This window comes from Bacillus sp. CH30_1T, from assembly GCF_008364765.1.
Taxonomy (GTDB): Bacteria; Bacillota; Bacilli; order Bacillales; family Bacillaceae_B; genus Rossellomorea.
Genome location: NZ_VTUY01000009.1, coordinates 115343 through 173013 on the forward strand (window position 1 = coordinate 115343; position 57671 = coordinate 173013).

Genomic DNA, 57671 nt, shown 5'->3' on the forward strand with positions numbered 1-57671 from the left:
GAACATCCTTCCGAGGATCGCTCCACTGATTGCAAAAGGGATTGCTCAGCGTGTAGCGTCTTCAGATGAGCCGTTATATGTAATCGCGTGTGAAAATCAGATCGGTGCCACGGATATTTTGAAAAAGCATATTTTAGAAAATCTTGATGAAGATACGGTAAGTAAGCTTGAAGGCAAAGTTTTCTTCTTCAATTCAGCGGTGGATCGCATTGTTCCTATGCAGGATCAGGGTTCATTGGATGTCCTTGTCGAACCATACTATGAGTGGGTGGTGGAAACGAAGGAAGCGGTCCCTCCTGTTGAAGGGATGACGATTGTAGACGACCTTGCACCATACATCGAGCGTAAGCTGTTCACGGTTAATACAGGGCATGCGGTCATTGCTTACCTTGGTTACCTGCAAGGAAAACCAACGATCGATCAAACATTGGCGGATGATGCCATTGCCGATAAGGTTAAGGAGACATTGAAAGAAACCGGTGCTTATCTAGTAAAACAATACGGACTTGATGAAAAAGAGCATCTTGCTTATATTGAAAAGAACATAGAACGCTTCAAAAATGCCTATCTGAATGATGATGTGACCCGTGTGGGACGCGCACCGATCCGCAAACTTGGTCCCGATGACCGTTTGATCCGTCCGACAACTGAGGCTCAAAAAGCGGGGCTCTCTTATTCTTATCTAGCCAAAGCGATTGCAGCAGCGCTATTGTTTGACAATCCTGAGGATGAACAAGCAATGGAAATTCAAGGTATGATCAAAGAGCACGGTCCGGCACATGTGTTGAAAGAAGTGAGCGGACTGGATGAAGATAGTGAGATTGTGAAGGAAGTTTTAGTGCAGTATGAAGGGTTGAAGAAATAAAATTTTAGAGGCTGTCGAATTCGATTTGGCAGCCTTTTTTTGAGTTTGACGCATAAACTGGGAGAATTGACGCAAAAATTTTTAAAACGACGCATAAAACCCATCCGTGTCTTTTCTGTGACCTCCCCGCATCCACGCCAATCCTACAACTACCCTCGGGTCCCATAAGATCCCTTATTTTTCGTCGAAAAAAAGATAGATTTCCCCTCATCCCGGGTGTAAAATATATTAAAATACACACGCAGGAGGAAACAGCCAAATACAATCTACAGTTATGCCTATTGTTGCGATCGTTTTTCCAGATTGGAAGAATACATGAATGCTTCCACTAACATAAAAATTCAGAATGTTAAAAATACGATAAGAGGTTGATTAAAGTTGACAATGGATACTACTGAAATAGCTGTAAAGGAACAAACGATTTTTCACCATACGGGGAATAAGATCAAGACGGAAGACCGGGATATTCAGATTATCGCGAAAATGGAGGAGCCGCTGATCGTCGTTCTTGGCAATGTGTTGAGCCATGAAGAATGTGATGAACTCATCCAGCTTTCAAAGGATCGGGTGCAGCGTTCGAAGATAGGGAATTCCCGTACCGTCGATGAACTTAGAACGAGCAGCAGCGTTTTCCTTCAAGAAGGCGAACATGACGTTGTGACTAGAGTTGAAAAGAGAATCTCTCAAATTATGAATATACCTGTGGAGCACGGAGAAGGTCTTCAAATCCTTAACTATAAGCCGGGTCAGGAATACAAGGCCCACTTCGATTTCTTCTCGGCATCATCGCGGCCGGTGAAGAATCCGAGAATCAGCACCCTTGTCATGTACTTGAATGACGTAGAGGAAGGCGGGGAAACGTACTTCCCGAAATTGAATTTCTCTGTCTCTCCGCAAAAGGGGATGGCCGTCTACTTCGAATATTTCTATGATAACCAGGAGCTGAACGACTTGACGCTTCATGGGGGGGCACCGGTTATCATCGGAGATAAATGGGCTGCGACCCAGTGGATGAGAAGAAAGATATTTAAATAAAAGTGAAAGAGGAGCATCCCGGATGCCCCTCTCTTTTTAACTTACCGATTTAATTGGTTTGATGATTCCAGAGTTCATTTTTTTTACGTTCAGAGTGTGGATGATCATGCCCGTGATAATCAGAAGGATGCCGATCAGGGCGAATCCTGATGGAAATGGAACAGACAGGATCGCAGCTTCACCTATAATGACAAACAGAATCTGTGTCGATTGGGTCGCTTCCACTGCGGCAAGTTTGCCAGGATGATGGCGGGCCTGATTTGTCGCAATGAAGAATAAGGATGTCGCAATTACCCCTGAGCAGATGGCGACGATAAAAGATTGTGTCACTTGCTGCGTGCTGGGTGCCCCCACCTTGAAAAACGCATAGCACCCCAGTATCAGCCAGAAAGGAGTGCTTGCAATCGTCATCCCCAGAACACGTTGGAAGGTATCAAGCTTTCCACCGCACACCTCCATCATCTTCCGGTTCCCAAGTGGATAAGCAAAGGCTGCGATGATTACAGGTAAGACACCTACGACCATTTCTGAAGGTGATAATCCACTGGCATTTTCCTGCTGGATGAAAAGAACCCCTACTAAAATGATCGAGGAGATTGCCAGTGCTCTTTTTTGAATGGAGTGCCTGCGCTTGACCGGTCCCGAAGTATAAAACAAGGGAGCGAGCAAGATGCCTGCGACGATGGTAAATTGCCAAGTGCCCGCGACGAGCCAGCCCGGTCCATACGCAGCAGCATAGGTAATAGGGCCATAAAAGAGCACAAACCCGACAAAACTCCACGTCAGCCACTCGAATGGTTTCTTCCTCATTTCAATCCAGACTTGATTTACATTCTTCCTTAAACCTACAATAAGGAATAGGAAGGGGAGCATGAACAGGAATCGCAGGGATGAACTCCACATCCAGCTTCCACCCGCGAGCTCCATGGACCGGTTCAGAATAAAGGTGACGGCAAAGAACATAGATGAAATGACACCGAGAGCAAGTTCTTTGATGATGAAAACTCCTTTCCGTTTCATATACTATAGTTTATTTTATATATATTATAATATACTTACATACATTGTCTATAGAAAGAGGTAGGAATATGAACAATGACGGTTTGACTTGGCAGGACCCGGAAAAATTGGCACGCCATGTCGGAATGACACTGAGACATATACGACATGAGCGAGGCCTTAACCTTCAGGAGATGGCAGCCATGACCGATGTCAGTACTTTGACACTGGGCAAGATCGAAAGGGGAGAAGCGAATCCATCTTTGACGATCATCTGGAAAATCGCGAATGGTTTAGCAATCCCGATATCCGCCCTCCTCGTTGAAAAACAAGAAGTCCAGATTTCCAGGAAGAACGAAGGAAGCAAAGTGATCAGTGCCAATGAGTCCTTGACCCTGGAGCCGATGTTCACATCCTCAGGCTATGGTTCGTTGGAAACCCACAGAGCCTTCCTGAAACCGGACAGTGAGTACAGTGCCGATGCCCACCAGCCAGGGGTGGTTGAATTTGTCACTGTTATGGAAGGAAGGGTACGTGTGAAAGTGCAGGATGACGTATTCGAACTTGGTCAGTATGACTCGATCAAATTCCATGCGGATAAAGGACACAGCTACATCAATATGGAATCAACGGAAGCAGTCCTGCATTTTGTGATGATTTACACGGGAAGAACAGATTGAAGCTTATCGATGGGGATATGCTTCTTTTTTAGGCGAAAAGCCTTACGGTGGAGGTTATTTTGGACCATCCGAAATGACATTTTAGTGAATTTTACTCAATTCGTTCAGGTGATTCCATCAAAAAATTTCCTCAACCCTTTCATTAAAAAATCCCCGGATTCAATTTCCGGGGATTTTTCTTAATCCAGTTTTATTTCGAAAGGTTTCAAGTTGATTGGCTTATCATTCATTCTCAATGTCTCGAATGGGACAATTAGTGAGTAGTCAAAGTTTGCACCCTGTGGTAATCCATAAGTGGATTGAAAACGAGGGTATCCTTTTCCACTGATTTCATTTTAGCATTTCTTCCAATGTAATTCGTTTAAACTAAAGCCGCTGCTTTGTAGGATCACAGTCCGGACCTTGCTGGCTGGTTGCTTCTGCGAGTTTCGTTAAGTAATAGCATTCTTCCCTCAGCATATGATCGGCCATTAAAGCGGCGAAGGTACCGAGTGCGGCCTTGCTTAATTCCATCTCTTCAATTTCATCCAAGAATCCCATAAACAGCTTCATCTCAAGTTTGACATCGTCATTGAACCGTTCGAGAGCAGGGAAGTGGGTCACTTCTGTTCGCAGGAATCCTGCCATTTCAACGGCCTTTAAGTAAAAGGCTTCAAAATCTGTTGTGAATTCATCACTTTGCATCTTGATTTGTTTTTCAACTCGGTCCATATTGTCGGAGATAGCTCCAGCATGCCCTGCCGCATCTAACAGCCAAAGGAGATGATGGTGGAGCTCGTGGAAAATTGGCGGCTTTTCACCTTTGGTCAAGTACTTCAAGACGCGGAGGTATTCTTCGAGCTCATTCACCATATGATTTAGGAATGTGGGGCCGAGACCCATGCCGATATCCCCTGTTAAATGACGTGCAATCAGTTCAAGTTTGAATTTCCTGAAGCGGCGGCTGACCTCTTCTGCCTGTCTGCTTAAAGAAATATCGGGATTTTTCTTCGAACGTTCCAGCAGTTGATCCCACTCCTCTTTAAAAGCATTGGCGGCAGTGATGGATTCTTTTTCTTTTGGAGCCAGGGAGTCATGGATAAACCGGGCATGATCTCCAAGCACCTGTAGCCAAAAACCATGTTCAAATCGAGCGGCTTCTTGATAACTTGGCATCTGTATCCTCCTAAGATAGTTTCCTTGTATATGTATTAAAAGAATCTTGGAAAAATGTCCGCCAGCTCGTCCAATGTGGTGAGGTGAAAAACCATTGACAACCATTTTAAGAGAATGATATAGTAATTCCAATAAAATAATAAATCACTCTCTGATAATAGAGGCGCGAGTATGATGAGTACCTTCTTTGAGAATAATGGATTCCGGGATAAGTTGGGAAAGGCAGATCGCCGAAGCAGAAAATAGCCAATTCTATTTTTTGTTGGGCCAGCATTGAAGAAATGTTGGACTGTCACAATGAAAAAGTTGTGGAGCACTATTGAAGAGATGTTAATACATAGTCTTCATCATGTGCTGGAACTTTTGATGATAAACCGTATGAGCATCGCTTCATACGGTTTTTTGTGTTTTTTTAGAGAGGGTCAAAAGGAGTTAGGATATGAGTACAATTGATGTGAATGTTCATGGAAATCTTGAAATCGGAGGGATGAGCACGGGTGAGTTGGTGGAAGCCTATGGGACGCCTTTAATGGTCTACGATGAAGGAATGATCCGCGGGAATGCGAGATTGTTCAGGGATGCTTTCAATGAAAGTGATCTGAAGTATCAGGTGGCGTATGCAAGTAAAGCGTTTTTATGCAAAGAGATGGTGCGACTGGCTGAACAGGAAAATTTATCTCTGGATGTTGTGTCCGGAGGGGAATTGTATACGGCCCTGGAGGCGGGGTTTCCGCCATCGCGGATTCATTTCCATGGGAACAACAAGTCGGAGGAGGAGCTGCTCATGGCTCTCGAGGCTGAGGTCGGCTGTTTTGTCGTCGATAGCTTCTTGGAACTTGAACTGCTCCATGACCTGTCCAAGGAACGTGAGCAACAGGTTCAGATCTTGATCAGGGTCACACCAGGCGTCGAAGCCCACACCCACGAGTACATCACGACGGGACAGGAGGATTCGAAATTCGGATTCAGCATTTCTAACGGGCAGGCAAGTACGGCGATTCAACTGGCTATTCGCAAGCCATACTTCTCATTCCTTGGTCTGCATTCCCATATCGGATCCCAGATTTTTGAACGGGAAGGGTTTGATCAGGCGATTCAGGTGCTGGCTGATTTCATGCAGCGGATCCGTATCGAATTGGATGTGACGATGCCGGTGCTGAATATAGGCGGAGGATTTGGTGTCCGGTATACGGAAGAAGACCAGCCCCTGCCGATTCCAACTTATGTGAAATCTATTACCGATAGTGTGAAGACCTATTTTGCAAAGAATGAATATCCTCTCCCTGAAGTTTGGGTGGAGCCGGGCCGAAGCATGGTGGCCGAGGCGGGTACGACTTTGTACAAAGTGGGATCGAAGAAAATCATCCCGGATGTGCGTACGTATGTCGCGATTGATGGAGGGATGACAGATAATATCCGCCCGGCTTTGTATCAGGCGAAATATCATGCGGTCCTGGCCAACCGTCCACAAGAGGAATGCACGGAGCTAGTGAGCATCGCAGGGAAATGCTGTGAATCCGGTGACATGCTGATCTGGGACCTGATGCTGCCACCGACGAATTACGGCGATATTCTTGCGGTGTTCAGTACAGGAGCCTACGGGTATTCGATGGCGAGCAATTATAACCGTATCCCCCGCCCGGCCGTTGTGTTTGTGCATGATGGGGAATCACGAGTCGTGATCGAACGTGAATCGTATGCAGATTTAGTTCGGAATGACCGATAAATAGGGTAGGTCTTCCCTTCCAGCATTTGAATGGGTACTAGTTCCTGCCCTGAAAGTCCATAACTCAAACACACATCTGTATATAATAGAAGGCTGCGTCTAATGAGACGCAGCCTACTATTATATATATTCATAAATCCTCTTCCGAAAGTATTATAAGTAATGGATGCACCTACCTGTTGGAACATAAGGATAGGTACTCTGTCCCGGTCTGAAGATCCAGGTTCGAATTACAAAGACGATGAATTAAAGAATGCAAGCCTTCTTTGTATTGTCAATCCTCCTCTTTTGAGAGTTGCGTCAGAAAATGATGAACTTCATTCGGAGTCATAAAACTCGAATCCTCTCCATCCTCTTTTTTTAATATATTGATTTCATGATTGAGCTGTTCCATCTTGCGATCAAGTAAAGCCGCCTGTGTAGCGGCTTCCTTTAACCCATTCTGGATATGAGCAGGAATCTGTTTGTTATATTTGTAGTAAATTTTATGCTCTAGGCTTGCCCAGAAATCCATGGCGATTGTGCGGATCTGAATCTCCACATACACGACTTCCACGCGATCCGTCAAAAAAATCGGAATCTGCACGATGAGGTGAAGGCTTTGATACCCATTGGGCTTCGGAGTCTTGATATAGTCCTTCACTTCCACCACTGTAATGTCATGTTGGGATTGAATCAAGGCCGACACCTTATAGATATCCTCGATGAACGAGCAGGTGATGCGTATGCCTGCAATATCCCGGATTTTTTCTTTCATCTGATCAAAGGAAGGTTTCATGTCCTTCTTTGACATCTTCTTCAGGATACTTTCAGGGGACTTTAGGCGGGTCGAAATATGTTCGATCGGATTGTATTCATGGATGACCTGGAATTCTTCTCTTAAGATATTGATCTTTGTCCGGACCTCTTCAAGGGCGAATTTATATGAAAGCATGAAGCGGTTCAGGTTTGTTCTCAGTTCTTTGAGGTTAATCTCGTTCACGTTGGCTGCTCCCTTAGATTGTAATGGTATCAGTATATCCAATTTCACCCCTCGACATCTAGTAAGGAAAAGTGACAAAAATGTATCTATTTTCATAAATAAGTTGAATGGAAACCAAGAGTCGCTTTGAGAGTAGTTCTCTACTCCCGCAAAATAACCCCAATTGAGAAATGGTTGTGCTGAGACTTACAATTTAATTAACCACAGACATACAAAATTACTCCTAGAGAAACAAGCTTGCATCCCCGTATTAGCATACGACTATGTAAATAAGGAGGGGACACTGACGAATCTTAAGCTTGGTAGTCTACTTAAATATTTTTAGGACTACATACCTTCTTAATTTTATCCTCAGCTAGAATCTACTCATATATGAATCAATTAACAAATGAGTTTAATAGAATAGGAGAATGTTCATGAAAAAGCTCAACGTGAAACCACTTCTTGTTGGATCGATTGCTGCGACGATGATTTCAGGTTCGATGTTCCAGGTAGATGCGCTTGGTATCTCCTCCAAAGGGAGTGAACTAGAGTCAAAGGTAGATAAGAATGAAGCAATCAAAGGGGAACATACCATCACCCTCATTACTGGTGATGTGGTAAAGGTGTCGACCCTCCAAAATGGCAAACAAATCATCAATGTGGAGCCTGCTGACAAGAATGGCGAAGGTGTCCGGGTTATGACCATCAAAGACGAAACATTTGTATTCCCGAACTCTGCCATGCCTTATATGGCCGCAGGAAAAATGGATGAAGACTTATTTAATATTACTAAATTGATAGAGTATGGGTATGATGATAAGAATCAAGCGTCTGTACCTGTCATCGTAGAATACAAAGAAACCAAGGCTAAGACTTTCTCAGCTGTTCCTGCTCCAAAAGGATCGAAGAAAGTAAGAGACTTGGAAAGTATTAATGGAGCGGCCCTTTCTGCAGAGAAGGAGAAGGCTGAAACATTCTGGAAAGACGTAACTGTTCAAAGCGACAAAAAAGAATCGGAAAATACAGCCCAATTTGAATACGGCGTCGATAAAATCTGGCTGGATGGCCGTGTAGAAGCAGCTCTTGATCAAAGTGTGCCGCAAATTGAAGCGGATTCCGCTTGGGAGCAGGGTTATACAGGAGAGGGAGTCAAGGTTGCCGTACTTGATACTGGGATTGACTCGGAGCATCCAGATATAGCAGGGCAGATTGATGATGCTGTAAGCTTCGTACCTGGTGAAGAAGTGAAGGACGTAAATGGTCACGGTACCCATGTTGCTTCAACCGTTCTTGGGACAGGTGCAGGTGATGGTAAACATAAAGGTGTCGCACCTGATGCCCGCTTACTGGTAGGGAAAGTTTTAAGTGATCAAGGATTCGGGCAGGATTCCTGGATCATTGACGGAATGGAGTGGGCTTCTGAGAATGCTAAAATTGTCAACATGAGTCTTGGAAGCGATATGCCGAGTGATGGGACAGATCCAATGGCAGAAGCCGTGAATCGATTGACAGATGAGAATGGAACTTTATTCGTCATTGCTGCCGGTAACAGAGGCGGGGAAGGTACAATCGGTTCACCTGGTGCAGCAGATTCAGCCTTGACGGTTGGAGCAGTGGATAAAGAGGATGAACTGGCCTATTTCTCTTCCAAAGGTCCGCGATATGGGGATATGGGACTTAAACCGAATCTTTCAGCTCCAGGTGTGGGGATCGTGGCGGCCCGTTCTCAATACTCCAGTGGGACCGGAGATTACAAGAGTTTAAATGGGACATCAATGGCGACTCCACATGTTGCCGGTGCAGCTGCCATTTTAGCAGAAAAATACCCTGAATGGGATGGAACGACATTGAAACAAGCTTTGATGAATACGACAAAGAAGCTTGATGGTTACCAGCCTTATCATGTCGGAACAGGACGGGTGGACGTAGCTGCTGCCCTGGATTCACAGGTTAGAGCAACAGGGTCTGTCTCATTCGGATTCTTTAAATGGCCTCATGATCAAGCAGCCCCAGTAGCAAAGGTAGTGACCTATACAAATGATAGTGATGAAGAAATCACTCTAGAACTGGAATCAACCTTTACAAATGCTGAGGGAGAAGAGGCACCAAACGGGATGCTGACAGTCTCTGATCAATCCGTTACGGTTCCTGCAGGAGGAACGGTGGACGTGAATGTAACACTCGATTCCACACTTGGAGAATCAGGGTCACGCTACCAAGGATTCCTGACAGCCATAAAGGACGGAACAGAACTTGTACGTACGACGATGGCGATGGTCAAGGAGGAGGAAAGATATCCTCTTACATTGAATGCAACTGATCGTGACGGATCGAAAGGACAGGCTTATGTCGTACTGTTTAGTGAAGAGATGCAGCCTGAAGTATTTGGCGTAGATGGAACACTCGAGCTTCGACTGCCGCCTGGCACTTATTCCGCCATGTCCCTAATGGATGTCGATGTGGACACGGATCACGCCGGAGTAGCCCTTGTTGGAAATCCAGAAGTGAAGCTGAACGGTCCTAAAACCGTCGAGCTTGATGCACGAAAAGCGAAGGAAATCAAAGTAGAGGTACCGAAGAAAGTAGAAGCGAATTATCGACGTATGGAGTATCACCAAACCATCGGTGACATGCCAATGACGAGTTTATATTTAATGCCGGTATGGATTGATAAGATGTATGCTGTTGCAACCAAAGAGGTGAAGACTGGATATTTTGAGCAGCTCACTCGTTGGCGTCTGACAAAACCACTGCTGACAATAAACTTTAAAGGAAAAGAATTGGATGATATCCCGTTAGCAGGAAGCACCTTATTGGATGGAAAATATAATCTGTCCACCGTGTATGCCGGAAAAGGAAGTGCTGCAGACTTTGATCGATTGAAGGCAAAAGGAAAGGCTGTCGTAGTGGATCGAAATGCAGAGGTGAGCGTTTCACAACAAGCAACAAATGCCGCAGCTGCAGGAGCAAAGCTGGTTATCATTGTGAATAATGAAGATAAAGAATTCAGCGTTTATGCAGGAACTCCGGAATATACAGACAATCCACTAGCAGTTGCTGCCATTAGTAAAAAAGAAGGGGATAAGCTTGTAAAGGCGGTCCGTTCAGGGAATATAAAGCTGAAGGTGGAAGGGAACACTGATTCTCCATACGTGTATGACCTGATGGATGTTCATGAAGGATCCATCCCGAAGGACTTGACTTATGCACCAAAGGGCAAGGATTTAGCGAAAATCGATTCCCGCTACAATTCACATATTGATACGGATGGGGGAGAATTCCGATATGACCTTCGTCCACATACAATGGGTGCGGTAGGTTTCCTTCAAAAGCTTTCCATGCCGAGTGCCCGTACTGAATATGTATCGGCTGTAGAAGGTACAGGCTGGTATCACCAGGCAAATGTACTTGATGCAACGTGGGAGATCCGTCAACCACTGGTTACGTATACAAAAGGACAAAAAATCACAGAGAACTGGTTCTCACCTGTTGTCCGTCCAAGTTTGGGGCAAGGCTACTGGGCTCCTGAGCGCCAAGGTGATTCTCTTATGATCAATGTCCCTGCTTGGGCAGATGGAGGGAAGGGTAACACTGGAGGCACTGAATATAATGAGTCTGTGAAAAATCAAACCAGTCAACTGTATCAAGGGGATACGTTAGTGAAAGAAGGGAAAGGTCAGGCAATCTACGCTTTCGATGCCGCGCCGAAGGAACGCACTCAATTCCGATTTGTTACAGACGCCAAACGGGATGAAAATCGCTGGAACACATCCACCCGTACCCACTCGGAATGGACTTTCTGGACAGAAGCATCGGATGAATGGAGATATGATCTGCCATTCCTGACTCTTGACTATCAGGTGGATACCGACGTCAACGGTGATGCCCTAGCCAACCGCCCGACAAACCTTGAGCTGGAAGTCGGCAAAGTGGAAGACGCAATCGGCTACGGAAACGTGGAGGGTGCTACCTTAGAGGTGTCCTTCAACGAAGGGAAGTCATGGAAGAAAGTGAAGCTTAACCGTGACGGAGACATATTTAACGTCACAATCAAGAATCCTAAGAACGCAACGAATGTTTCATTGAAGGCAAGTGCTTGGGATGATGAAGGAAATAAGATCACGCAAGAAATTATTAAGGCTTATGGATTGAGATAGGATTATAGGAAGAAGATGCCTCATTCATTTTAAGGCATCTTCTTCTATTCCTATTAATTATTAGAAATCGTTGATTTATGCCTCCAAGAATATTTCCTCCAACGAAGGTTCTTCTACTTCAACCCGTAATACGTCCACCTTTAATTGATTTAGGGCACGGATAACCTCAGCGATCTTATTTTCCGAATTTACATTCAGGACGAAGTGAGTTTCCGTTGATTCTAAATCAGTGCCATTTGACTCCAGCCAATGGTACAGGTTCACTTTTTCATTCATCGGAATGGTGGAGTGTTTCACTTTTAACGTAATGGTCGACCGGTAGAACGATCTTAGTTCATCGATGGTGCCGATTTTGACAATTTGCCCGTCCTTCATGATGGCCATTCTTGTGCAAATCTTCTCTACCTCATCTAAATTATGAGACGTCATAAAAACGGTTTTTCCCTTTGATTGCAATTGTTGTATCAGCTTCTGGATTACAATCACCGATTCTGCATCTAATCCCGAAGTAGGCTCATCGAGGAAGATGAGTTCAGGGTCATGAATGATAGCCATGGCGATACCAAGTTTCTTTTTCATTCCAAATGAAAATTTGGAGGTTTTTTTATGGGCATGTTTTTCAAGACCGACCTTCTTCAAGACATCTATACACTGAGACTTCGATACTGGCTTTCCTGATAAAGCGGACAGCATTCGCAGATGTTTGACAGGAGTCAAAGAGGAGTAAAAAGTTACATAATCAGGCATTACGCCAATTCTTTGCTTTATTTTATCATTAGGATCTTTCTCTCCAAGGAGTGAGTACGAACCTGAAGTAGGATGAATGATCCCAGTCAGGGTGTTAATGAAGGTGGATTTCCCTGCACCGTTCTTTCCTAAAAATCCAAATACCTCTCCTTTCTTCACAGTGACCGTAATTCCCTTGACAACTGGAGCTGCTCCATAGGACTTTGTTAATTGCTGTGTTTCAATAACGTTCATTTAACATTCCTTCCTTCTGAATAATAAGTGTGTTAATCCAATCATCATACCGGACAGCAGCAGAATCACCAGGAAGGTAAAGTCCTCCCGGTTTAAATAATAATAAGGGTTCAAGTACTTCATCCAGGTGAACCAGGGGTTGGAGGTGAAGACCAACCAAAACGATAATGCAGGAAACATCAATCCGACGATAACCCCAAGAAACATCGTAAATGCCGGTTTCGGTATTAGCGTGGATACCAAAAGAGTGAAAGCAATTTGATAAGTTAGCAAACTCATTAATTGTGAAAATATAAAGAGATCAAATCGATGAGAAAAAATCACGATCAGCACGTGGGATACAACTATACATGAAAACCAGAATGTCCAGATCCCTAAAAATTTCCCGAAAACAATCGAAGTTCGGGATGTTCTTGAAACGAGAAATCTCATCGTTCTTTCATGTGTCTCCCTGTTCATCGTATCGTGGGAGAGCCCCATGATGAATAGCTGCCCAAACAAAATGACCAATACTAACAATCCAAAAACATGAATGTTTTCGGTTTCCTTGGGTGAAAGTTCTATACCGCTCACCAGAAGGGTGGAAAACTTCGCTGAATAATAGGACGTTACCAAAAAGATACCGATAATAATAAGTGACTTAACCCCTGTAAATAATTGAAGAAATTCTTTCCTTGCTATAATGTACACTCGATTCCCCATCCTTTTCATTTGAAATAATGTGTCTTTTCTCTGTCTACCGTCATTATAACGTTCAACTCTTAATCTCTACGAAAATCCTCCTTAATTTTTCCTTAATTATTAAATATTGAGAATTGAGGTGTTATGATATGGGTTAGATTAAAATGAATAGGAGAATGACCATGAAAGAAGCCCGACTATTAATTGTTGATGATGAATCAGCTCTTATACATATGCTTGAAACCATTCTGAAAAGAGAGAACTTCCCTAAAATTGATACAGCATCAACGGCGGAGGATGCATTGAGTTTATGCAAGAAAAATAGATATGATTTAATTCTATTAGATGTAATGCTGCCGAATCGGAGTGGCTTCGACATCTGCCCATTTATCCGTGAGCACACGGATGCCGCCATCATCTTTCTTACAGCCAGATCATCGGACTTGGACAAGTTATCAGGTTTCGCCCTTGGAGCGGATGATTATATAACAAAGCCTTTTAATCCTCTGGAAGTGGTTGCTAGAGTAAAAGTCCATTTAAGACGGCAAATTGGCACGCCAACAGTATCAGACCACCTAATCTATCGATGTGGACCGATTGTAATCAATACAAGCTCAGCAGAAGTAACGGTTGAAGGAACTAAAGTTGATTTACCGGCTCAGGTGTATCAGCTTCTATTATTCTTTTGTAAACATCCGAATCAATTATTCAGTAAAGGACAAATCTATGAAAACGTATGGGAAAATGACTATTTAGGTGAAGAGAACACAGTGATGGTACATATTCGAAAGCTTAGAGAAAAAATAGAAACCAATCCCAGTAAGCCGGATCACCTTGTTACTGTAAGAGGACTTGGATACAAGCTTGTAACAAACGGAGGGAACCATGAACATTCATAAACGGTTCATGTTTCATTTTTTCGGACAATTGATTCTGACCGTTATCTTTATAGGGGCTCTTGTTATGACCTTATTTGCCACCATCGGATTTTTGGTCATGGAAGAAGAAGTGAAAGATGATCTATCTGAAGCTGGCAGCCTCTATTTTTCCAGTAATGTAGAGGTAGATGGAAGGAACGTTCATTTTAAAGAAGAGTTAAAGACACTGGTGCGTGAGCAAAATGGCTGGCTGATTATTTATACAACTGATGGTGTTCCAATAGGATCCTATTTAACTCCAAAACGTACGGAGGAAGAACTCTTAAAAGAGGGAACTGGCACAGACTATCACTATTGGGATCTTGATCTACCGGACTCTCAAACCTATGTCCTCATATATGGAAAGAAACACCCAAATCGAAATCTGATTCAATACGTGAGAGAAGATATCAAATGGAGTCAGGGGAGGCTCTCACTCACAGAAGATACCATGCAAAGGATGAAAAAAGAAAACGCATGGGTACAGCTTCTTGATTCCAATGGAAAAGTAGTCGATGATTATGGCACGGAAAACGAACCTGACTCTTATTCTTTCAGGAACCTTCTCAATTTGGAGAGTAAGGAAAATGTCTCAACCTTCATCGATGAAAAGTCAAAGCAAAAAATCCTTGTTGGTATTCATTCGTACCAAACCTTACCCTCGCAGAAACGAAATATTTTCAAAGCCTTCACCAGTGGTGGACTCATCCTATTATTGATCCTTTTTACTCTACTGATATTAGCGACATTATGGCATGCGAGAAAATTTGGACTGCCTTTGCTTACTATGATGAAATGGATCAAGAATTTGAGTGATGGCGTTTACGAGCAGCCACTTGATGACCAGGAACATCCGATTATGTTGAAGAAAAATGGAAGGCTTAAGCGAAAGTATCGACTTTATAAAGACCTCATCACCAATCTGTCTCAGTTGAACGAAACACTTCATCATAATAAGCGTCATGAGAAACAGATGATTATGACCCGTGAAGAATGGATCAGCGGGCTTTCCCATGATTTAAAAACACCGCTCTCATCGATTTCGGGATATGCCCATATGCTTGAATCGGCGTCTTACACGTGGTCAAAAGAAGAGACAATGGAGTTTGCGGGTATAATCAGTGAAAAATCCGAATTTATGAGGGAGCTATTAGATGATTTAACCCTAACGTATCGGCTTAAAAATCAAGCCCTGCCAATTTCGAAAGAAAGAACCGAAATGAATGAGATTGTGCGTCGAACGGTCATACAATACATTAATGATCAGGCAATCAGCGATAAGGAAATTTTGTTTGAACCATATGATGGATCCTTATATGCTGAAATCGATCCAAAATGGTTTCAGCGCATTCTGGATAATGTTTTAGCTAACGCCATTCACTATAATCCATCAGGAACGAAGATCACTGTGTCTCTTCAGTCCATTGAACATCACCTGATCATGATCACAATCCTGGATAATGGAAAAGGAATGGATACAGAAACACTTGATAAACTTTTCCAACGCTACTACAGGGGAACAAGCACAACCAAAACGACTAGCGGATCAGGGCTGGGTATGGCCATCACTAAGCAACTTATTGAGTTGCATGGGGGTTCCATCAACGTAACCAGTACTCCTGGGAAAGGAACCAAGGTGAGAATGATCGTTCCGGTGTGAACTCGCGAAAATGTAGAGAAAAGGAGAATCTATCAGGACCATCTTTGAAACTTTTTGAGCATCGATTCGTATAGCATAATGATCAATTTTGTAAACGGAAATCGCTCGTAAGTAGAGGAAGTGTCTTTTTGAAAGTAAGTACTTATTGAAGCATGACAGAAAGGTTTGAATAAACAAGTGAATGACTTCTTGGAAGAATCAGTCCATTGAAATAATAGATGTTAAATTTTCAATGACTAAATTTGATTACGGAGTTATGATACTGTACAAAAAGAAGGAGCAATAAATGAACAGAGAATTAGAAAGCATTTTCTTCCTACCCATTCGGATTGGAACATGGATTCAGAAAAGGGTTGGAAAAGGAGTAAAAGGGGTAATCAGTTACGTGGTCATCTACTTCATTGTTACGACCTTCCTATCCATCATCACGAATGGGATAGAAGTATGGTTCATTAATCAGATGTTTTCCTTTTTCAATACATATCTTTTGTTAGGAATGTTATATGTGTTTTTTATTTACTGGAAGAGATCAGAGTAGAAATCCTAACTGAAGAGTGAACTCTCTTTAACTCAATCAAGAGAGGGACGGACCTAACATTTTGATAAAAGAATCAAGAGGGACGGGCCTTCATTTGCAAAAATGAAGGTCCGTCCCTCTAAAATGTTAAGATAATGCATCCGTCACATATTTCTTCGTAGCTGCCTGATAAAATCCTGCCTGTACCGTTAGCACGGATATGATTAGGACATTCAGGACAATTTTTAGATTCTCTTCCTTGATCCCGTTTAAGGAGGATAGCATGGTTATACATTCTTGATGAATAAATTGATCGATTAATTCATTGACAGAACCTGAAGCGGAAGACTTCATCGTCGGCAGTGATTGATGGTGGATCTGGTCAAAGACCGATGCATAGGCAAGGTAAAGATCTGTGGGATTGACGATGTCATCCGTACGGTCTTCTATGTTGTTGAACACCAGGACCAAGATCTTCCGGATGGATTCGAAATCCAAAGTAGCTTTGAGGTCTTCGACGATGAACAGCATGGCGGCTTGTTCGATGGTATATTTTTTTCCCAGCTGCGGGGAACCGATCAACCCTTTCACATCACGCTTCACCCAGTTCTGGACAGTGCTTTGGGGAAAGTTGGTGAATTCGATCAGATTTCCCAGGGAGACGATCTCATTGAGTGAAAAACCGGTTTCTCCTTTTGCTAGTTTGAGGATTTTTTGAATGATGGGAGGGAGGTCGTTTTCTTTATGTAGATTCATCCAGGCATCCTGAAGCACCTTGATGGGGGACCTGCTGTTTATGCCGCTCAGAGATAGCAGCAGGTCGGCCATATTTTTACGTGTCAGTATAAACGTTCTCATCATGATTACCCCGTCTCTTTTACAATATCTTCTTCTATACTACTGGTTCAGTGGGGTCTCGTCAATTTCACCTTTTACTTGTATTTTCCCTGAAAAGGACGTATAATAATTTTAGATACAGGTTCATATGAACTTGAAATGAGAGTGAGGAGACAAGATGGGGAAACGTATATTTTATTTCCTTTTAACGAACGTTTTAGTATTATTGACGATTAGTATCATTTTTTCCGTTACGGGCGCAGGGAACTACATCACTGCCTCAGGCGGAATTGATTTCGGTGCATTATTAATATTCAGTGCGATCATCGGTTTTTCCGGATCATTCATTTCATTGGCCATGTCACGTTGGATGGCGAAGAGAATGATGGGTGTACAAGTATTGAAGCCGGATGGAGCTCTATCTTCTGAGGAACGTGCTGTTGTCGAGAAAGTCCACCGTCTATCAAGAGCGGCTGGTTTAGTGCACATGCCTGAGGTGGGAATCTATCATTCTCCTGAAGTGAATGCCTTCGCGACGGGTCCTTCGAAGAAACGATCACTCGTTGCCGTTTCGACAGGATTACTTCGTGAAATGGATGATGACGCGGTTGAAGGTGTCATTGCCCATGAAGTGGCCCACGTTGCGAACGGGGATATGGTGACGATGACCTTACTGCAAGGTGTAGTCAACACCTTTGTCGTTTTCCTGGCACGAATCGCCGCATGGATTGCGTCCCGATTTGCAAGGGAAGAAATGGCACCAATCGTGCATTTCATCGCTGTGATTGTATTCCAGATCGTTTTCTCAATCTTGGGAAGTTTAGTCGTCTTTGCTTATTCCCGTCATCGTGAGTACCACGCTGACCGTGGTGGAGCGGACCTTGCCGGTAAGGATAAAATGGTCCACGCCCTGCAAATGTTAAAAGCATACTCAAGTCGTATGAAGGGTGAAGATGACACAGCCATCTCTACATTGAAAATCAACGGGAGACGAAAATCAGCGATCTTCTCGACTCACCCTGATCTGGATGATCGGATCAGTCGATTGGAAGCGAAGTAAGTGGTACGGGGGACAGTTTAGATGTCCTGTTACGTTGTAAATGAAAAAAGGTGCCTGATTCCAGCATTGGAGCCAGCGCACCTTTTTTTGTTGTATCCGGAATGAGGGAAATCCAGGATAATAGCATAATCAGCTATGTGATGCTAGAAACATCGCCCTTTCGATCAAGTGAATATCGACAAATTGTCTTCTGGAGTCAGGTACTGGTGCTTTTTTATCCAGCCGTGACCATTTGTACAAGCTGTGAATATTTTACTAGTAGAAGGGGTGATAGATTAAATGGTAAAAGCAAGTGATTTTTTAATAGCTTTAGATGATGGTCATGGGATCGGAACAGCGGGAAAACGTACACCTTATATCCAATCGCTTGGCAGACAGATCCGTGAAAATGAGTTTAATGAGAAAGTGACTTTCTTTTTGAAAGTTGAATTAGAGAGATGCGGATTCAGGACTATCCTGACCGCTCCAACTGATGAGGATACACCATTAAAGTCACGAACGGACTTAGCCAATTCTAAGAGAGCCAATGCCTTGGTTTCCAACCACTTTAATGCCTTTGATGGAAAATTCGATGGTCCGGGAAAAGATGCTGAAGGGCATTCCCTTCATATATATTTCAATGATGACCAGGATAGAAGGCTCGCTGAAAGCATAGCGAATTACTTGAAAGAGGGTACCAGGCAGGTATATCGCGGGATCATTGAGCAGAATCTTCATATGACAAGGGAGTTCAATGGGCCTGCGGTGCTTGTGGAGAATGGATTTATGGATAATGAGAGAGAAGCCCTGCTCATGATCAATGAAGAATTTCAAAGGGAATCGGCAAGGGAGCAGGCTCGTGGGATATGTGATTTTTTCGGCGTTCCTTACGTGGCTGCAGGAAGCGTTGTGGTACCTCCTGAAGCTGGGATAAGCAAGGATGTTATCGGGAAACGGGTGGAGAGCATATATAGAGGTGCTGAAGGACTGGACTTTTACAGTAAGCCGACCTTCCGGGATACCTACCGTGCAGGCACTCTGAAGTACGGATATGGGTTTCCAGAGATTATACGGAAGCTTAAGGTGGAAGGTGCTTATATGTATGAGGTCAAGAACTCAAGGGGACATGTGTATTATGTAACAGCAGCCCCGAAGTTTGTGAAGGTGGAAGGAATCGGTCAATCTACCGGAGGGTCCTCACCGCCGCCTTCATCAGGACCTGTCGCCATCGGGGAAATCACAGTCGTGGGGGTGGCGAATGCCGCCATCATACAGGATCGCCCTGACCGGTTGACATCAAAGGACTTGGGTACCATCGCAAAGGGCATGACGATTCCCATCACAGGATCCCTTAAAGGTAAAAACAGCGGTTCGGGCTACTGGGAAGTCATCTACAACGGCAGAAGAGCTTATATAACAGGAGAATTCGGACGTTACAAAGCCTATTAACAAGTCCGCAATGGGGCGGGGGATATGTTCACTGTCCCCATTAACGATCCGGAAAAAAGTGTGCCTTGACCCTTACATGTTGAAGAATATCAACATAACAGGGATAAGGCACATTTTTTGTCCTGTCCCTAAGACCCGCGTGATTGGAAGGCCAGTTTCAATCCGAGGCTTATGTACACAATTCCGATTCCTTTCCCCAGCCAATTTATTTTGTTTTTTTTATTGAGGAAGAATACTTCTCCAATGGCTGTGTATAGAAATACGAGAGAAGAAGTATACAGGATGCTCATTAGGACAAAGGTCAATCCCAGAATCAATAATTGCATATTGACGGGTAGGCCATCCCTTTGTATAAACTGTGGTAAAAAAGCCAGAAAGAAAAGGGCTGTCTTTGGGTTCAGCAGTTCGATGACCAATGCCTGGCGAAAGGAAAGGTTGGCCATCCGCCGTTTCTCAATGGGCTTTACTGTCTTACTTGAATTCTGGGTGAATGTCTTAATGCCCAAATATATTAAATAAGCTGCACCCACGTATTTCACCATTTCGAAAGCAAGGGCCGATGTCATCAAGATGGCGGATAGTCCCACCACCGCTGCAAGGGTATGGATCAAGTCGCCAGCCGCGATTCCCAGAGCAGTAAGGAGTCCACTTTTCCTTCCACCTTTCATTGTTTGGGAAATCGTAATAAAAACGGCGGGACCCGGGATCAGAAACATCATGAATACGATCAGGATAAATGCCAGCACAGACTTCACACCTCTCTTTTTTTATTCATAATCAATCGCATTTTCATATTTTGTTTCTCTATACAATGTTCTCTTGTATATATGTCTTTTCCTCCTTTGAAGGAAGCGACAGAAAGGTGACTGACAAAATTTGAGTGTTCCACCAATCAACTGAATGGAAGCAGTGATCATGCCACCGTGCTATTGGGATTTGCGAGTCTAACAGAGAAACAACTGGTAGAAGCTGTACAAGTCCTGGTTAAGTCCTGGTTTTAGAGACGGAGGGACAGATCCCTGTTGCATTCAACCTCCATTTTTAATAAAGTATAAAGTTAGACAGAAGTTTTCAAGGAGGACCAGAAATTGACGAATATCAAACCAGAAACCATGGTTGTTACAATAGAAGATTTGGATCAAAAAGGGTCAGGGCAGGCTGTGGTCTGGCGGGAGAATGAGCTCGGCAATCCGAAGAAGTTAAGGCTGACGATTCCTCAAACCCTACCTGGGGAAAGGGTGCAAGTGACGGTGGATCAGCCTGATCGCCGTAGACGAAAGGCAATGCCGGATGAAATCGTCGAAGCCCACTCTGAGAGAATCCCTGCACCTTGTCCGCACTTTGATCGCTGTGGTGGATGTGTATGGCAGCATTGGGATTATGACGGTCAGTTAAAGCAGAAGACGGATCATGTGAAGCATGCGTTGGAAGAGCAGGGCTTTAATCCTGACCTGGTACGGGATACGATGGGGATGGATAATCCGTGGCGTTACCGCAATAAGATGGAATTTACGTTTTCTCCTGAAGGTGCCCTTGGACTGCATGAGCAAGGGAATTTCCGTAAGGTCATTTCCCTTGAAACCTGCTTGATCGCAAGTGAAGAAATGGTGGAAGCGACAATGGAAGTCGCCGATTGGGTGAGGGATCATGGATTAAAAGGGTATAACAAGGACGAGCACGAAGGGTTACTTCGTCATTTAATGGTTCGTCAATCGTTTGTAACGGGTGAACTGATGCTTGGTCTGTTTGGGACTGAGGCGCCTGAAAATCATCAGGAAGCAGTGGACGACTTAGTTGCCCGCGTAGGTGAAAAATTTCCTCAGGTCAAAAGCTTATTGTGGCTTGAAAATACGGCATGGGCAGATCGGACGCAAGCAGAAGAAATTCATCTTTTAGCTGGTCGTGACTTTATTTATGATGAAATGGATGGATACCGTTTCCGTCTTTGGTTTGATACGTTCTTCCAGACGAATCCTACACAAGCTCAAAAGCTCGTTGACTTAGCGATTGAAATGGGACAACCGAAGAAAACAGAAAAAATGATCGATCTCTTCTGTGGAGTGGGGACGTTTTCTCTTCCATTCGCAAGCAGAGTCGGAGAACTTGCCGGCATTGAAATCGTGGAAAGTTCGATTGAGTCGGCTAAACGTAATGCGGAAGATAATGGTATCTCAAACACGACATTCCTTGCCAAGGATGCTCGAAAAGGAATTGACCAAATGCTGGAGAGCTTCGGTCATCCACAGTTATTGATGCTAGATCCTCCACGCTCTGGTGCAGGCGGGAAAGTCATGAGACGTATCGGACGTGCCAAGCCGGAACGTATTGTATACGTATCATGCAATCCGGATACATTCGCGACGGATATCAAGGAGCTTGAACCATTCGGATACACTCTGGATGGTGTTCAACCTGTTGACTTATTCCCTCAAACGGTGCACGTTGAGTGTGTAGCGACCTTGACATTAAATAAATAATAGGGACGGAGCGAACAACAAGTTTCTTGTCCCACTTCTAAAGGTGTCTGACCCTCACAAGGGCAGGCACCTTTTGTATTATTGGTGTACAATCCACATCATGTGTAAACTATAGTAGAGAGAATGTGACAATGAAGAATATCTATGATGAAAATAAGTCAAATTCAAAAGAAGGAGATACTATGACAAAGAGAAACGAAGGATGGAACATAGAAAATAGCTATACACACTTGCCCGAATCTTTTTTTACTAGGCAAGATCCGACTCCAGTCAGTGATCCGACGCTGATCGTTCTGAATGATTCGGTCGCAACAACGCTCGGACTCAACGTCAAAGAATTGCTTGGAGAAAAGGGAGAAGCGTTGTTTTCCGGGAATGAAATACCAGAAGACGCTCAGCCTCTTGCTCAGAGCTATGCCGGGCATCAGTTTGGATATTTTAATATGCTGGGAGATGGTCGTGCGGTCCTGATCGGTGAACAGATCACCCCATCAGGTGAGCGTTTTGATATCCAGCTCAAAGGTGGAGGGAGAACCCCTTATTCCCGAGGTGGGGACGGTCGCGCAGGACTTGGACCGATGCTCAGGGAGCACATCATCAGTGAAGCCATGCATGGACTTGGGATTCCGACTACCCGAAGCTTGGCAGTGGTGACAACCGGTGAGACGATTTACCGGGAAACAGAACAGCAGGGTGCGATCCTGACCCGAGTAGCGGCAAGTCATCTTCGCGTCGGTACTTTTCAGTTTGCTTCCAAATTTGGAACTGTAGAAGATCTCCGCGCACTGGCTGATTATGCGGTGGAGCGTCACTACCCGGAAGGTATGAATGAACCGAACCGTTATCTATACCTGCTAGAAGAAGTCATCAAGCGCCAGGCTGCACTCATTGCCAAGTGGCAAATGGTCGGGTTCATTCATGGTGTGATGAACACAGACAACATGACGATCAGCGGAGAAACCATTGATTATGGACCATGCGCTTTTATGGATACGTATGACCCGGCAACGGTATTCAGCTCCATTGATACCGGAGGGCGTTATGCCTATGGAAATCAGCCTCAAATTGCCGGTTGGAATCTTGCCCGATTTGCTGAAAGTCTTTTGCCGATTCTTCACAATGAACAGGAAGATTCACTGAAGCTTGCTCAGGATGCTGTGATGGAATTTCCTAAACTGTATGAAGCTCACTGGCTCGAAGGAATTAGAGGGAAACTCGGTATTTTCAACGAGGAAGAAGGGGACGAATCCCTTGCAAAAGACCTTCTGGGTTTATTGAAAGAGAATAGAGCCGACTATACAAATACATTCCGTTCATTAACAAATGAAGAAGAAATCGATCTGTTAAAAAATCCGGAATTTATTCAATGGAAAGAACGCTGGGAAGGAAGACTTAACAGGCAAGAAGAATCGAAGGAAGCAACTCATCAGTTAATGCGAAAGCACAATCCAGCTGTGATTCCCCGGAATCACCGTGTGGAGGAAGCGTTGGAAGCTGCGGTGGAAAGTGGTGATTACATGGTTATGGAGCGTTTGCTTGGGGTTCTTAAAAATCCATATCAGTACACAAAAGAACAGTGCGAGTACACGACACTGCCTGAACCATCTGCTCGTGCTTACAGAACGTATTGCGGTACATGAAGAATGAACTAATTGCAGGAAGCCCAAAAGGTTTCCTGCATTATTTTTGAGTGTAAGAGGACTTTCTCACTGATAAGTCGAAACTATTCAAAGATAGATGAAAAAAAATGGAGATAAAGGAGTTTTTCTATTGAACCAAGCATTGCTCGTGATTGATGCCCAGCAGGAATTAATCGAAGGAAATGAAGGGGAACAAGCCGTATTTCAAAAAGAAAGGCTGATTGAAAACATTAATCGGGTCATCCAAAAGGCAACCGAAGCGGGTGCTCATCTCGTCTTTATACGGGATAAGGATGTCGGTGGCGGGGAAGGTGATGGATTTCAGGTTCACAAGGATATCCAAGTTCCCGACAATGCCGCTGTGTATGATAAATTAGCAACCAATTCGTTTTATAGTACGCCATTACTAAGCTTTTTAAAAGACAAAAAGGTCGAACATGTCGTAATCATGGGATGCCAAACGGAATATTGTATCGACACCGCTGTTCGGTATGCAACGGTTAATGGATTGGACGTAACCTTGGTAGCAGATGGTCACTCGACGAAGGATTCATCCGTGTTAAAGGCTGAACAAATTATCCAGCACCACAACAAGGCTTTAAATGGTCATTATAACGTGGATCATTTCTCCGACGTCAGACAATCTGATGAAGAGTTGTTTCAGCCGAAGCATGATTTTTATCGGGAGAAATACGGAATGTAGAATAAGAGAATCCCATTTTGTCTGGCAGAAAGCAGATGGAATGGGCTTTTTTTGTTCTCGAATTGAAGTGTTTTCTCATTTGGATTCAATCCTGATATGCTATAGTAGTAGCATATCAGGGGCAGGTCCCGTCTTTCTTTCATAATGACAAAGGAGGAACAATTAGAATGTATGATTTAGTTCAGAAAGTACGAGAAGAAAATCCATTAGTACATAATATAACGAACGTAGTGGTCACGAATTTTACGGCCAATGGTTTGCTTGCTATCGGGTCATCCCCGGTGATGGCCTATGCGAAAGAAGAAGTAGGGGATATGGCGAAGTTAGCAGGGGCCCTTGTCCTTAACATTGGAACCTTATCGACAGACATCATCGATAGCATGATCATCGCTGGAAAAGCGGCAAATGAAAAAGGGGTACCTGTTATTTTGGATCCGGTTGGAGCAGGGGCAACTTTATTCCGCACCGAGATGGCAAGGAAAATCCTAAATAAAATAAACGTCTCCATCTTAAGAGGGAATGCAGCTGAAGTGGCTCATGTTGCAGGAGAACAATGGTCAATCAAAGGTGTAGACGTCGGCTCGGATGGAGGAGACACGGTGGAATTAGCCCAAAAGGTGGCGGCGCAATTGGATTGTACCGTTGTCATAACCGGGAAAATCGATATCATCTCAAACCGGCAAGGAACCTATTCAGTGGCGAATGGTCATCCGATCTTAACGAAGGTCACCGGGACCGGCTGTTTATTATCATCGGTCATCGGTGCGTTTGCAGCCGTTGAGAAAGATCCATTAAAAGCTGCTGTAACGGCAGTTGCTGCTTATGGAATAGCAGCAGAAAAAGCAGCTGGTGTCACTTCGGAAAAGGGTCCGGGAAGTTTTCAAATTGAATTCATCGATCAACTTTCCTCCATTCGTGAAGAAGATGCTGCACTTGCAAAAGTAGAGAGAATCTAAAGAGGAAAGGTGTTAGTATCATGACTGTATATAAGGCATTGACGATAGCAGGTTCAGATAGTGGAGGAGGAGCCGGTATTCAGGCAGATATAAAAACATTCCAGGAGCTTGGTTCCTATGGGATGTCGGTCATCGCTGCCGTAACCGCTCAAAACACATTAGGCGTTCAAGGCGTGTATCCAGTTTCCATGGAAGGAATCGTTCAGCAATTGGATGCGATTGGCGAAGACCTTGTACCCCATGCGTCAAAAACGGGCATGCTGCATACCGGTGAAGTCATTGAGGCGGTAAGTGAACGAATCCATCATTATGGCTGGAAGAATCTTGTGGTGGATCCTGTCATGATCGCAAAAGGCGGAGCCAAACTTTTACAAGATGAAGCTATTCGCGCATTAAAGGAACAATTAATACCGCTTTCTGCTGTCATTACTCCTAATTTACCTGAAGCAGAAGTAATCACCGGGATAAAGATTGAAACACTGGACGATCGAAAAGATGCCTCTAAGATGCTGATTGAAATGGGTGCCAAATCAGTCGTCATAAAAGGTGGACATGCCGATGGCGAGCAGGTGATCGACCTCTTTTATGATGGTACTACGTTCGAGGAAATGATCTCACCGAGAATCGAGACATCTCATACCCATGGTACAGGATGCACCTTCTCGGCTGCGATTACTGCTCAATTGGCTAAAGGAATGGACATCAAGGAAGCGGTCAAGACGGCTAAAACGTTTATCCGGGCAGCCATTGAAAACCCGCTTGGTATTGGGAATGGTCATGGTCCGACGAATCATTGGGCTTATAATAAGAAGACATTAGGTGAAAGTAAATGATGGATAAACGAGAACGATTAGAGGATTTTCTTACTCTTTACTTTATTATGGGTAGTACAAACTGCCTGAAAGATCCGGTCTATGTGTTAGAACAAGCAATAGAAGGTGGGATAACTCTTTTTCAATTCCGGGAAAAAGGCTTGGGTGCCTTAGAAGGACAGGAAAAGTTGAAACTTGCAGAAAAACTGCAGAAGGTATGTAAGGACGCCGGGATCCCTTTTATCATAAATGACGATGTGGAATTGGCTATAGCCATTGAGGCTGATGGGGTTCATATCGGTCAGGAAGATGAAAGGGCAAGTATCGTCCGGGAAAAAATCGGTCACAAATGGCTAGGGGTTTCCACTCATACACTTGCCGAAGCCCAGCAAGCGATTGCCGATGGGGCGGATTACTTAGGACTTGGTCCCATCTATCCCACCCTTTCAAAAGACGACACAGTCAAAATTCATGGATTGGACATCATCAAAAGCTTTCGAATAAACGATATTCCTATCCCGATTGTGGGGATTGGAGGCATAAGCTCAATGAATGCCAAAGAAGTCATCGATGCTGGTGCGGACGGAATATCGGTGATCTCAGCCATATCAGGTGCCGAAAACATCACAGAAGCGGCGAGAGAATTGAAGAGAGCCGTTCGTCCCGCCCGATAAATATGAAACCAGGCCTGCCCCAACGCGTTAGCTCAATTAACGTGTTGGGGCAGGCATTATTTGACATTCAAAAAAATACCAACTAAAATATGAATAGATTCATAAATGAACGTGTTCACATTTTGGGAGGAACAACAATATGGCAGGATTACGAGAAGATAAAAAACGGCAAACACAGCAGAACATTATGGAAGCGGCGAAACATATTTTTTCTGAGAAGGGATACCAACAGGCATCGATGGCTGAAATTGCAAAGGATGCCGGGGTAGGAACCGGGACCATTTATAATTATTTTCCTTCTAAGGGATCATTGCTGATCCGCATTTTTACAGAAGAAGCCGAGGAGATGAAGGGGGCACTCGATGATCCATACGAGGATGAAGGTGATTTAGTACAGAGTGTGATTGGAGCCATGCATGGCTTCGCTGAGTTTTTCCAGCATTATCCGAAATCGTTTTGGCGTGAGTTATTTCATGTGATGACGGAGGAAGTGGAGGAAAGCATCCGCCTGAGGCAGGGGTTATTCGGAATTGATGAAGAGATGATGAATTGGGTCATGTTTATGATCGAAAGCCATTCAGATTGTTTTCTCGTCAAGGTTGACCCACAGGAAGCGGCGTATGCCATCTTTAGTGCAGCCATGTCGGATACGATGTTTTACATGTATAACGAATCCATGAGTCACGAAGAGTACAAGGAACAGCTGGCGAGGCATATAGGATTTTTATTTGAAGGGAAAATAAAACCGGGAAAGAAGGAATGAAGATGAGCATCTTGAGTATCAATGGAGTTCATAAAACCTATCAAAGCGGCCAAACGACCTTTCAAGCTCTGACGGATATTCACATACAAGTGGAGGAGGGGGAAATTGTCGTCATTCTCGGTCCTTCCGGTTCGGGGAAATCCACCTTGTTGAATGCCATTGGCGCCATTGATGGGATTGATTCCGGAAGTATCAAAATCAATGAGAAGGATATCACCCAGTTGAATGATCGTCACCTCGTGGATTATAGACGGGAAGAAGTTGGATTTGTCTTTCAAATGTATAATCTGATCCCGAATTTAACGGTCTATGAAAATATCGAATTGACGGCGAATCTCACTCCAAAGGCATTGTCAATTCCAGAGGTGATTGATGCCGTTGGATTGTCGGGGATGGAGGATCGCTTTCCGCGTGAATTAAGCGGAGGGCAGCAGCAGAGAGTATCGATCGCCCGTGCTGTCGTGAAAGCTCCGAAACTATTATTATGTGACGAACCGACGGGAGCTTTGGATTCCGGCACATCGAAAGAAATTTTGCAGCTGATTGAGAAAGTGAATAAAGAGTTTAACACGACAGTCCTCATCATTACACATAATCAAGCGATCAAAAGCATGGCGAACCGGGTCATCACACTTAAGGATGGGAAAATTGAATCCGACTTGGTCAATGAACATCAAACTTCTGCTGAAGGGGTGGAGTGGTGATGCCTCTTCGAAAAAAACTCTTTCGGACCATTATGGAAAAGAAGGCGCAGTTTTTCTCTGCGTGGTTTCTGATCGTGATCAGCTCCATTGTGTTTTACTCATTTACCTCAGCTGGAACGAATCTCATTGATAATTTACAGATGTTTTTTAAGGAGAATAAGGTTGAAGATGCTCAATTCATTACACAACAGCCTTTGAAAGATATCAAAGAAATTGAAAAACAGAATGGGGCCGAAATTGACGAGAGGTATGTAGCGGATGTCCCATACAGTAAAGATACGACACTCAGGATGTTGGATGCCACTGAGGATGTCAATCTCCACTCTGTCGTGGAAGGTGAAAACCTGTCCTCGGAGCGGGATATCTTAGTGGATAAAGGTTTTGCCAAAGCTCATGACATTTCGATTGGAAACGAGGTTGAACTGGGAGGGGAAACATTTCGTGTTGCAGGATTTATGGCGATCCCGGATTACATCTATCCATTACAGGAAGAAACGGGCTTTCTGAAAAATCCTGATGCATTCGGTGTCGCGGTCGTGAAACAATCTGTTGTATCAAAATGGGAAGATCATCAGGTTTACTATAGTGTCCGCCTTTCAGTTGCCTCCCCAGAAGAACTGAAGAAGCAAATCAATCAAACGAATCAGATCATCAAATGGACAGATAAAAAAGAAAATAATCGCATTTCCTTCATCAAAGGGGATATTGCCGGCGTCAAAAAGATGGGACAATTTCTTCCGATAGGCATTTTGTTCATTAGTATGGTGATCATTCTCATATTATTGTGGCGTTTAATGAAAAAGGAATATGTGCAAATCGGTACATTGTATGCCCTTGGCTACAGGAAAAGGGAAATTATCCGTCATTATCTCTCCTATGCAGGGATTCTTGCCATCTCAGGGAGTGTCGTGGGCACGATCCTTGGCTGGATATGCTTGCATCCATTGCTATCAACTTTTGCGGCTTATTATAATCTGCCTATATTAGAAGTGAAGCCACATGTGGGTTATTTGCTTACGAGCTTATTGTTACCACTTGTTCTGTTCATCCCGTTAACCTATTATTTGGTTCAACGTGTCTTGAAGATCCCGCCCGTAAGTTTAATAAAAGGTGGGGAACGAAAGGTGAAAGTAAGCAGAATGGAGCGGTTATTTAAACTAAAGAAGCTGCCGTTCCGCCGGAAGTTCGTGATCCGGGAAATCATGCGAAACCTTCCAAGGGCGCTCTTTTTGATCAGCGGTGTGATGTTCGCCACATTATTATTGTTGTTCGGATTCGTCACGAAGAACTCGATGGAGTACCTGGTAACAGATAATTTTCAACAAGTGTACGACTATGAGTATAGCTATCTATTCAAAGCTCTACAGACTGACAATCCTGAATCGGGACAGATCGGAGCTGTGGCCCCTTTTACCACAGATAAGGAGAGTTTGACGATTACGGGCCTGAAATCAGATAATAGAGCCATTCGATTAAAGGACTCCAACGGGGGAGAGCTTAAGGTCAATTCAGTCATCATGAATAAATCACTCTCGGATAAATTAGGGATTCAAGAAGGAGATTCGATTCATGTGACAAATGAATTGACGAACAAATCTTTTAATCTCACCATTGATCACATCGCAGAATCGTATCTTGGAAATATGATCTATATGCCTCTGGAGGAATTCAACCAATTAAATGACTATCCTTCAGGAAGTTATACGGAGGTTTATTCAAACAAAGAACTCACGCTACCGAAAGAAAAGATCGTTTCGACAACCAAATCATCCGATACGATTGACGGATTCAAGGAAATGATCAAGCCATTGAACTATGGAGTAGCAGCGATTGCCTTTGTCGCTGCAATCATTGCTGTCATCATCATCTATATTTTGATTTCCTTATTAATTGAAGAAAATTCATTCAAAATTTCACTCATGAAGGTCATCGGTTATCGGGAGAAATCAATCATGAACATGATGATAGGCTACAATATTTGGTTTATCATCCTTGGATATGTGATAGGTATTCCCGTAACGCTCGTATCGATTTCAGCCTTTATGAATTCGATCACCTCAGAGATGAATGTGACGATTCCCGTAAAGATGGATTGGATAAGTATCCTTATCAGCTTCTTCATCATCCTTGCATCGTATTATGTATCCCTATGGCTGAATCATCGGAAATTGAAAGGTGTTTCCATGAAGGAAGTGATTAACCGGAGTACGGAATAATGACAGGTAGTTTGGTATTATGAGTTAGAAATGGCGTTTCATATGAAAAAGGTGTCTTTGCCTTGAAAGGCAAAGACACCTTTTTTGCGTTTTCCTTCGAGTCCCGTAGTTTCGGAATCGTTTGTCCTTCATCCGTTCCATCAGCTCATCTACTGATACCTCTTCGCTTAAAAGATCGGGTCCCACTTTTGAGAGAGTCGAATGGGTGCCCGGGCATTTCTTCGTCACGAAGAACCTCTATATCAGATGCACTATAGAGAAGTGCCGATTTATTCTCATTATGTATGGCCAACCGGCTGGCGGTTTGTTTTCGGATAGTAATATGTGTTTCTGAAATACCATTTCCCGTAAAGTTGATAGTGGGAGTAGATGGTGTACCCATTGTCAAAGCGGATGAGCATGGCTTTTCCCTTCGTATCCACCCTTGTCACGAGTGACCCCTTTAGCAGATCCCCGTAGTCTTCTAAATGAGGGAAGGCAAAATAAATATCTTCCACGGTTTTACTTTTAATAGCACTTTCAACTGAATCTGCGGCTCGTCTGATTTCCGGACCTTCTGGCATGGCGGTTTCTCCTTTTTAATATAGTTGTTCCCTTTTTACTCCTCAATGTAACATTCAGATAGGATGGGCTACCCAGCAGTTTCATGGTCTTGACATTATTCCAATATATTGATAGAGTTTTAAAAAATCTACATATTTCTTATCCAGAGAGGTGGAGGGACTGGCCCTTTGAAGCCTCAGCAACAGGTCTGTGAAGATACTGTGCTAATTCCAGCGGGTGATTCAAACCCCGATAGATAGGAGCAATCTTTTATTTGTCGGTGACGCACTCGTTCAGGGTGCGTTTTTTGTTTGTCCACTCATTCCACAATATATTTAGAAGGAAGGGTGTTTTTGATGGGAAACGCAGGACAGAGTTTTAAAAGAGCGATGAAGACACGTCATTTAGTGATGCTGTCTCTTGGAGGGGTGATCGGAACCGGGCTTTTCTTGAGTTCGGGGTATACGATTCATCAGGCAGGACCATTTGGGACGATCCTTGCTTATTTGGTTGGGGCGCTGGTGGTGTATCTTGTGATGCTTTGTTTAGGTGAGCTTTCTGTCTACATGCCAGAAACAGGATCCTTTCATAGTTATGCTGCAAAGTTCATTGGACCTGGGACCGGGTACACGGTGGGCTGGTTATATTGGCTGACATGGACAGTGGCATTGGGGTCGGAGTTTACGGCGGCTGGCTTGATGATGCAGCGTTGGTTTCCTTCGATTAGTGTATGGATCTGGAGCGCAGTCTTTGCTGCGTTGATTTTTGGGCTTAATGCGTTGTCAGTCCGGTTTTTTGCTGAATCTGAATTTTGGTTTTCTTTAGTAAAAGTGATTGCGATCGTTGCGTTTATTGTAATTGGGGTAGGCGCGATCGTCGGGTTCATCCCTCTCAGTCATTCAGAGCCCGCTCCGTTTTTCTCGAATATCACAAGTTCAGGGTTGTTTCCGAATGGAGCATTTGCCATTCTGATGACCATGCTTGCCGTCAATTTTGCTTTTTCAGGAACAGAATTGATAGGGGTCGCAGCGGGAGAAACAGAGGATCCATCAAAATCGATTCCTAAAGCCATCCGCACCACGCTTGTGAGATTGATCATCTTTTATGTAGGGACGATTGTAGTATTATCTGCTTTATTGCCGAGTCAGTCAGCCGGTGTATTAGAAAGTCCTTTCGTAGCGGTGCTCGGAGGGATTGGAATCCCGTATGCCGACGATTTCATGAATTTTGTGATTATAACGGCCATTTTATCAGCGGCAAACTCCGGTCTGTATGCTTCTTCCAGAATGCTATGGTCACTGGCTGATAAGCAAATGATCTCACCGGTTTTTGCCAAATTGACTGATCGGGGAGTCCCTCTCAATGCGATAGTTTGCAGCATGCTTGGAGGGGGGCTGGCCTTGCTTTCAAGCATCATTGCACCGGGGACGGTCTACATCGTATTGGTTTCTGTCTCAGGACTTGCTGTAGTGATCGTGTGGATGAGCATTAGTGCAGCCCAATTTCTATTTCGTAGACAGTACATAAGGGAAGGAAACGATGTGAAAGACCTTGCTTATCGAACGCCGCTATACCCACTCGTTCCCATTGCGTCATTCCTGCTTTGTCTCGCTTCCTGTATCGGCATTGCCTTTGATCCCACTCAGAGGATAGCCCTTTATTGCGGAATCCCGTTTATCGCCATTTGTTATGGAAGCTATTATCTCACACAATACGTTAAGAAAAGAGGAAAAGGTTATGTCGAATCAACTGAAGCTAAATCCCATTGATGCTATTTTACAAAAACATTCCCCACTTATTTTAGATGGAGCATTAGCCACAGAGCTGGAATCCCATGGCTGTGATTTAAATGATCCCCTTTGGTCTGCCCGTGTACTCCTTGAAAGTCCGGAATCGATTGAAAAGGTTCATGCCGATTATTTCCGTGCAGGAGCTGATTGTGCGATTACAGCCAGCTACCAGGCAACGGTGGATGGTTTTCGAAAGCGCGGAATAGAGAAACCCGAAGCGCTGGAATTAATCAAGAAAACGGTTACTCTTGCCAAACAGGCCAGGGATAACTTTTGGAAGGAAGAGATGGAAAATTCGAATCGGCCGAAACCAATCGTTGCAGGTTCTGTAGGACCTTACGGGGCATACCTTGCTGACGGCTCTGAATACGATGGTAACTATGGAGTATGTGATCAACATTTAGCAGATTTCCATTTTCCAAGAATCGAGGCATTAGTGGAGGCAGGCGCTGATTTGCTGGCGTTCGAAACCATCCCGTCCTTACAGGAAGCAAGGGTGCTAGCTTCTCTTTTGAAAGCATTTCCGGATACCTGTGCCTGGCTGTCTTTTTCATTAAAGGATGGTGATTCGATAAGTGATGGAACGTGGATTGAGGAGTGCGCGCGCGAGTTCAATGATGATGAACAAATCGCTGCGATTGGTGTGAATTGTACACCGATGCCTGCGGCGAATAAAGCGATAAGCGTACTAAGCAGAAACACTGACAAACCAATCATCCTGTACCCGAACTCAGGTGAGACTTACAATGCAGAGACTAAAACGTGGCATGGGGAGGAAGGGTGGTGCTCGTTTGATGAGCAATCAGAAATTTGGTACGAGACAGGTGCCCGTATCATTGGTGGTTGCTGCCGAACGAATCCGGGTCATATTGAGGCGTTGGCAAAGAGATGGAGATAGACAATAGCACTTACATAGAAAAGCCCAAGTGATTCAATCACTTGAGCTTTTCTATTATTATCTCTACTATCATTTAATAGAAAACGTCTCTTTTATCAGCAAGTCTTCAGGTGATTTCCCGATTTAATCTTGATGGAAGTAATCTCTGATGACTCCATTCTTTAAATAGTTGACGATTGAGACCATTGTCATACCTTGATCTAAAGCAAGGTTTTTGAGTCTTTTACACCAGTATCCATCGGCAGGTAAACTCTAATAAAGACGCCGCCCTCAATCATAGGTGCTACTGTATTGGGTGACTACCGTCTTTTTTTTGTCAACAGTGTTATTGATTTCTATTAAAAAAAGGATATTTTCCCATTATGTAGAAAGTCATAGATAGATAGTCAATAGGGGTGAGCAGGGTGCGAGGTTTTCATTATAAAAATTACGACGGTTTAGGGCTCGCAGAATTAGTGAAGAAAAAAGAAGTTCATCCTAAAGAATTGGTTGAAGAGGCCATTAAAATAACAGAAGCCCACAACCCGAAGTTGAACGCAGTGATTCATAAAATGTATGAACAGGCGAGGGAGGTTGCAGACAAAGAGCTTACTGGAGCATTCGCGGGTGTACCGATGCTATTGAAAAATATCACTCAGGAAATAGAAGGGGAGCCTATGACAGCAGGTTCAAGATCACTTCGAACCTACCGAGCGAAGAAAGATGCAGAGTACACCAGGAGATTGCGGGAAGCAGGTGTGGTTATTCTGGGGCAAACGAATGTGCCTGAATTTGCTTTAGTGGCTGTTACTGAACCTTCACATCACGGTGCGACAAGAAATCCGTGGAACTTGGATTATACGCCTGGAGGTTCAAGTGGCGGTTCAGCTGCTGCGGTAGCATCCGGCATTGTTCCGATCGCGGGTGCCAACGATGGTGGGGGATCTATCAGAATCCCGGCTGCTTATTGCGGGTTATTTGGTTTGAAGCCAACAAGGGGAAGAACACCTGTTGGTCCAACCTACGGAAGAACATGGCAAGGGGCCTCTGTTGAGCATGTTTTAACCCGATCGGTCAGGGATAGCGCTGCCATGCTGGATGAATTAAGAACTTATGAAAAGTCTGCGGCTTTCTATGCCCCACCATTTGAAGGGAGATACATGGAAGCATCGCAAACTCCATTAGGCAAGAAAGTAAGGATTGCCTATTCCATAGCTTCTCCCATAGGTACCGAAGTTCATCCCGAGTGCGAAAAGGCTGTTGTGAAAGCTGCTAAATTACTAGAGTCCATGGGTCATTTTGTGGAAGAAAGAGAGGTGCCGGTGGATGGACATAAAATCGCGAGAAGTTTTTTAACCATGTATTTTGGTGAAACCGCTGCTTTGTTAACTTCGTTAGAAGAAGTGCTGGGACGAAAAGCTACCTACGCTGATGTGGAACCCTCCACCTGGATCCTGGGGTTGATTGGAAAGGCCACTCCTGCTGAAGAATTTATCCTGAGTATTAGGGAGTGGGACAAAGCAACTTATCAAATGGAAACATTTCATGAAACGTATGATTTCTACCTTACTCCTACAGCAGCTTTTCCACCAGCCAAGATAGGAGAACTGGAACCGACCCAATCAGAGAAATTCTTGATCAGTTCAATAGGGAAATTGGGACTTAGGAGACTGTTGAAAAAGATAGGAATCGTTGATCAGATAGCACAGAAAAACCTGATGCGTACCCCTTTTACACAGTTGGCCAATTTAACAGGGCAGCCGGCCATGTCACTTCCGATACATCAAACTTCTGAAGGGCTGCCGGTCGGAGTCCAGGTGATGGCAGCAAAAGGCGGAGAGGATTTGCTGTTGCAATTGGCTGGAGAGATTGAGAAGTCTGAGCATTGGTTGCAAATAGAGAAAAACCCTTTGTTTTAGAAAAGGGGAAGGGGGGACAGGTGCATTCCATATCCCAACATCCCCTTTCCCCTCTGTCTGTTCTACTATTCAATCATCCCGACGATCCTCTCACAAATCTCATGGGTAACAAGTGAATCCTCAATCGATGGGTCAGGGGTTGTACCATTTTCCACACACTCTATGAAATGATCCACTAAATCATAAAACCCACGTTTATATAAGGTAGGCTCCCAATCTCCAAATGAAGAAAGGCGGACTTCTTTATTATGATAATGAGTCGTTTCAACGAGACTGTTGACGACATATTTATGATGGCCTGCGGAGTACTCGATGATTTCTTCCGTCACACCGCCGTCCCGGTTCATGATCCCGACTGAGGTGCACTCCTCGCCGATGAGCTGGACGACTAAGTGGTGGAGCATGTCATCTTTTTTTAGATACTGAACCTTTACATCCTGGACCTCAGTGTCCATTAAGAATCGCAGAGTATCTACAACATGGATGAAATCTTCTACGACGAACCTGGTGACGTAATCAGGTAAAGCGTATCTGTTTTTTTGCATAAGAAGGAAGCTCGGTTTGCCTTGTTCTTTAAGTTCTCTCACTTTTGGTATGAATCGTCTGTTAAAACCGACCATGGCAATTTTGTCCCTTTCTTTTGCGAGCTGAACGATTCTTTCGGTTTCGTGAAAATTCAAGGAAATCGGCTTGTCTATGTAAACGCTGATGCCATTCTCGAGTAGTTTTTCCGTTATTTCAAAGTGGGCTTCAGTAGCCGTACTTACAAATGCTGCGTCAATATTGTTAGCAATCAGTTCTTCAACACTCTGAACCTGTTCCTTGATCCGGTATTTAGTTGCAAGAGCATTAAGGGTTTCGGGATTCCTTGTGCAAAGCACGAGTTCGATTCCTTCTTTTTCAGAGAGAACTGGCAGGTAGGCTTTCTTGGCGATATCCCCCAGTCCAATAAGTCCGATTTTCATGTTTTTCACCCCATTGTTTTTTGTGTAACGTTCTTTCATTATATTATTCTCTATTTATATATCAAATCAAAGAGTGATCAAGATGCTGGTAATGTTGGGAGGGGTCGCATAAACACGAACATTAAAATAAAATATTTGAATAAAATTCGGATTTTGGTTGATTATCGAAAGGGAGTTTGTTATATTAATACTGTACTAATTACATATCGTACTCGTATATCCTCGGTAATATGGTCTGAGTGTTTCTACCTGGTTCCCATTATAAGAACTGGACTACGAGTTAAAGTATTCGGTTTTACGGCTTTTTTGCCGTTGCCATTTTGTGATGGACATTCTTTAATATCACGTATACTTTAACTTCGAAGGTCTGGAAAGTAGAAACCACTCTACATGTTCTAGATCTTTTTCTTTTGGGCAAAACAGCGAGATATCACCATCAAGAAAAAACGAAAAAGGAGAGATTGTGATGAAAAAGAAACTGGCTTTATTTGTATCATTATCAGTATTAGCACTATCCTTATTTACTGGATGCAGTTCCACTTCACAGACTGCAGCTAAGGAAGAAGAGGCAGAGAGACCCATTCTGATTCAAGGTCCAATGCCGATTGAAGCTGAAAAGTTTGCAGGAAAATTAGAGAATGTGAAAGAAGAAAAATCGGGATCATTTGTTTTTTACATAGGAACGCTTGATGATTATCCTGTCATCGTTGCCAAAACCGGTAAAGGTATGGAAAACACGGCAGCGGCTACTGCGGTAGCCATTGAGAAATACGATCCGATCGCCATCATCAACCAAGGAACATCAGGTGGTCATGACCCTGAATTGCATGTATTTGATATCGTATTAGGAGAAAGAACCGTTAACCTGGGTTCATTGAAAACAGCTGATAAAGCTGATAAAGAAGGAATTGATCCAACTGTCTGGAAGCCGATGGACTTAATGGCTTCTGAAGGCAGTGCAGGGGAAGATCCAAATGCTGAGAAAATCCGATACTACGATGGTGACGAGGACTTACTTGAAGCTGCCAAAGCAGTAAAGGATACATACACCGATGGAAAGATCGTCGAAGGTACCATCGGTTCTGCCGACGTGTGGAATAATGAAGTGGACCGCATTCAATGGTTCCATGAGAAATACGGTACTTCTGTAGAGGAAATGGAAGGGGCTGCAGCAGCACAGATTGCAGGTGCTTATGATGTAGCATTCCTGGGAATCCGTGTACTGTCCAATAACAAGACAAATGGTGGAGCATACAACCCTGAAACCGCATCTGCGAACCAGGAGTATGTCTATGAAGTGGTGAAGGAATATATATCCATGATGGAAACTAAATAAGGTTGCTGGCCTGACCCCGGGTGCATGAATGCGTTAGCATGCCGGGGCAGGTCCTTTTTTATGTTACAATGGTCTAATGCAACACAACATTTTTATCATCACACGGAGTTGATCGTAATAGAAACGAAAAAATATATCTATCATTATTCTTGGGAACCGAACGAAGAATCCCTATGTGCCTTGGAAAGAAGAGTGTTATTTGGAAAGAGCTCTGAATCTAGCATTCTGGAAAGTTCAGTGAAAATAGATCCCAGCAGAAGTCCTTTTATTCGGGAGAGAATCGAGATTATCTGCGAGGGCGATGAGTTTCAAGAATTACTTGAAAAAATAGAAGAATTAGAAGCACTTGATGGGTTCAAAGTAGTTTTTGTTCAAAATCTTGATGCGGATAGAGTAGGCTTCAAAAAGCTTCGCAAGATCGAAAAAGAAGTAGGATTGCATCTAAAGGGTGAAGCTGAGTTAATCGATCCAGACATTTGGTTCGGGGTGATGAAGACCAAAGATCGCTGGGTGTTTGGCAAGTATGTGCGAAATGAAGCGGTTTGGCTGCACCATGTGAAAAAGCCACACAGCTATTCGACGGCACTCAGTACTCGTGTGGCAAGAGCCGTCGTGAATATCGCAGCACCGAATCCTGAAGGGATCAAAATGATCGATCCGTGTTGCGGGATAGGGACGGTCCTTGTCGAGGCACTATCCATGGGAATCGATATCGTCGGCAGTGACCGCAATCCATTGATCCTCGATGGAGTGAAAGAGAATATCGCTCATTTTGGATACAAAGGGGATGTCTCTTTAAAGGATATTAACGACGTAACGGATCACTATGATGTAGCTGTAATCGACCTTCCCTACAATCTATGTTCGGTTATAACAGATGAAGAGCAGCTTGAAATGCTCCGCAGTGCAAGACGATTTGCAGAGAAGGTCGTGATTGTTACCTTGGAAGATGTGGACGCGAATATAGAAAAAGCTTGCTTCGAGATTGTGGATCGTTGTGAAGTGAGTAAAGGAAGATTTGTCCGGCAGATCCTGGTCTGCAAATGATAAAGAATTGAGAGTGTGGAGGATCGTTTCCATGCTCTTTTTTTTTATGGGAACCCAGCTAGTTCCTTTTCAGGTACTTTGAAGTGCCTATCCCACAAAAAAGTACCTACTTTTCAAGCTCTCTTCCATCGTTCATACTATATCCATGTTCTCCTCATGGGGACAATTCATTTTATGAAAAAGGAGAGTATAGGTATGAACGTCAAATCTATCACTTTAAATAATAATATAAAAATGCCGGAACTGGGTTATGGGGTTTTCCGTGTGGATGACGGCCCTAAGCTTGCACGAGCAGTACAGTCAGCGATCAAAATGGGGTATCGCAGTATCGATACAGCAGCGATTTATGGGAATGAAGAGAGTGTCGGGAAGGGCATCAATGAAGCGATTGAAGCTGGACTTGTGACACGGGAGGAACTGTTTGTCACTTCAAAAGTTTGGAATGACGGCCTTTCCTACGATGAAACAATCGCGGCTTACGAAGAAAGCTTAGGGAAAATGGGACTCGACTATCTGGATCTTTATCTGATTCATTGGCCTGGGAAAGATAAGTACATGGAGTCCTGGAAAGCTCTCGAATCCCTTTATAAGGATGGCAGGATCAAAGCAATCGGTGTGAGCAACTTCCAAGTTCATCACTTGGAACATTTACTCGAGGGTGCTGAAATCACTCCGGTTATTAACCAGATTGAATTCCATCCCAAGCTGATTCAAACGGAAGTGAGAGATTTCTGCCGGAAGCATAATATTCAAGTTGAAGCCTGGTCTCCACTTATGAATGCAGAGCTATTAAGCAATGAAACCATTAAAGGGATTGCTCAGTCCCATGGTAAATCACCAGCTCAAGTGATACTGCGCTGGGATCTCCAACATGGAGTCATCACAATTCCAAAGTCTATGACGGAGTCCAGAATTCAAGAAAACATTTCGATATATGACTTTGAATTAACTTCTGAACAAATGGAGCAATTAGATGCATTAAATGAAGACTTCCGCAGTGGCCCAGACCCTGATGAATTTGATTTTTAATGAGTGAATAGTACAGAAGAGGATGACCTAAAGAAAACTTTGGGCCATCCTCTTTATTTTATCTGTAGGTTATACAAGAGACTTTTTGTTGTATTGAAGAACTTTTTTATTAAACCTCGCTAAAAAATCCCTCAAACCAGAATATTTTTCTAATCTCAAAAAATAATAAAACCAATTGGAATCGTGAAAAACTATTGTGAATCCAGTAATATCAAGGGTTTGAGCAATTGAAAGATCATGACAAATTCTCCCTTATGACATTTGTCATACCCAGCATATGACACCTACTACTAACACGATGATATCGCTTATCTTATAATGAATCCAACGCCTTAAATGAAGGGAATTATGACATGACAAATATAAAAACGTTGAAAAAAGAAGTTGCTCCTTATGAAAAGTCAACAACAAAGGAAAGTGTATGGCAGATCATCAACACGTTGGGGCCATTCTTTCTATTATGGTTTCTTGCGTATCAAAGCCTTTCAGTATCGTACTGGCTGGCACTCATTCCAATCGTGATCGCTGCAGGGTTCCTTACACGAATCTTCATTATCTTTCATGATTGTACCCATTTCTCTTTCTTTAAAAGCCGTCGTGTAAACCGAATCGTCGGAACAGTTATGGGTGTGTTGACGCTATTCCCGTTCGACCAGTGGGGACATGATCATGCAGTCCATCACGCGACAAGCGGGAACTTGGATAAGCGTGGAACAGGTGACATTTGGACGCTGACGATTGATGAATATTTAGCAGCACCTCTTAAGATTCGTTTGGCGTATCGCTTTTACCGCAATCCGTTCGTTATGTTTGTATTAGGACCGATTTATGTATTCCTTCTTAAAAATAGATTTAACCGTAAAAATGCACGTAAGAAAGAACGTAATAACACGTATTTAGTGAACGTGATCATCGTGGCCCTTATCGCACTTCTATGTGTAACACTGGGCTGGCAGGAATTCCTCCTTGTACAGGGATCCATCTTCATGGTTTCAGGATCGATCGGTATTTGGTTGTTCTACGTTCAGCATACGTTTGAAGACTCGTATTTCGAAGAAGACAAAGAATGGCAATATGTGTTGGCAGCTGTTGAAGGAAGCTCCTTCTACAAGCTTCCAAAAATCATGCAGTTCCTTACAGGTAACATCGGTTATCACCATATTCACCATCTAAGTCCGAGAGTACCGAACTACAAACTCGAAGAAGCACATAAAAACTCAGAACCATTACAAAAAGTACCAACCATCTCACTTTTAACAAGCTTAAAATCATTACGTTTCAAGCTTTGGGATGAAGAAAACAAAACGTTTATAAGTTTCAGAGGTATTAAGTCTCTGGATAAGTCAAAATCAAGAATTTCAACTGAAGCCAAACCTGAATTATAATCCTGACCGACTCTCCTTATGAACGTTTCATATAAGGGGAGTCTTTACATGATAAGGCCTTTAAAAGGAGTGAACCTACATGATTCGAATCGTCATTGCAGAGGATCAGGAATTATTACGTGGAACCCTGACCTCCATCCTCAACCTGGAAGAAGACATGGAAGTAGTCGGCCAGGTAAAGGATGGGCAAGAAGCACTCGCCCTTGTCCACCAATTGAAACCAGACCTCTTTATCATGGATATTGAAATGCTTGAGAGGGACGGACCTCTAGAAGCTGTGAAGACAATGGGATGTCATCTACTCGTTTTGACGACATTTCCGAAAAAGGGATATTTAGAGCGGGCTCAACAATTCGATGCAGGTGGGTACTTATTAAAGGACAGTCCAAGTGAAGAACTGACTTCCTCGATTCGCAGTATAGTGGAGGGGAAGCGGGTTTATTCTCCGAAGTTAACCGAAGAGGATGAGGAGTCTCAGGAGCCTGGTTCATACCACATTCCCCACCCACCAGGCCCGGTGAAGAACTATTTTACAATGATTATGGATAAGATGAAGTCACCAACAGGGTGAGTTTGAGGGGTCTGTCCCCCATGCGGTTTACGCATGGGGGGCAGACCCCTTTTTCAATAATGCCGGGTACATGTTGTGACCTTTACGTGATGGGTTTCATTTTAGGGGTATGGAGATAGGGGTGGGGCCGGATCCCATCCAGTTAATACACGAAGTTCAAATGGACAGCAGCATGCCCCTCTTAGCAAAGAGGGTCATGCTATTTTCTGTGTGCGGAAATCCACGAATAAGAAGAAGATTGAATAACATATATAAGAAAGAGTAGATGTTAAAATAGTGAAAAAATCCAAAAGGAGGGATTTGTATGTCACAAGGCGGCGATATGATATTTCAAATTGTCCCGGTTTTTATAGGGATCATTTTTGTCATCGTGATTTCGTTCATTCTGTTCTCTGTTATTAAAGGAGTGGGGGAATGGAGTAAGAATAACCAGTCACCTACTTTAATCGTCCGAGCAAAAGTCCTTGCAAAAAGGACGGCAGTAAGAGGTGGGGGAGAAACAAGAGCCTATAGCCAATACTTTGTCACCTTCGAAGTGGAAAGTGGGGACAGGATGGAGTTAAAAGTAAAAGATAATGAGTTTGGGATGCTTGTGGAAGGAGATCAGGGGGAATTGACCTTCCAGGACTCCCGTTATCTTGGATTCGTCCGTCACTTTCAGGAAATTCACATGTAAAAAAGGACCCTCCATACGCATTGGTATAGAGGGTCCATCCGGATGATTACCATTCCTTCGGTTCATAATCCAAATCCTGAAACAATCGCGTCTTCTCTTTCTTAGAAAGGTCACGCCATTGTCCTACAGGAAGGTTCCCAAGTTGAATATTCATGATGCGCGTGCGCTGCAGTCGGTAGACCTCATATCCAAGGGCCTCACACATGCGACGGATCTGTCGATTCAATCCTTGAGTCAACGTGATTTGAAACACGTATTTTGACACCTGCTCCACTTTACAAGGCAGAGTTTTCGTTCCAAGAATCTTAACACCCTCTGACATCTGCTTTAAGAAATCCTCTGAAACCGGGCGGTCAACAGTGACAATATATTCTTTTTCATGCTGATTTTCCGCACGGAGAATTTCGTTGACGATATCTCCATCGTTCGTCAGAAGAATCAAGCCATCTGAATCTTTGTCCAGTCGTCCAATATTGAAAATTCGTAACGGATGATTGACAAGATTTACAATATTCCCCTTGACGCCCTTTTCAGTTGTACTCGTAATCCCAACAGGTTTATTTAGTGCAATATATACATTATTTCTTGCTACTCTGACAGGAGCTCCGCTAACCTTCACATCATCCCCGGGATTCACTTGATCGCCAATCTTCGCGATCTTCCCGTTGATGGTCACTCTTCCTTCAGTAATCAATTTATCTGCACCGCGCCTGGATGCCTTTCCAGCCTCGCTTATATACTTATTGATACGCATGCTCAACACAACCTTAAACTGATAATTAATAATCTAAGAATATCGGACTGGCACTTTATTTTCAAGGGATTCCCCTAAATAGATCCCGTCCAGGTGGGCTATCCTATGAAAGATAAAAAACGCGAACTTTTTTTAAATACCCCCTTTACATTTACGCAGCGTCAACCTGTAAAGTAAGAATTGTCAGGAGGTGACATCATGGAATATACCGTCAAGAAACTTGGAGAGATTGCTGGGGTGAGCACGAGGACCCTGCGCTATTATGATGAAATTGAGCTTCTGAAGCCGGCCAGGACCAGTTCGTCAGGATACCGGATATACGGGCAGAAGGAAGTCGACCGCTTGCAGCAAATCCTCTTTTACAAAGAACTGGGTGTAGGACTGGACGAAATCAAGGATATTCTTGATGATCCTGCCTTTGACGCAACCCATGCCTTACGGGAACACCGGGAAACCTTAATGGACAGACGAGCACAGCTTGATCAATTGATTGCAAATGTAGATAAAACATTACGTGTAAAGGAAGGGAGAATCACCATGTCGGATAAAGAAAAGTTCGAAGGGTTCAAGGAGAAAATGGTGGAAGATAATGAGAAAAAGTACGGGAAAGAAGTGCGGGGAAAATACGGTGATAAGGCAGTGGACGAATCCAACGCCAGAGTCATGAACATGTCTCAGGAAGACCATGAAAAGGTCACAGCAATGGAACAGGAAATTAAACAAACCTTAGGGAAAGCATTTCAAACTGGGGATCCTGCAGGCGATGCTGCCCAGAAAGCGGCTGACCTCCATAAGCAATGGATCTCGTTCTACTGGGGGCATTACAGTAAAGAAGCCCATGCAGGACTTGCTCAGATGTACGTGGATGATGAACGGTTCAAGGCTTATTATGACGCTGAACAAGAGGGAGTGGCTGAGTTCTTGCGGGATGCGATTCACATCTATACAGGAGAGAAAAAAGAAGTGGAATAAACAAGAAGTACTCTCCTCCGCAAATAAGTGTTATGATATGGAGACGAGCGTGAAAGAACGAACCTTATCATAACGGAGTGAAAAAATGAGTAAACCAAAGAAAAAGAGCGGAACGGGCCAAGGCACTGGAAAGAAAGGCTGGAATCGCTGGCAGGCCGGAGCGAATAAGAAGAAGAGCAACAAGCCTTATACAAGTAAAGGCGTGAAGCATGGGAATAAGCAGGAAGATAAGTAGTAATATGTAAGTCCATTTCCTATCGGGGAAGTGGACTTTTTATATAGGAAGTTAAAGGAGTTCAGGAGTGAGTATTAAACAAACTTATAAAAACATTTGCTATTTTTACGATTTCCTGTTATTCTAAGAAAGAATTATTTTTGTTCGGTCTGTAAGGAATGAAAGTATTTAAACTTTTCGCCTTTGATATCTAATTGAGCAATAATAGTAATAAATCGTGGATTCGATTCCACCCAGGAGGAAACACACATGCAAGAAGGTACAGTAAAATGGTTTAACGCAGAAAAAGGTTTCGGTTTCATCGAAATCGAAGGTGGAGAAGATGTATTCGTACATTTCTCAGCTATCCAAGGCGAAGGATTTAAATCTTTAGACGAAGGTCAAAAAGTTACATTTGACACTGAGCAAGGTCAACGTGGACTTCAAGCGACTAACGTAAACAAAGCGTAATAGCTTTATGATGAAGGACTCTCCCGTAGAGTCCTTTTTTATTTGTCAAAAAAAAAGGAGGTGCCTGTCGTACAAGTAGCAGGCAACCCTTCGCAATTATGTTAACGCATACTTGATGATTCCTTGAATGTAAACAGATGTTTCATTCTGAGCACATTCCCTGATTTTGATTTTTCCTTCTTTTTCTAACTCATTGGCCAGATTTTCAATGGTTTGCGCTTCTTCATTTGACGTCATAGGAATTTCAATTGAAAAGAAGTTTCCGCGGCTGGCTTGATTTAAACTTTTTAATAATCCAATTTTATTCATTGGGTCATCCCCTTTATCTCTTACTTTCGACACAAGGATGGTTTTCTCCTCTACTGATGGAGAGTTTAAGGGTAAATATTCAAAGGTTATTTTAAAATGAGCCGCCTGAGTTAATAGAAGAAAAAGTGGGAAGATCACTGTTTTGTGAAGAATATAGGAATAGATTTGCTTTTTCTCAGATTATCTGTTATTCTAAGTAAGAATTATTTTTGTTCGGTCTGTAAGGAAAGAAAGTATTTAAACTTTTCGCCTTTGATATCTAATTGAGCAACGATAGTAATAAATCGTGGATTCAAGTCCACACAGGAGGAAACAATTATGCAACAAGGTACAGTAAAATGGTTTAACGCAGAAAAAGGTTTCGGTTTCATCGAAATCGAAGGTGGAGAAGATGTATTCGTACATTTCTCAGCTATCCAAGGCGAAGGATTTAAATCTTTAGACGAAGGTCAAAAAGTTACATTTGACACTGAGCAAGGTCAACGTGGACTTCAAGCGACTAACGTAAACAAAGCGTAATAGCTTTTGATGAAGGGACTCTCTCGGAGGGTCCTTTTTTTATTATTTGGGAATGGATTTAAGTGGGGGTTATTTGGAATAGTGCTGAGCAAGCCGCCTCCGCTATTGGTGTCGTTCAGCTCCGGCAGCTAGAGGCTCGAGGTCATAAGTTAAATTGGCCAAGAAGGCAAAGTGCGACTTCCCGGCCAATTTAGCTTATGCTTGTCGGGCCTGAACGAGCCACCTCTGCTTTTGGTATCATCCAGCTCCGGCGGCTAGAGGCTCGAGGTCATAAGTCAAACATGCCAAAAAGGCAAAGAGCGCCTTTCCGGCATGTTCGCCTTATGCTTGTCGCCTCTGGTCGAGCCGCCTCCGCTTTAGAATATAAAAAGGGACCGACAGCGTTCGTCGGTCCCGGAGACAACATGTTACAAGTTAAAAATGGTTAGGTAAAGCATAACACACTATTGGTGGAATACCTAAAGATATTTGAAAAGAATTTGCAGGGGGTATTTTTCCATTGAATAGAATCGACACTTTCCTATGAGAATAAGACTAAATGAAGGAATAAATGAGGTATTGAAATGAGTATAAAACAATTTAAGGATTATAAGCTTAGTGATGATATTGTAAGGGCTCTATCCGATTTAGGCTATCAGGCTCCAACCGAGGTTCAGTCCAAGGTGCTTCCATTGGCTCTAGAGAAGAAGGATCTTGTTGTGCGTTCCCAAACAGGAAGCGGTAAGACAGCCTCTTTCGGGATTCCGATTTGTGAGTTGGTAGAATGGGAAGAAAATAAACCTCAGGCACTTGTGCTGACACCAACCCGTGAACTGGCGGTTCAAGTGAAAGAAGACATTACGAACATCGGACGCTATAAACGAATCAAAGCGGCTGCAGTGTACGGGAAATCTCCTTTTCACCGACAAAAGCTTGAGCTTAAGCAGAAAAATCATGTCGTAGTCGGCACCCCCGGTCGTGTCCTCGATCATATTGAAAAAGGAACACTCCCACTGGAAAAGCTTGTGTACCTTGTGATCGACGAAGCCGATGAGATGCTGAACATGGGGTTTATCGAACAGGTGGAAGCGATTATTCAGGAGTTGCCAACAGACCGCGTAACGTTGACTTTCTCTGCTACGTTACCGGAGGATGTTGAAGCACTCTGCCATAAATATATGAAGAAACCTGTTCATATTGAAATTAAGGCAACTGGCATTACAACAGATAAGATTGATCATTCCATGATCGAAGTGAAAGAGGAGGACAAGCTGACTCTTCTGAAAAACGTGACAACTGTTGAGAATCCCGATAGCTGCATCATTTTTTGCCGAACAAAAGAAAATGTGGATACATTATGTGATGAGTTGGACCGATCAGGGTATCCCGTTGATAAAATTCATGGCGGTATGATTCAGGAAGCGCGCTTTGAAGTGATGGACGATTTTAAAAGAGGGGAATTCAGGTATCTTATCGCAACCGATGTGGCGGCGCGTGGAATTGATATCGAAAATATTACCCACGTCATCAATTATGATATTCCCATGGAGAAAGAAAGTTATGTTCACCGGACAGGAAGAACGGGCCGCGCAGGTTCTGCAGGAAAGGCGATCACCTTCTGCACACCGTATGAAGATAAATTCCTTGCCGAGATTGAAGACTATATCGGATTTACGATTCCAAAGCTGCAGCCGCCGTCACAAGACACAGTGGCAAAATCAAAGGCGGATTTTGAAAGGAAATTAGACACGGAACCAGATTTTAAAGCAGACAAGAGTGAGCAATTGAACAGAGACATCATGAAGCTCTACTTCAATGGTGGAAAGAAAAAGAAAATCAGAGCAGTCGATTTCGTCGGAACAATTTCGAAAATCGAAGGAGTGAGCGCTGATGACATCGGCATCATCACCATTCAGGAAAACCTTTCCTATGTGGAGATTTTGAATGGTAAAGGGCCACTGGTATTGCAAGCGATGAAGAAAACCACAGTTAAGGGTAAGATGCTGAAGGTTCATGAAGCGAGAAAATAAATACGTTGGTGTGCCTTCTCTAAAGAGGAGGCCATTTTTATAAAGATCAAATCCTGCAAAATGGTGCACGATAAGTCGGGTTGCTTTATTTCTATCTTGCTATTCTATTGATGAAGGGGGCAGTGGAAATGGATTCATTGAAGAATATGAATGACGCTTTAAGGTACATCGAAGAGAACTTAACTGAAGAAATCAATTTTGCAAATGTGGCCCAGATTGCCTTTTGCTCGGAGTATCACTTTAAACGGATGTTTTCGTTCCTTGCAGGGATTCCCTTATCGGAATACATCAGGCGCCGCCGTTTGACCCTGGCAGCCCTTGAACTGCAAAACAGCGACGTAAAGGTAATCGATATTGCCATGAAATATGGCTATTCTTCACCCGATTCCTTTAAGAGAGTGTTCCAAAAAATGCATGGGATCGCTCCGTCACAAGCGAGGGGCCATTCACTCAAAGCATTTCCACCTCTTGCCTTCCAGTTATCCATCAAAGGAGGTAATGAAATGAATTATCGAATCGTAGAGAAAGAACCGTTTTCTATTGTAGGTATCATGAAACGAGTACCAATCATCTTTAATGGGGTGAATCCTGAAATTGCAGCCATGTGGCAGAGCTTGGACGAGGAAATGATCAAGAGATTTAAAAGCATGTCAAATGTAGAACCACAAGGATTGGTTAGTGCATCCGTCAATTTTTCCGAAGGCAGAATGGAGGAAAAGGGGGAGCTCGATCATTATATAGGGGCTGCAACTACAGAGAAATGTCCAGATGGTTTATCGAAACTTGATGTTCCCGATCTGACATGGGCTGTATTCGAAGCGGTCGGACCATTTCCGGACACTTTGCAACATGTTTGGGGGCGGATCTATGCTGAATGGTTCCCGTCTTCAAGCTATGAACAAGCAGAGGGGCCAGAGATGTTGTGGAATGAGAGTAAGGACGTTGGATCGGATAAGTTTAGGAGTGAAATATGGATACCGGTTAGGAAGAAGTGAGGGATAAAGCAGCGAATTCATTTGGATTCGCTGTTTTTTTAGGATGTAGGATTCATATAGGGGGATTTTGAGAAAATGGTTGAGTAGATAGTATAAAAGGGTAGGATTCTTAAAGGAATGAGTGGTTTATCAGCGAAATATTGATTTTATCAGCGATATTTTCAATATATCAGCGAAATTCGGATTATATCAGCGAAATCTTAAATTTATCAGCGAACCCAGACATTCAAAGATAGGCATAACCAGAGTTCTGTTTTCAGTAACCACGTTCTGATTTGATCTGAGGTCAATTTATCGGAGAAATTTTCAATATAACGGCGAAATATTCAATATAAAGCGAAATCCAAAATTTAACGGCGAATGAAGCATTAAATAGGAGCGAGTACCAAGGACCAACCAGCTATAAGTGAAGTGGGACAAGGTGCCTGTCCCCATGTCCCACCAAAACAACGTTATTGAAAAATAATGTTGTAATCGTTTTCAAGATGTTGTATTATTCAGTTAAAGGAAATCCGAAACGTTTTGGGAGATGTGCAAGTGACTACAATAAAAGATATAGCAAGGGTAGCTGGGGTATCCGTTACGACGGTGTCAAGAGCGTTAAATGGATATTCTGATGTCAACGAAGACACGAGAAGGAAGATTGCAGAAGTTGCCAAGGAGTTAAATTATAGTCCGAATTCGATTGCCCGAAGTCTCGTCATGAAGAAGTCGAAAACGATTGGATTACTCGTTTCCGGATTTACAAAGGAAAGTGTGAAGGATAATTTCATCGTAGAAGTGCTGGCAGGGATTAATGAGTTTGTTTCAGGTGCTGACTACGATCTTGTTTTATTTAACACCAATTCTTCAAAGCAGCGTGAAAAGACGTATACTCAACTTTGCAGAGAAAGAAGAGTGGACGGGGTCATTATCCAGGGGATTCGAACCGATGATCCTTATTTACAGGAAGTCGTCGAAAGTGATATTCCTTGTGTTTTAATTGATATTCCCCTTGAGTCCGGGAATGTGAGTCATGTGACGACGGATAATGTATTAGGAGCTGAAAAAGCCGTTCTACATTTACTCGACAATGGACACAAGAACATTGGGATGATTAATGGACATGAGTTTGCGTTTGTTAGTCAGCAGAGATTGGAAGGGTATAAAAACGCTTTGCAAGGAGCACAGGTCGACCTCAATACCAACTACATCGTAAATGGAGAGTTCACAGAAGAAAGTGGGAAGAAAGCGGCTAACTCATTATTAACCTCATATCCTGAAATCACAGCAATATTTTGCGCAAGCGATTTAATGGCCATCGGAGCGATGAGTGCAGCGCAAGAGTTGAAGTTACAGGTGCCAGAAAAACTTTCGATTGTCGGGTATGATGATATACTGCTTGCTTCCTATGTTAGTCCCAAGCTGACAACCATCCAACAAAATAAGTTTCAGCTGGGGTATGAAGGGGCAAGATTATTGCTGGAATTGTTATCAAATCAGTCCAAGACCCATCGAATGGTGTTGGAGACAAAGTTAATCAAAAGAGAAAGTACAAATCATAGAAATGAATAAACGTTGGTGAAAATCTTCATAAATGAAGAGGAATAATAGCCAACTTTTATTTAAGGGGTTATCCGAAACGTTTTGGAATCGGGTGTTTTTTTAAAAAAGTTTTCCAAAACGTTTCGGAAGACTTTGGAATGATTTATAAACAAAAATAAGAAGCGTTTTGAAAGTAGGAGGAACCAATATGAACTACAGAGTGATTAAAGAAAACAACTTATTTCTTCTTACAGATGAGCAAGGAGATATCATTTCAGATCATAGTTATGGACTTGGTTTATACAAGAATGACACGCGATACCTTAGCAAGTTGAATGTGAAAATCAATAATGAAAAACCGATTCTATTACATTCGGATGGATCCGAAAACTATATGTCTACGATTCTTTCGACAAATCCCCATCAAGAAGAGGATGGCAATCTTATTCTGTGGAGAGAATCCGTTGAGATTGAACGTAAGCGCTTTATTTATGATGATGTGTTATATGAAACGATTAAAACAAAAAACTATTACCCAAAGCCGGTCTCGTTTGGGTTGAATATAGAAGTCGATGTGGACTTCAACGATATGTTTATCGTACGCGGGTTCCAAACTGGAAACGTAGGAAAGAGAACAGGACAGAAAGTTGAAGATCAATCCCTCACCTTTCGATATGAAGGAGCAGACGATATCAGTCGTTCGACAAAGATTCAGTGGGATGCCAAAGCGAAAAACGTTAAGGAAAATGGGGAAATTACCTTCCAGGTTGAGCTTCAGCACGAGGAAGAACAGTCCATTACATTTATGATCGTGCCACTGGAAAATATAGAAACCAGAGATGACATTTTACCTGTCGAAGAAGCTCTTCAAAAATTAAAAGTTTCTTATGAAGAATGGTCCGCTCAGTTAACGAAAGTAGAAACGGATTATCAGCCACTTCAACGCCTGGTGGACAGAGGATTATCAGATCTTAGAGTGTTATTGACTGACACTGGATACGGAAAGTTTCCTGTAGCTGGCCTTCCTTGGTTCGGGGTTCCATTCGGAAGAGACAGTCTGATCGCGGCCCTGCAAATGATTGCTTTTCAACCCCACGTTGCAAAAGGTACCCTGTTCACCATGGCCAGTGAGCAAGGGACGAAGGTGGATCCTTGGAGAGACGAACAGCCGGGCAAGATCATGCATGAAATTCGATACGGAGAGCTTGCGAATACGAATCAGATTCCGTTCACGCCTTATTACGGAACGATTGATGCAACCCCGTTATTCCTTGTACTTTTAACAGAGTATGTGAAATGGACGGGTGACTTCGATACATTCCGAAAGCTTTCAGATAACGTAAGGGGAGCGCTTGAGTGGATTGACCAATATGGAGATCGTGATGGTGATCTATTTGTTGAGTACCATCAGGAATCATCCAAGGGAATCGCCAACCAAGGCTGGAAGGATTCCGGGGACTCCATCGTTCATCGAAATGGGGATTACGCTGATACACCGATTGCCTTAGTAGAGGTCCAAGGCTATGTGTACCAGGCGAAACATGGACTGGCTGTTGTTTATGAAGCACTTGGGAATAATGAAATGGCTTCTAGATTAAAAGCAGAAGCGAAAAATCTACAAGAACGATTTGAACAGGATTTTTGGATGGACGACCAGGGATTTTACGCCATCGCCCTGGATCAAAACAAAGAAAAGGTTGGTACGATCACATCTAATCCAGGACATGTTTTATACTCAGAAATGATGTCAGGGAATCGTGCTGAAAAAGTAAGTCAAACGTTAACGAATGACAAAATGTTTTCAGGATATGGGATTCGTACGATGGGGAAAGGCGAAGCTGGTTATAACCCGATGAGCTACCACGATGGGAGCATCTGGCCCCATGATAACAGCATGACACTACTGGGATTAAGTAAATTAGGATTTACTGAAGAATCGAAGAAGGTGATGGGTGGACTGATTGATGCATCCCGCCACTTCGAGTACGACCGCTTGCCTGAATTGTTCTGCGGGTATGATTCTGTAATTGGGAAGGCTGTAAAGTATCCGGTCGCTTGTTCTCCACAGGCATGGGCAGCGGGGACACCACTCGTATTTATTCAATCACTATTAGGATTGTTTCCAAACAGCCTAACAAAAGAAATACATCTCAATCCAATCTTACTTGATGAAATGAACATATTGACCGTTCACGATATTACGATTGGTGATGGAGTGCTGTCTCTATCCTTAACGCGAAAAGGAGACAAGGTAGAAACCACCATTTTAGAAAACTCAACAGGCTACGACATTGTGAAAGAAAAGCAGACGGTGTAATCACATCCAGGAATAACAATCCTATTTTAAAAAATCAAAAAAGGGGTTATGAAAATGGCGAAGAAGAAATGGATCGCGAGTCTAGGTATTACGACGATGTTAGTGGGGACGGTTCTGGCAGGGTGCAGTGGATCAGACGAGAAGACGAGTTCAAATGGAGCAGATGGTGAGAAAGTCGAGATCACTCTTGCCGGCTGGGGAGGAAATCCTTCTGAACAGAAGCTTTTGACTCAAACGATCGCTGATTTTGAAGAAAAACATCCGAATATTGACGTAAAGCACGAAGTCATTTCTGAGCAGTATATGGACGTATTGAAAACACGTTTGATTGGTGGAGAAGGTCCTGACGTTTTCTATTTGGATGCACTGGAAGCTCCGGCCCTGATTGAAACGGGGGTTGTGGAGCCATTGGATGATTACGTAACGGAAGATTTCGATGTGAAAGATTTCGAGAAACCGATGCTTGAAGCGTTCCAAGTTGATGGGAAGACATATGGTTTTCCGAAAGACTATTCGACTCTAGCCTTATTCTATAATAAGAAGATGTTTGAAGAAGCAGGAGTGGAAGTTCCGAAAACATGGGATGAACTCCGTGAAGTATCAAAAGCTCTGACGAAAGATGACGTTTATGGATTTGGTGTAGCTCCGGAACTCGCCCGCCTTTATCACATTGCTCAGGCAACAGGTGGGGAAGTCGTGAAGGATGATCAAGCGAACTTTGCTTCAGATAAAGTGGTCAATGCTCTTCAGCCGATCATCGACCAGCATAACGAAGACAAAACCTCTGCACAGGCTTCAGAAGTTGGAGCGAACTGGGGAGGAGAAATGTTTGGTCAAGGGAAAGCAGCCATGGTCATCGAAGGAAACTGGGCGATTCCATTCTTAGCGGATACGTTCCCGGATGTTGAATACGGAACGGCTGAATTACCGACTATCAATGGAGAAAAGGGGACAATGGCCTACACGGTTGGTTATGTAATGAATTCGGCATCGGAAAAGAAGGAAGCTTCATGGGAGCTGATTTCATATCTGACGGGTAAAGAAGGAATGGAAACATGGACGTCTAAAGGATTTGCCCTTCCGACACGTAAGTCAGTAGCTGAAAAATTAGGGTATGACAAAGATGAATTACGCGGAGCACTGGTAGCCGGAGCACCATATGCAACGGTCTGGGCGGAAGGAAAGAACCTGCCGATCATCATGAATAACTTTAACAACCAATTTATTGCTGCCTTCCTGGGTGACCGACCATTGGATGAAGCACTGAAAGAAGCAGAAGAACAAGCGAATAGCGAAATTCAATAATCTCTTTAAAGGTACCTGACACTCATGATTGTGTCAGGTACAGCTTTACCATTGACTGTATTCTTTCTTTTGAGGTCTGGGATGCGGACCTGAGCGGAAAGAATACAGGTAATAGCTCTGAAGATTTTAGACAGATAGAAGGTAGGGATGAGAATGAACAAACAATCTTCTAAGAAGAGATTACAGGATGCAGGACAAGGATACTTATTTATGTCTCCCACGCTATTTGTATTAGCGGTGTTTATTATTGGACCGATTCTTTATGCCATCTTTTTATCCTTTCATAAGGTTCAACTCCTTGGAGACATGAGTTTTGAATTTGTTGCTTTTGAAAACTTTGCGAGGATCATGGAAGACAACCGGGCCATTATCGCATTGAAAAACACGGCAAAGTACGTACTGATTGTGGTACCTACACAGACCTTTCTGGCATTGGTTCTGGCTGCAACGTTAAACGCAGGATTAAAGGGGGAGAAGCTTTTCAGGATTGTCTATTTCCTACCGACCTTAACATCTTCAGCCGTATTAACGTTGATCTTTATGTGGATGTATAACAAAGAAGGGCTGATCAACAACCTATTAGAAAAAGTGGGCTTGCCGACTTATAACTTCTTAGGTGATCCTGACATTGCCCTGAATGCGATTATGTTGATGAACATTTGGGCAACGGCACCGTTTTTCATGGTCATCTATCTTGCAGCCCTTCAAGATATTCCGGACTCGTTATACGAAGCGGCTGAACTGGACGGAGCGAACGCGATCCAGAAGTTCTTCTATGTGACCGTTCCGTTTTTGCGACCGGTTACGTCCTTTGTCGTGATCATGGGGGTTATCGGAACGTTCCAGCTATTTGATCAATCATATATTTTCTCAGGTGGATCCGGTGGGCCGAATAACTCGACGTTAACAGTTGTCCTCCTAATCTATCAATATGCCTTTAAATCATTGGGGACCATGGGATATGCAGCCGCACTTGCCTTCGCGCTTGCTATAATCATCCTGGTGGCGACTTTGATTCAACGTAAATTCTCTAAAGAAGAATCACTCTATTAAGGAGGATGGAAGCATGAATTCGAAGAAAAAGACGTTCAGTAAACGTCTTCTATACATTGTCCTGATAGGCTATGCGATCACAACTCTGATTCCATTCTTATGGGCACTCTCCTCTTCTTTTAAAACATTAGAAGAAATCATTAGCGGAACTATGAATTTCATACCGAAGAATTTCACTTTGGATAATTATAAACAGATATTCATTGAGCAGGAGCTATTTCCAAGATGGTTATTCAATAGTTTATTCATCGCAGTAATCGGGACAGCATTGAATATCATCTTTAACTCCATGTCTGGATACGCCTTGGCGCGCTTAAGCTTTCCTGGGAAAAAGGCATTATTTATCATGATCCTGGCTGTCCTGATGATTCCCGCTCAAGTTACGATGATCCCGAACTATTTAATTTTAAAAGAAATCGGCTGGCTTAACTCGTATCAAGGGATGATCGTACCGGCCATGATCAATGCAACCTTCATCTTCATGATGAGACAATTCTTCATCAATTTCCCGAAAGAACTGGAAGAGGCTGCTCAAATCGATGGCCTAAGCCGTTTCGGAATCTTCTTCAAGGTGGTTTTACCATTAGCAAAACCAGCCTTGGCCGCACAAGCAATCTTTGTCTTCATGGGATTCTGGAACAACTTCATGACCCCATTGATTGTCATGACCGATACAGAAATGTATACACTGCCATTAGGATTGAACACCTTTAAAGGCCAATACGTCAGCTACTGGAACTACATCATGGCGGCATCCATGGTCTTTACACTGCCGGTACTCCTTCTGTATGCATTCTTTAATCGCTACTTTATTAAAGGAATATCTTTCACAGGCGGGAAATAGTAATTGGAGGGCTTCTCTTTTAGAGAGCTCTCTTTTTTTAAATCAAAAGAGTGAAGGGTATGAAAAAAATAGGGGGGAAGCAGGAATCTTTATGGGTTTGCTGCTTTGATTTTAGGTTATGGTGTTGGGTGTCAAATTGGTGGTGTGTGGGGGTTCATTTTGTCGTTAGAGATGGATTTATCAGCGAAATAATGATTTTATCAGCGATATCTCAAATTTATAAGCGAACGAGGGATGTCAATAGAGTATCGACTGCTGCCGATGAACCGCAGTATCATTTCTGAATTGTTTACAAGGGAACAAGCAGCCAATTTGGGGCAGAGAAATCGGTCTGCAATATGTTCACGCTCATATTCGCTTTGTTTGTATGACTCTGTTAAAAGCAAGACCCTTATCGTTTCCCAGGGTCACTTCATTATTCCGGGAAAGCTTTTGATAGATATACTTAATCAGTAGAATGATGGCTGCGAATCCAATGTAGATGAAGAAAAAAACAATGTATCCCCACAAACCAACGATGGCATCAATGAATTCCATCTGTCCCCGATTAGTGATTGCCTGCTGTATTTCGATTGCAAAGACCAACACAAACATGAAGGTCAATGTATAGAAGAAAGCCAATGCGGTGATCCCGAACTTAAGCTTCGATAAAATCTTAGACACAAAATATACAAAAAAGAACACGGTGATTCCGATAATGCCCATAATCCAAAAATGCAGATCTTTATCCGTAAAGGTGAAACCGAGATCACTCGCCAACACAATAAACATGTCGTGGAGGTTATTGATGATCTCCACTATTAACGTAATGCCTTCTTTCATCATATCCACTCACTCTTTTATGAAGATAAGTACATTATGAGTATATCAGGAATGTGGATTTCGTGTTAGGTGGTAAATAAGGGTGATTTTCTGGATGGGTGTGACAAGGGGATGGACGAGATTGATGTAAATTAAGATTCTTTTCAATATTAAACGTGATAAATTGGATAAAGTGTGGCGAGCCATGATCAGCCCACGAATTCAATCAAATGTACCAGGCATCACCTTCAACAAAAAAATATTTAAAAAAACTGTAGGGATTCATCATTTTCTTTCGTCTATTATAATGAGACCACAAGAAAGGGGGAGAGAGGTTGGTGGATCCGCTAATTGAAAAGGCGAAAAATGGTAGTGAGCATGCGTTTCGGATGTTGGTCGAAATGTATAAGCAGTATGTTTTTAAATGCATTTACGGCGTTCTGAGGAACCAAAAAGATGCAGAAGATGCATCACAGGAAGCGTGGATGAAGATTTATACCTCTCTCCCTCAGTACGAGCATCAAGGGTTCAAGACATGGATGACGAGAATTGCAGTGAACCATGCCATTGATTGTAAGCGAAGACAAGCAAGACAGAGGGAAGATCTGGTCGACGAGCTCCCCGTGAAAGAGTCCCGGGATGCTGTAGAAAGACGATTACTAAAAAAAGAACAAAAGCAGCTCGTGTTGAGGCATTTAGAAGAAGTTCCCGAATCATACAGAGAAGTGATTGAAGGGTTCTACATAAAAGAAAAGTCCTATCAGCAGCTTGCAAATGAACAGCATGTGCAGGTGAAGACGATTGAAACAAGGCTGTACCGGGCAAGGCTTTGGATGCGG

General features: G+C 43.2%; 52 protein-coding genes and 3 riboswitches (2 of these 55 running past the window's edge). Of the genes, 40 read left to right on the forward strand and 12 right to left on the reverse strand.

What is annotated here, in order from left to right:
* A protein-coding gene (locus F0342_RS18675; protein ID WP_149157363.1) for a mannitol-1-phosphate 5-dehydrogenase crosses the window boundary here: on the forward strand, window positions 1-865 show its 3' portion. It extends 275 nt beyond the left edge of the window; the window shows 865 of its 1140 coding nt (coding positions 276-1140); the start codon falls outside the window, past its left edge; it ends in the stop codon at window positions 863-865.
* A gap of 384 nt (window positions 866-1249) precedes the next feature.
* On the forward strand, window positions 1250-1900 hold the full coding sequence (locus F0342_RS18680; protein WP_149157421.1) for a 2OG-Fe(II) oxygenase: 651 nt from the start codon (window positions 1250-1252) through the stop codon (window positions 1898-1900).
* Window positions 1901-1936: 36 nt separating this feature from the next.
* Here F0342_RS18680 and F0342_RS18685 read toward each other — a convergent pair whose 3' ends face one another.
* Window positions 1937-2896, reverse strand: coding sequence for a DMT family transporter (locus tag F0342_RS18685; protein WP_149157422.1), 960 nt, complete (start codon window positions 2894-2896; stop codon window positions 1937-1939).
* A 92-nt stretch (window positions 2897-2988) separates the two neighbouring features.
* Here F0342_RS18685 and F0342_RS18690 point away from each other — a divergent pair, with 92 nt between their 5' ends.
* Window positions 2989-3579: a helix-turn-helix domain-containing protein gene (locus tag F0342_RS18690; protein WP_149157364.1), complete on the forward strand. Its 591-nt coding sequence runs from the start codon at window positions 2989-2991 to the stop codon at window positions 3577-3579.
* A 366-nt stretch (window positions 3580-3945) separates the two neighbouring features.
* On the opposite strand, the gene F0342_RS18695 is transcribed toward F0342_RS18690, so the two are convergent.
* On the reverse strand, window positions 3946-4734 hold the full coding sequence (locus F0342_RS18695) for a DUF2935 domain-containing protein (RefSeq protein WP_149157365.1): 789 nt from the start codon (window positions 4732-4734) through the stop codon (window positions 3946-3948).
* Window positions 4735-4884: 150 nt separating this feature from the next.
* Window positions 4885-5061: riboswitch (Lysine riboswitch) on the forward strand.
* A 112-nt stretch (window positions 5062-5173) separates the two neighbouring features.
* Between F0342_RS18695 and lysA the strand changes: the two genes are divergently transcribed.
* On the forward strand, window positions 5174-6460 hold the full coding sequence (lysA, locus tag F0342_RS18700) for a diaminopimelate decarboxylase (protein WP_149157366.1): 1287 nt from the start codon (window positions 5174-5176) through the stop codon (window positions 6458-6460).
* A 274-nt stretch (window positions 6461-6734) separates the two neighbouring features.
* Here the strand turns inward: lysA and F0342_RS18705 are convergent, their stop codons facing one another.
* Window positions 6735-7484 carry a GTP pyrophosphokinase gene (locus tag F0342_RS18705; protein WP_395940702.1) on the reverse strand — a complete coding sequence of 250 codons (750 nt, stop codon included), beginning with the start codon at window positions 7482-7484 and terminating at the stop codon, window positions 6735-6737.
* A gap of 374 nt (window positions 7485-7858) precedes the next feature.
* Here F0342_RS18705 and F0342_RS18710 point away from each other — a divergent pair, with 374 nt between their 5' ends.
* Window positions 7859-11581 carry a S8 family peptidase gene (locus F0342_RS18710; protein ID WP_149157368.1) on the forward strand — a complete coding sequence of 1241 codons (3723 nt, stop codon included), beginning with the start codon at window positions 7859-7861 and terminating at the stop codon, window positions 11579-11581.
* A 75-nt stretch (window positions 11582-11656) separates the two neighbouring features.
* On the opposite strand, the gene F0342_RS18715 is transcribed toward F0342_RS18710, so the two are convergent.
* Together F0342_RS18715 and F0342_RS18720 are read right to left on the reverse strand one after the other, a co-directional pair.
* Window positions 11657-12562 carry an ABC transporter ATP-binding protein gene (locus tag F0342_RS18715; protein WP_149157369.1) on the reverse strand — a complete coding sequence of 302 codons (906 nt, stop codon included), beginning with the start codon at window positions 12560-12562 and terminating at the stop codon, window positions 11657-11659.
* Window positions 12563-13264, reverse strand: a complete 702-nt coding sequence (locus F0342_RS18720) for an ABC transporter permease (protein ID WP_262481807.1) — start codon at window positions 13262-13264, stop codon at window positions 12563-12565.
* A 161-nt stretch (window positions 13265-13425) separates the two neighbouring features.
* Between F0342_RS18720 and F0342_RS18725 the strand changes: the two genes are divergently transcribed.
* The 3 genes from F0342_RS18725 (at window position 13426) to F0342_RS18735 (ending at window position 16358) form a co-directional block, all read left to right on the forward strand.
* Window positions 13426-14142, forward strand: a complete 717-nt coding sequence (locus tag F0342_RS18725; protein WP_149157371.1) for a response regulator transcription factor — start codon at window positions 13426-13428, stop codon at window positions 14140-14142.
* Window positions 14143-14149: 7 nt separating this feature from the next.
* The gene (locus F0342_RS18730; protein ID WP_262481808.1) at window positions 14150-15820 is read left to right on the forward strand and encodes a sensor histidine kinase; all 1671 of its coding nucleotides are present in this window, start codon (window positions 14150-14152) and stop codon (window positions 15818-15820) included.
* 286 nt (window positions 15821-16106) lie between these two features.
* Window positions 16107-16358, forward strand: a complete 252-nt coding sequence (locus F0342_RS18735; RefSeq protein ID WP_149157373.1) for a hypothetical protein — start codon at window positions 16107-16109, stop codon at window positions 16356-16358.
* A 126-nt stretch (window positions 16359-16484) separates the two neighbouring features.
* On the opposite strand, the gene F0342_RS18740 is transcribed toward F0342_RS18735, so the two are convergent.
* On the reverse strand, window positions 16485-17195 hold the full coding sequence (locus tag F0342_RS18740; protein ID WP_149157374.1) for a DUF1836 domain-containing protein: 711 nt from the start codon (window positions 17193-17195) through the stop codon (window positions 16485-16487).
* A gap of 157 nt (window positions 17196-17352) precedes the next feature.
* Here F0342_RS18740 and htpX point away from each other — a divergent pair, with 157 nt between their 5' ends.
* Both htpX and F0342_RS18750 read left to right on the forward strand, forming a co-directional pair.
* The gene (gene htpX, locus F0342_RS18745; RefSeq protein ID WP_149157375.1) at window positions 17353-18234 is read left to right on the forward strand and encodes a protease HtpX; all 882 of its coding nucleotides are present in this window, start codon (window positions 17353-17355) and stop codon (window positions 18232-18234) included.
* Window positions 18235-18513: 279 nt separating this feature from the next.
* On the forward strand, window positions 18514-19662 hold the full coding sequence (locus F0342_RS18750) for an N-acetylmuramoyl-L-alanine amidase family protein (protein WP_149157376.1): 1149 nt from the start codon (window positions 18514-18516) through the stop codon (window positions 19660-19662).
* A gap of 128 nt (window positions 19663-19790) precedes the next feature.
* Here the strand turns inward: F0342_RS18750 and F0342_RS18755 are convergent, their stop codons facing one another.
* The gene (locus F0342_RS18755) at window positions 19791-20408 is read right to left on the reverse strand and encodes a LysE family translocator (RefSeq protein WP_149157377.1); all 618 of its coding nucleotides are present in this window, start codon (window positions 20406-20408) and stop codon (window positions 19791-19793) included.
* Between the two features lie 366 nt (window positions 20409-20774).
* On the opposite strand from F0342_RS18755, the gene rlmD reads away from it, so the two are divergent.
* From rlmD to F0342_RS18800, 9 genes are all read left to right on the forward strand, one after another.
* A complete protein-coding gene (gene rlmD / locus F0342_RS18760; RefSeq protein ID WP_395940705.1) occupies window positions 20775-22139 on the forward strand; it encodes a 23S rRNA (uracil(1939)-C(5))-methyltransferase RlmD in 1365 nt (454 codons plus the stop codon).
* A 182-nt stretch (window positions 22140-22321) separates the two neighbouring features.
* On the forward strand, window positions 22322-23779 hold the full coding sequence (locus F0342_RS18765) for a protein adenylyltransferase SelO (protein WP_149157423.1): 1458 nt from the start codon (window positions 22322-22324) through the stop codon (window positions 23777-23779).
* A 130-nt stretch (window positions 23780-23909) separates the two neighbouring features.
* Complete coding sequence (locus F0342_RS18770) at window positions 23910-24482, forward strand: cysteine hydrolase family protein (protein ID WP_149157379.1); 573 nt, start codon at window positions 23910-23912, stop codon at window positions 24480-24482.
* Between the two features lie 167 nt (window positions 24483-24649).
* The gene (gene thiM / locus F0342_RS18775; RefSeq protein WP_149157380.1) at window positions 24650-25438 is read left to right on the forward strand and encodes a hydroxyethylthiazole kinase; all 789 of its coding nucleotides are present in this window, start codon (window positions 24650-24652) and stop codon (window positions 25436-25438) included.
* 20 nt (window positions 25439-25458) lie between these two features.
* Window positions 25459-26271, forward strand: coding sequence for a bifunctional hydroxymethylpyrimidine kinase/phosphomethylpyrimidine kinase (gene thiD / locus F0342_RS18780; RefSeq protein WP_149157381.1), 813 nt, complete (start codon window positions 25459-25461; stop codon window positions 26269-26271).
* Complete coding sequence (gene thiE, locus F0342_RS18785) at window positions 26268-26924, forward strand: thiamine phosphate synthase (protein WP_395940703.1); 657 nt, start codon at window positions 26268-26270, stop codon at window positions 26922-26924. The genes thiD and thiE overlap by 4 nt, the downstream gene beginning before the upstream one ends.
* A 139-nt stretch (window positions 26925-27063) precedes the next feature.
* Window positions 27064-27687: a TetR/AcrR family transcriptional regulator gene (locus F0342_RS18790; protein WP_149157382.1), complete on the forward strand. Its 624-nt coding sequence runs from the start codon at window positions 27064-27066 to the stop codon at window positions 27685-27687.
* A 2-nt stretch (window positions 27688-27689) separates the two neighbouring features.
* Window positions 27690-28391: an ABC transporter ATP-binding protein gene (locus F0342_RS18795; RefSeq protein ID WP_149157383.1), complete on the forward strand. Its 702-nt coding sequence runs from the start codon at window positions 27690-27692 to the stop codon at window positions 28389-28391.
* Between the two features lie 32 nt (window positions 28392-28423).
* Window positions 28424-30607, forward strand: a complete 2184-nt coding sequence (locus F0342_RS18800) for an ABC transporter permease (protein ID WP_188048613.1) — start codon at window positions 28424-28426, stop codon at window positions 30605-30607.
* Between the two features lie 278 nt (window positions 30608-30885).
* Here the strand turns inward: F0342_RS18800 and F0342_RS18805 are convergent, their stop codons facing one another.
* Complete coding sequence (locus tag F0342_RS18805; protein ID WP_395940704.1) at window positions 30886-31170, reverse strand: DNA-formamidopyrimidine glycosylase family protein; 285 nt, start codon at window positions 31168-31170, stop codon at window positions 30886-30888.
* A 136-nt stretch (window positions 31171-31306) separates the two neighbouring features.
* Window positions 31307-31413, forward strand: a riboswitch (SAM riboswitch).
* 93 nt (window positions 31414-31506) lie between these two features.
* Between F0342_RS18805 and mmuP the strand changes: the two genes are divergently transcribed.
* The 3 genes from mmuP to F0342_RS18820 all read left to right on the forward strand — a co-directional run bounded on the left by mmuP (window position 31507) and on the right by F0342_RS18820 (window position 35736).
* The gene (gene mmuP / locus F0342_RS18810; RefSeq protein WP_149157385.1) at window positions 31507-32919 is read left to right on the forward strand and encodes an S-methylmethionine permease; all 1413 of its coding nucleotides are present in this window, start codon (window positions 31507-31509) and stop codon (window positions 32917-32919) included.
* Window positions 32888-33838 (forward strand): homocysteine S-methyltransferase, encoded by a 951-nt coding sequence (mmuM, locus tag F0342_RS18815; protein ID WP_149157386.1) that lies wholly within the window; start codon window positions 32888-32890, stop codon window positions 33836-33838. Before mmuP ends, mmuM begins: the two co-directional genes overlap by 32 nt.
* A 404-nt stretch (window positions 33839-34242) precedes the next feature.
* Window positions 34243-35736, forward strand: coding sequence for an amidase family protein (locus tag F0342_RS18820; RefSeq protein WP_149157387.1), 1494 nt, complete (start codon window positions 34243-34245; stop codon window positions 35734-35736).
* 65 nt (window positions 35737-35801) lie between these two features.
* Here the strand turns inward: F0342_RS18820 and F0342_RS18825 are convergent, their stop codons facing one another.
* Window positions 35802-36740, reverse strand: coding sequence for a Gfo/Idh/MocA family protein (locus F0342_RS18825; RefSeq protein WP_262481809.1), 939 nt, complete (start codon window positions 36738-36740; stop codon window positions 35802-35804).
* Window positions 36741-36893: 153 nt separating this feature from the next.
* A riboswitch (purine riboswitch) is annotated at window positions 36894-36997 on the forward strand.
* Between the two features lie 170 nt (window positions 36998-37167).
* Here F0342_RS18825 and F0342_RS18830 point away from each other — a divergent pair.
* The 6 genes from F0342_RS18830 (at window position 37168) to F0342_RS18855 (ending at window position 42745) form a co-directional block, all read left to right on the forward strand.
* Window positions 37168-38037 carry a 5'-methylthioadenosine/S-adenosylhomocysteine nucleosidase gene (locus F0342_RS18830; protein WP_149157388.1) on the forward strand — a complete coding sequence of 290 codons (870 nt, stop codon included), beginning with the start codon at window positions 37168-37170 and terminating at the stop codon, window positions 38035-38037.
* A gap of 60 nt (window positions 38038-38097) precedes the next feature.
* Window positions 38098-39084, forward strand: coding sequence for a TRM11 family SAM-dependent methyltransferase (locus F0342_RS18835; protein WP_149157389.1), 987 nt, complete (start codon window positions 38098-38100; stop codon window positions 39082-39084).
* Window positions 39085-39279: 195 nt separating this feature from the next.
* Window positions 39280-40113 (forward strand): aldo/keto reductase, encoded by an 834-nt coding sequence (locus tag F0342_RS18840; RefSeq protein ID WP_223145731.1) that lies wholly within the window; start codon window positions 39280-39282, stop codon window positions 40111-40113.
* Between the two features lie 353 nt (window positions 40114-40466).
* Entirely contained in the window at window positions 40467-41498 is a 1032-nt protein-coding gene (gene desA, locus F0342_RS18845; RefSeq protein ID WP_149157390.1) for a Delta(5) desaturase DesA, read from the forward strand.
* Window positions 41499-41577: 79 nt separating this feature from the next.
* Entirely contained in the window at window positions 41578-42069 is a 492-nt protein-coding gene (locus tag F0342_RS18850; RefSeq protein WP_149157391.1) for a response regulator, read from the forward strand.
* A gap of 304 nt (window positions 42070-42373) precedes the next feature.
* Window positions 42374-42745 (forward strand): DUF2500 domain-containing protein, encoded by a 372-nt coding sequence (locus F0342_RS18855; protein ID WP_149157392.1) that lies wholly within the window; start codon window positions 42374-42376, stop codon window positions 42743-42745.
* A gap of 46 nt (window positions 42746-42791) precedes the next feature.
* Here F0342_RS18855 and rluF read toward each other — a convergent pair whose 3' ends face one another.
* Window positions 42792-43499 (reverse strand): 23S rRNA pseudouridine(2604) synthase RluF, encoded by a 708-nt coding sequence (gene rluF / locus F0342_RS18860; RefSeq protein WP_149157393.1) that lies wholly within the window; start codon window positions 43497-43499, stop codon window positions 42792-42794.
* A 198-nt stretch (window positions 43500-43697) separates the two neighbouring features.
* Here rluF and F0342_RS18865 point away from each other — a divergent pair, with 198 nt between their 5' ends.
* The 3 genes from F0342_RS18865 to F0342_RS18875 all read left to right on the forward strand — a co-directional run bounded on the left by F0342_RS18865 (window position 43698) and on the right by F0342_RS18875 (window position 45156).
* Entirely contained in the window at window positions 43698-44471 is a 774-nt protein-coding gene (locus F0342_RS18865; protein WP_149157394.1) for a MerR family transcriptional regulator, read from the forward strand.
* Window positions 44472-44556: 85 nt separating this feature from the next.
* The gene (locus F0342_RS18870) at window positions 44557-44706 is read left to right on the forward strand and encodes a DUF3934 family protein (protein WP_149157395.1); all 150 of its coding nucleotides are present in this window, start codon (window positions 44557-44559) and stop codon (window positions 44704-44706) included.
* Between the two features lie 249 nt (window positions 44707-44955).
* On the forward strand, window positions 44956-45156 hold the full coding sequence (locus F0342_RS18875; RefSeq protein WP_060671790.1) for a cold-shock protein: 201 nt from the start codon (window positions 44956-44958) through the stop codon (window positions 45154-45156).
* Window positions 45157-45252: 96 nt separating this feature from the next.
* On the opposite strand, the gene F0342_RS18880 is transcribed toward F0342_RS18875, so the two are convergent.
* Window positions 45253-45465 (reverse strand): hypothetical protein, encoded by a 213-nt coding sequence (locus F0342_RS18880; protein WP_223145732.1) that lies wholly within the window; start codon window positions 45463-45465, stop codon window positions 45253-45255.
* Between the two features lie 318 nt (window positions 45466-45783).
* On the opposite strand from F0342_RS18880, the gene F0342_RS18885 reads away from it, so the two are divergent.
* The 8 genes from F0342_RS18885 (at window position 45784) to F0342_RS18920 (ending at window position 56031) form a co-directional block, all read left to right on the forward strand.
* On the forward strand, window positions 45784-45984 hold the full coding sequence (locus F0342_RS18885) for a cold-shock protein (RefSeq protein WP_064094055.1): 201 nt from the start codon (window positions 45784-45786) through the stop codon (window positions 45982-45984).
* Window positions 45985-46547: 563 nt separating this feature from the next.
* Entirely contained in the window at window positions 46548-47993 is a 1446-nt protein-coding gene (locus F0342_RS18890; protein ID WP_149157397.1) for a DEAD/DEAH box helicase, read from the forward strand.
* Window positions 47994-48121: 128 nt separating this feature from the next.
* Window positions 48122-48988 (forward strand): AraC family transcriptional regulator, encoded by an 867-nt coding sequence (locus tag F0342_RS18895; protein ID WP_149157398.1) that lies wholly within the window; start codon window positions 48122-48124, stop codon window positions 48986-48988.
* A 537-nt stretch (window positions 48989-49525) separates the two neighbouring features.
* The gene (locus F0342_RS18900; RefSeq protein ID WP_149157399.1) at window positions 49526-50542 is read left to right on the forward strand and encodes a LacI family DNA-binding transcriptional regulator; all 1017 of its coding nucleotides are present in this window, start codon (window positions 49526-49528) and stop codon (window positions 50540-50542) included.
* A gap of 178 nt (window positions 50543-50720) precedes the next feature.
* Complete coding sequence (locus tag F0342_RS18905; RefSeq protein WP_149157400.1) at window positions 50721-52829, forward strand: amylo-alpha-1,6-glucosidase; 2109 nt, start codon at window positions 50721-50723, stop codon at window positions 52827-52829.
* Window positions 52830-52883: 54 nt separating this feature from the next.
* Entirely contained in the window at window positions 52884-54134 is a 1251-nt protein-coding gene (locus tag F0342_RS18910; protein WP_149157401.1) for an ABC transporter substrate-binding protein, read from the forward strand.
* Window positions 54135-54287: 153 nt separating this feature from the next.
* The gene (locus tag F0342_RS18915) at window positions 54288-55187 is read left to right on the forward strand and encodes a carbohydrate ABC transporter permease (RefSeq protein WP_148967972.1); all 900 of its coding nucleotides are present in this window, start codon (window positions 54288-54290) and stop codon (window positions 55185-55187) included.
* 13 nt (window positions 55188-55200) lie between these two features.
* Window positions 55201-56031, forward strand: a complete 831-nt coding sequence (locus tag F0342_RS18920) for a carbohydrate ABC transporter permease (RefSeq protein ID WP_149157402.1) — start codon at window positions 55201-55203, stop codon at window positions 56029-56031.
* Window positions 56032-56379: 348 nt separating this feature from the next.
* On the opposite strand, the gene F0342_RS18925 is transcribed toward F0342_RS18920, so the two are convergent.
* Entirely contained in the window at window positions 56380-56856 is a 477-nt protein-coding gene (locus tag F0342_RS18925; RefSeq protein ID WP_262481810.1) for a hypothetical protein, read from the reverse strand.
* 314 nt (window positions 56857-57170) lie between these two features.
* On the opposite strand from F0342_RS18925, the gene F0342_RS18930 reads away from it, so the two are divergent.
* Window positions 57171-57671, forward strand: partial view of a sigma-70 family RNA polymerase sigma factor gene (locus F0342_RS18930; protein ID WP_316252632.1) — the 5' portion only. 30 nt of this gene lie beyond the right edge of the window; the window shows 501 of its 531 coding nt (coding positions 1-501); its start codon is at window positions 57171-57173; its stop codon lies beyond the right edge, outside the window.

What these genes read in the sequence shown, in the direction of transcription:
- F0342_RS18890 (WP_149157397.1), top strand. Translation starts at nt 46,548, where the DNA reads ATGAGTATAAAACAATTTAAGGATTATAAGCTTAGTGATGATATTGTA.
- F0342_RS18715 (WP_149157369.1), bottom strand. Translation starts at nt 12,562, where the DNA reads ATGAACGTTATTGAAACACAGCAATTAACAAAGTCCTATGGAGCAGCT.
- F0342_RS18680 (WP_149157421.1), top strand. Translation starts at nt 1,250, where the DNA reads ATGGATACTACTGAAATAGCTGTAAAGGAACAAACGATTTTTCACCAT.
- F0342_RS18910 (WP_149157401.1), top strand. Translation starts at nt 52,884, where the DNA reads ATGGCGAAGAAGAAATGGATCGCGAGTCTAGGTATTACGACGATGTTA.
- F0342_RS18825 (WP_262481809.1), bottom strand. Translation starts at nt 36,740, where the DNA reads ATGAAAGAACGTTACACAAAAAACAATGGGGTGAAAAACATGAAAATC.
- thiM (WP_149157380.1), top strand. Translation starts at nt 24,650, where the DNA reads ATGTATGATTTAGTTCAGAAAGTACGAGAAGAAAATCCATTAGTACAT.
- F0342_RS18905 (WP_149157400.1), top strand. Translation starts at nt 50,721, where the DNA reads ATGAACTACAGAGTGATTAAAGAAAACAACTTATTTCTTCTTACAGAT.
- mmuM (WP_149157386.1), top strand. Translation starts at nt 32,888, where the DNA reads ATGTCGAATCAACTGAAGCTAAATCCCATTGATGCTATTTTACAAAAA.
- F0342_RS18750 (WP_149157376.1), top strand. Translation starts at nt 18,514, where the DNA reads ATGGTAAAAGCAAGTGATTTTTTAATAGCTTTAGATGATGGTCATGGG.
- F0342_RS18800 (WP_188048613.1), top strand. Translation starts at nt 28,424, where the DNA reads ATGGAAAAGAAGGCGCAGTTTTTCTCTGCGTGGTTTCTGATCGTGATC.
- thiD (WP_149157381.1), top strand. Translation starts at nt 25,459, where the DNA reads ATGACTGTATATAAGGCATTGACGATAGCAGGTTCAGATAGTGGAGGA.
- F0342_RS18710 (WP_149157368.1), top strand. Translation starts at nt 7,859, where the DNA reads ATGAAAAAGCTCAACGTGAAACCACTTCTTGTTGGATCGATTGCTGCG.
- F0342_RS18690 (WP_149157364.1), top strand. Translation starts at nt 2,989, where the DNA reads ATGAACAATGACGGTTTGACTTGGCAGGACCCGGAAAAATTGGCACGC.
- F0342_RS18730 (WP_262481808.1), top strand. Translation starts at nt 14,150, where the DNA reads ATGTTTCATTTTTTCGGACAATTGATTCTGACCGTTATCTTTATAGGG.
- F0342_RS18875 (WP_060671790.1), top strand. Translation starts at nt 44,956, where the DNA reads ATGCAAGAAGGTACAGTAAAATGGTTTAACGCAGAAAAAGGTTTCGGT.
- F0342_RS18740 (WP_149157374.1), bottom strand. Translation starts at nt 17,195, where the DNA reads ATGAGAACGTTTATACTGACACGTAAAAATATGGCCGACCTGCTGCTA.
- F0342_RS18920 (WP_149157402.1), top strand. Translation starts at nt 55,201, where the DNA reads ATGAATTCGAAGAAAAAGACGTTCAGTAAACGTCTTCTATACATTGTC.
- htpX (WP_149157375.1), top strand. Translation starts at nt 17,353, where the DNA reads ATGGGGAAACGTATATTTTATTTCCTTTTAACGAACGTTTTAGTATTA.
- F0342_RS18855 (WP_149157392.1), top strand. Translation starts at nt 42,374, where the DNA reads ATGTCACAAGGCGGCGATATGATATTTCAAATTGTCCCGGTTTTTATA.
- F0342_RS18725 (WP_149157371.1), top strand. Translation starts at nt 13,426, where the DNA reads ATGAAAGAAGCCCGACTATTAATTGTTGATGATGAATCAGCTCTTATA.
- F0342_RS18885 (WP_064094055.1), top strand. Translation starts at nt 45,784, where the DNA reads ATGCAACAAGGTACAGTAAAATGGTTTAACGCAGAAAAAGGTTTCGGT.
- F0342_RS18830 (WP_149157388.1), top strand. Translation starts at nt 37,168, where the DNA reads ATGAAAAAGAAACTGGCTTTATTTGTATCATTATCAGTATTAGCACTA.
- rluF (WP_149157393.1), bottom strand. Translation starts at nt 43,499, where the DNA reads ATGCGTATCAATAAGTATATAAGCGAGGCTGGAAAGGCATCCAGGCGC.
- F0342_RS18915 (WP_148967972.1), top strand. Translation starts at nt 54,288, where the DNA reads ATGAACAAACAATCTTCTAAGAAGAGATTACAGGATGCAGGACAAGGA.
- F0342_RS18805 (WP_395940704.1), bottom strand. Translation starts at nt 31,170, where the DNA reads ATGCCAGAAGGTCCGGAAATCAGACGAGCCGCAGATTCAGTTGAAAGT.
- F0342_RS18790 (WP_149157382.1), top strand. Translation starts at nt 27,064, where the DNA reads ATGGCAGGATTACGAGAAGATAAAAAACGGCAAACACAGCAGAACATT.
- F0342_RS18840 (WP_223145731.1), top strand. Translation starts at nt 39,280, where the DNA reads ATGAACGTCAAATCTATCACTTTAAATAATAATATAAAAATGCCGGAA.
- thiE (WP_395940703.1), top strand. Translation starts at nt 26,268, where the DNA reads ATGATGGATAAACGAGAACGATTAGAGGATTTTCTTACTCTTTACTTT.
- F0342_RS18870 (WP_149157395.1), top strand. Translation starts at nt 44,557, where the DNA reads ATGAGTAAACCAAAGAAAAAGAGCGGAACGGGCCAAGGCACTGGAAAG.
- F0342_RS18925 (WP_262481810.1), bottom strand. Translation starts at nt 56,856, where the DNA reads ATGATGAAAGAAGGCATTACGTTAATAGTGGAGATCATCAATAACCTC.
- F0342_RS18865 (WP_149157394.1), top strand. Translation starts at nt 43,698, where the DNA reads ATGGAATATACCGTCAAGAAACTTGGAGAGATTGCTGGGGTGAGCACG.
- F0342_RS18895 (WP_149157398.1), top strand. Translation starts at nt 48,122, where the DNA reads ATGGATTCATTGAAGAATATGAATGACGCTTTAAGGTACATCGAAGAG.
- F0342_RS18720 (WP_262481807.1), bottom strand. Translation starts at nt 13,264, where the DNA reads ATGGGGAATCGAGTGTACATTATAGCAAGGAAAGAATTTCTTCAATTA.
- F0342_RS18695 (WP_149157365.1), bottom strand. Translation starts at nt 4,734, where the DNA reads ATGCCAAGTTATCAAGAAGCCGCTCGATTTGAACATGGTTTTTGGCTA.
- F0342_RS18795 (WP_149157383.1), top strand. Translation starts at nt 27,690, where the DNA reads ATGAGCATCTTGAGTATCAATGGAGTTCATAAAACCTATCAAAGCGGC.
- mmuP (WP_149157385.1), top strand. Translation starts at nt 31,507, where the DNA reads ATGGGAAACGCAGGACAGAGTTTTAAAAGAGCGATGAAGACACGTCAT.
- lysA (WP_149157366.1), top strand. Translation starts at nt 5,174, where the DNA reads ATGAGTACAATTGATGTGAATGTTCATGGAAATCTTGAAATCGGAGGG.
- rlmD (WP_395940705.1), top strand. Translation starts at nt 20,775, where the DNA reads ATGGTTGTTACAATAGAAGATTTGGATCAAAAAGGGTCAGGGCAGGCT.
- F0342_RS18735 (WP_149157373.1), top strand. Translation starts at nt 16,107, where the DNA reads ATGAACAGAGAATTAGAAAGCATTTTCTTCCTACCCATTCGGATTGGA.
- F0342_RS18850 (WP_149157391.1), top strand. Translation starts at nt 41,578, where the DNA reads ATGATTCGAATCGTCATTGCAGAGGATCAGGAATTATTACGTGGAACC.
- desA (WP_149157390.1), top strand. Translation starts at nt 40,467, where the DNA reads ATGACAAATATAAAAACGTTGAAAAAAGAAGTTGCTCCTTATGAAAAG.
- F0342_RS18835 (WP_149157389.1), top strand. Translation starts at nt 38,098, where the DNA reads ATGTTACAATGGTCTAATGCAACACAACATTTTTATCATCACACGGAG.
- F0342_RS18880 (WP_223145732.1), bottom strand. Translation starts at nt 45,465, where the DNA reads ATGAATAAAATTGGATTATTAAAAAGTTTAAATCAAGCCAGCCGCGGA.
- F0342_RS18765 (WP_149157423.1), top strand. Translation starts at nt 22,322, where the DNA reads ATGACAAAGAGAAACGAAGGATGGAACATAGAAAATAGCTATACACAC.